This is a genomic window from Erythrobacter sp. SD-21 (assembly GCF_000181515.1).
Lineage (GTDB): Bacteria > Pseudomonadota > Alphaproteobacteria > Sphingomonadales > Sphingomonadaceae > Qipengyuania.
The window spans coordinates 452,104-508,783 of record NZ_ABCG01000001.1; the positions used below are offsets into that span (position 1 = coordinate 452,104).

Annotated in this window: 56 protein-coding genes (2 of these 56 running past the window's edge); 13 read left to right on the forward strand and 43 right to left on the reverse strand. The window is 63.2% G+C overall.

Annotation, left to right across the window (positions count from 1 at the left end; genetic code table 11):
* The 21 genes from ED21_RS02230 to ndhC all read right to left on the reverse strand — a co-directional run.
* Positions 1-1,256, reverse strand: the 5' portion of a protein-coding gene (locus ED21_RS02230; protein WP_006832194.1) for a ribonuclease J. 403 nt of this gene lie to the left of the window's left edge; only the first 1,256 of its 1,659 coding nucleotides appear in the window; it begins with the start codon at positions 1,254-1,256; its stop codon lies beyond the left edge, outside the window.
* Positions 1,253-2,029 (reverse strand): type III pantothenate kinase, encoded by a 777-nt coding sequence (locus tag ED21_RS02235; RefSeq protein WP_006832195.1) that lies wholly within the window; start codon positions 2,027-2,029, stop codon positions 1,253-1,255. The genes ED21_RS02230 and ED21_RS02235 overlap by 4 nt, the downstream gene beginning before the upstream one ends.
* A gap of 3 nt (positions 2,030-2,032) precedes the next feature.
* Positions 2,033-2,755, reverse strand: coding sequence for a biotin--[acetyl-CoA-carboxylase] ligase (locus ED21_RS02240; protein WP_006832196.1), 723 nt, complete (start codon positions 2,753-2,755; stop codon positions 2,033-2,035).
* Positions 2,752-4,206 (reverse strand): NADH-quinone oxidoreductase subunit NuoN, encoded by a 1,455-nt coding sequence (nuoN, locus tag ED21_RS02245; protein WP_006832197.1) that lies wholly within the window; start codon positions 4,204-4,206, stop codon positions 2,752-2,754. The genes ED21_RS02240 and nuoN overlap by 4 nt, the downstream gene beginning before the upstream one ends.
* On the reverse strand, positions 4,206-5,750 hold the full coding sequence (locus ED21_RS02250) for an NADH-quinone oxidoreductase subunit M (RefSeq protein ID WP_006832198.1): 1,545 nt from the start codon (positions 5,748-5,750) through the stop codon (positions 4,206-4,208). Before ED21_RS02250 ends, nuoN begins: the two co-directional genes overlap by 1 nt.
* The gene (nuoL, locus tag ED21_RS02255) at positions 5,750-7,813 is read right to left on the reverse strand and encodes an NADH-quinone oxidoreductase subunit L (protein ID WP_006832199.1); all 2,064 of its coding nucleotides are present in this window, start codon (positions 7,811-7,813) and stop codon (positions 5,750-5,752) included. The genes ED21_RS02250 and nuoL overlap by 1 nt, the downstream gene beginning before the upstream one ends.
* Positions 7,814-7,819: 6 nt before the next feature.
* Positions 7,820-8,125, reverse strand: coding sequence for an NADH-quinone oxidoreductase subunit NuoK (nuoK, locus tag ED21_RS02260; protein ID WP_006832200.1), 306 nt, complete (start codon positions 8,123-8,125; stop codon positions 7,820-7,822).
* Complete coding sequence (locus tag ED21_RS02265) at positions 8,122-8,742, reverse strand: NADH-quinone oxidoreductase subunit J (RefSeq protein ID WP_006832201.1); 621 nt, start codon at positions 8,740-8,742, stop codon at positions 8,122-8,124. The genes nuoK and ED21_RS02265 overlap by 4 nt, the downstream gene beginning before the upstream one ends.
* A 27-nt stretch (positions 8,743-8,769) precedes the next feature.
* Positions 8,770-9,255 carry an NADH-quinone oxidoreductase subunit NuoI gene (gene nuoI, locus ED21_RS02270; RefSeq protein WP_006832202.1) on the reverse strand — a complete coding sequence of 162 codons (486 nt, stop codon included), beginning with the start codon at positions 9,253-9,255 and terminating at the stop codon, positions 8,770-8,772.
* Positions 9,252-10,307 (reverse strand): NADH-quinone oxidoreductase subunit NuoH, encoded by a 1,056-nt coding sequence (nuoH, locus tag ED21_RS02275; RefSeq protein ID WP_006832203.1) that lies wholly within the window; start codon positions 10,305-10,307, stop codon positions 9,252-9,254. Before nuoH ends, nuoI begins: the two co-directional genes overlap by 4 nt.
* Positions 10,304-12,292 carry an NADH-quinone oxidoreductase subunit NuoG gene (gene nuoG / locus ED21_RS02280; protein ID WP_006832204.1) on the reverse strand — a complete coding sequence of 663 codons (1,989 nt, stop codon included), beginning with the start codon at positions 12,290-12,292 and terminating at the stop codon, positions 10,304-10,306. Before nuoG ends, nuoH begins: the two co-directional genes overlap by 4 nt.
* On the reverse strand, positions 12,285-12,569 hold the full coding sequence (locus ED21_RS02285; protein WP_006832205.1) for a hypothetical protein: 285 nt from the start codon (positions 12,567-12,569) through the stop codon (positions 12,285-12,287). The genes nuoG and ED21_RS02285 overlap by 8 nt, the downstream gene beginning before the upstream one ends.
* Positions 12,566-13,858 carry an NADH-quinone oxidoreductase subunit NuoF gene (gene nuoF, locus ED21_RS02290; protein ID WP_006832206.1) on the reverse strand — a complete coding sequence of 431 codons (1,293 nt, stop codon included), beginning with the start codon at positions 13,856-13,858 and terminating at the stop codon, positions 12,566-12,568. The genes ED21_RS02285 and nuoF overlap by 4 nt, the downstream gene beginning before the upstream one ends.
* Positions 13,858-14,001 carry a hypothetical protein gene (locus ED21_RS15575; protein WP_006832207.1) on the reverse strand — a complete coding sequence of 48 codons (144 nt, stop codon included), beginning with the start codon at positions 13,999-14,001 and terminating at the stop codon, positions 13,858-13,860. Before ED21_RS15575 ends, nuoF begins: the two co-directional genes overlap by 1 nt.
* Positions 13,998-14,669: an NADH-quinone oxidoreductase subunit NuoE gene (gene nuoE / locus ED21_RS02295; protein WP_006832208.1), complete on the reverse strand. Its 672-nt coding sequence runs from the start codon at positions 14,667-14,669 to the stop codon at positions 13,998-14,000. The genes ED21_RS15575 and nuoE overlap by 4 nt, the downstream gene beginning before the upstream one ends.
* Positions 14,662-14,853 (reverse strand): hypothetical protein, encoded by a 192-nt coding sequence (locus ED21_RS02300; RefSeq protein ID WP_006832209.1) that lies wholly within the window; start codon positions 14,851-14,853, stop codon positions 14,662-14,664. The genes nuoE and ED21_RS02300 overlap by 8 nt, the downstream gene beginning before the upstream one ends.
* Positions 14,850-16,067, reverse strand: coding sequence for an NADH-quinone oxidoreductase subunit D (locus ED21_RS02305; protein WP_006832210.1), 1,218 nt, complete (start codon positions 16,065-16,067; stop codon positions 14,850-14,852). The genes ED21_RS02300 and ED21_RS02305 overlap by 4 nt, the downstream gene beginning before the upstream one ends.
* On the reverse strand, positions 16,064-16,588 hold the full coding sequence (locus tag ED21_RS02310) for a hypothetical protein (RefSeq protein ID WP_006832211.1): 525 nt from the start codon (positions 16,586-16,588) through the stop codon (positions 16,064-16,066). Before ED21_RS02310 ends, ED21_RS02305 begins: the two co-directional genes overlap by 4 nt.
* Positions 16,588-17,508, reverse strand: a complete 921-nt coding sequence (locus tag ED21_RS02315; RefSeq protein WP_006832212.1) for an NADH-quinone oxidoreductase subunit C — start codon at positions 17,506-17,508, stop codon at positions 16,588-16,590. Before ED21_RS02315 ends, ED21_RS02310 begins: the two co-directional genes overlap by 1 nt.
* 11 nt (positions 17,509-17,519) lie before the next feature.
* Entirely contained in the window at positions 17,520-18,026 is a 507-nt protein-coding gene (locus ED21_RS02320; RefSeq protein ID WP_006832213.1) for an NADH-quinone oxidoreductase subunit B family protein, read from the reverse strand.
* A 127-nt stretch (positions 18,027-18,153) separates the two neighbouring features.
* Positions 18,154-18,528, reverse strand: coding sequence for an NADH-quinone oxidoreductase subunit A (gene ndhC, locus ED21_RS02325; RefSeq protein ID WP_006832214.1), 375 nt, complete (start codon positions 18,526-18,528; stop codon positions 18,154-18,156).
* A 173-nt stretch (positions 18,529-18,701) separates the two neighbouring features.
* Here ndhC and ED21_RS14600 point away from each other — a divergent pair, with 173 nt between their 5' ends.
* Positions 18,702-19,184 carry a YbjN domain-containing protein gene (locus tag ED21_RS14600; protein WP_006832215.1) on the forward strand — a complete coding sequence of 161 codons (483 nt, stop codon included), beginning with the start codon at positions 18,702-18,704 and terminating at the stop codon, positions 19,182-19,184.
* A gap of 101 nt (positions 19,185-19,285) precedes the next feature.
* Here ED21_RS14600 and ED21_RS02340 read toward each other — a convergent pair whose 3' ends face one another.
* Positions 19,286-20,716, reverse strand: a complete 1,431-nt coding sequence (locus ED21_RS02340; protein WP_006832216.1) for a coniferyl aldehyde dehydrogenase — start codon at positions 20,714-20,716, stop codon at positions 19,286-19,288.
* Positions 20,717-20,818: 102 nt separating this feature from the next.
* Here ED21_RS02340 and ED21_RS02345 point away from each other — a divergent pair, with 102 nt between their 5' ends.
* The 3 genes from ED21_RS02345 to ED21_RS02355 all read left to right on the forward strand — a co-directional run bounded on the left by ED21_RS02345 (position 20,819) and on the right by ED21_RS02355 (position 22,958).
* Positions 20,819-22,015: an acetyl-CoA C-acyltransferase gene (locus ED21_RS02345; protein ID WP_034921235.1), complete on the forward strand. Its 1,197-nt coding sequence runs from the start codon at positions 20,819-20,821 to the stop codon at positions 22,013-22,015.
* 54 nt (positions 22,016-22,069) lie between these two features.
* The gene (locus tag ED21_RS02350; protein WP_006832218.1) at positions 22,070-22,480 is read left to right on the forward strand and encodes a hypothetical protein; all 411 of its coding nucleotides are present in this window, start codon (positions 22,070-22,072) and stop codon (positions 22,478-22,480) included.
* A gap of 76 nt (positions 22,481-22,556) precedes the next feature.
* Positions 22,557-22,958, forward strand: coding sequence for a hypothetical protein (locus ED21_RS02355; RefSeq protein ID WP_156787224.1), 402 nt, complete (start codon positions 22,557-22,559; stop codon positions 22,956-22,958).
* Here the strand turns inward: ED21_RS02355 and ED21_RS02360 are convergent, their stop codons facing one another.
* Positions 22,959-23,426: an SH3 domain-containing protein gene (locus ED21_RS02360; RefSeq protein ID WP_006832220.1), complete on the reverse strand. Its 468-nt coding sequence runs from the start codon at positions 23,424-23,426 to the stop codon at positions 22,959-22,961.
* Positions 23,427-23,511: 85 nt separating this feature from the next.
* On the opposite strand from ED21_RS02360, the gene ED21_RS02365 reads away from it, so the two are divergent.
* Complete coding sequence (locus ED21_RS02365) at positions 23,512-24,537, forward strand: D-glycerate dehydrogenase (RefSeq protein WP_006832221.1); 1,026 nt, start codon at positions 23,512-23,514, stop codon at positions 24,535-24,537.
* A gap of 43 nt (positions 24,538-24,580) precedes the next feature.
* The gene (locus tag ED21_RS02370; protein WP_006832222.1) at positions 24,581-25,009 is read left to right on the forward strand and encodes a nuclear transport factor 2 family protein; all 429 of its coding nucleotides are present in this window, start codon (positions 24,581-24,583) and stop codon (positions 25,007-25,009) included.
* A 54-nt stretch (positions 25,010-25,063) separates the two neighbouring features.
* On the opposite strand, the gene ED21_RS02375 is transcribed toward ED21_RS02370, so the two are convergent.
* The 7 genes from ED21_RS02375 to ED21_RS02405 form a co-directional block, all read right to left on the reverse strand.
* Positions 25,064-25,855, reverse strand: coding sequence for an enoyl-ACP reductase (locus ED21_RS02375; protein ID WP_006832223.1), 792 nt, complete (start codon positions 25,853-25,855; stop codon positions 25,064-25,066).
* A 31-nt stretch (positions 25,856-25,886) separates the two neighbouring features.
* Positions 25,887-27,116, reverse strand: coding sequence for a beta-ketoacyl-ACP synthase II (locus tag ED21_RS02380; protein ID WP_034920996.1), 1,230 nt, complete (start codon positions 27,114-27,116; stop codon positions 25,887-25,889).
* Between the two features lie 8 nt (positions 27,117-27,124).
* Entirely contained in the window at positions 27,125-27,634 is a 510-nt protein-coding gene (gene fabA, locus ED21_RS02385) for a bifunctional 3-hydroxydecanoyl-ACP dehydratase/trans-2-decenoyl-ACP isomerase (RefSeq protein ID WP_006832225.1), read from the reverse strand.
* 171 nt (positions 27,635-27,805) lie between these two features.
* Positions 27,806-28,525, reverse strand: coding sequence for a class I SAM-dependent methyltransferase (locus ED21_RS02390; protein WP_006832226.1), 720 nt, complete (start codon positions 28,523-28,525; stop codon positions 27,806-27,808).
* Positions 28,522-29,649 (reverse strand): peptide chain release factor 2, encoded by a 1,128-nt coding sequence (gene prfB / locus ED21_RS02395; protein WP_006832227.1) that lies wholly within the window; start codon positions 29,647-29,649, stop codon positions 28,522-28,524. Before prfB ends, ED21_RS02390 begins: the two co-directional genes overlap by 4 nt.
* 75 nt (positions 29,650-29,724) lie before the next feature.
* Positions 29,725-32,232, reverse strand: a complete 2,508-nt coding sequence (locus ED21_RS02400; protein WP_034920999.1) for a penicillin-binding protein 1A — start codon at positions 32,230-32,232, stop codon at positions 29,725-29,727.
* Between the two features lie 44 nt (positions 32,233-32,276).
* Positions 32,277-33,161 carry an N-acetylmuramoyl-L-alanine amidase gene (locus tag ED21_RS02405; protein ID WP_006832229.1) on the reverse strand — a complete coding sequence of 295 codons (885 nt, stop codon included), beginning with the start codon at positions 33,159-33,161 and terminating at the stop codon, positions 32,277-32,279.
* 438 nt (positions 33,162-33,599) lie between these two features.
* Between ED21_RS02405 and ED21_RS02410 the strand changes: the two genes are divergently transcribed.
* Entirely contained in the window at positions 33,600-36,341 is a 2,742-nt protein-coding gene (locus tag ED21_RS02410) for a ribonuclease E/G (RefSeq protein ID WP_006832230.1), read from the forward strand.
* Positions 36,342-36,405: 64 nt separating this feature from the next.
* On the opposite strand, the gene ED21_RS02415 is transcribed toward ED21_RS02410, so the two are convergent.
* From ED21_RS02415 to ED21_RS02425, 3 genes are all read right to left on the reverse strand, one after another.
* Positions 36,406-37,041 carry a class I SAM-dependent methyltransferase gene (locus ED21_RS02415; RefSeq protein WP_006832231.1) on the reverse strand — a complete coding sequence of 212 codons (636 nt, stop codon included), beginning with the start codon at positions 37,039-37,041 and terminating at the stop codon, positions 36,406-36,408.
* 66 nt (positions 37,042-37,107) lie between these two features.
* Positions 37,108-37,860 (reverse strand): nucleotidyltransferase family protein, encoded by a 753-nt coding sequence (locus ED21_RS02420; RefSeq protein ID WP_006832232.1) that lies wholly within the window; start codon positions 37,858-37,860, stop codon positions 37,108-37,110.
* Positions 37,857-39,188 (reverse strand): lipopolysaccharide biosynthesis protein, encoded by a 1,332-nt coding sequence (locus ED21_RS02425; RefSeq protein ID WP_006832233.1) that lies wholly within the window; start codon positions 39,186-39,188, stop codon positions 37,857-37,859. The genes ED21_RS02420 and ED21_RS02425 overlap by 4 nt, the downstream gene beginning before the upstream one ends.
* A gap of 130 nt (positions 39,189-39,318) precedes the next feature.
* Between ED21_RS02425 and ED21_RS02430 the strand changes: the two genes are divergently transcribed.
* Positions 39,319-40,500 (forward strand): CDP-glycerol glycerophosphotransferase family protein, encoded by a 1,182-nt coding sequence (locus ED21_RS02430; protein ID WP_006832234.1) that lies wholly within the window; start codon positions 39,319-39,321, stop codon positions 40,498-40,500.
* Positions 40,497-41,594 (forward strand): glycosyltransferase family 4 protein, encoded by a 1,098-nt coding sequence (locus ED21_RS02435; protein WP_006832235.1) that lies wholly within the window; start codon positions 40,497-40,499, stop codon positions 41,592-41,594. Before ED21_RS02430 ends, ED21_RS02435 begins: the two co-directional genes overlap by 4 nt.
* Here the strand turns inward: ED21_RS02435 and ED21_RS02440 are convergent.
* Positions 41,591-42,259: a haloacid dehalogenase-like hydrolase gene (locus ED21_RS02440; protein WP_006832236.1), complete on the reverse strand. Its 669-nt coding sequence runs from the start codon at positions 42,257-42,259 to the stop codon at positions 41,591-41,593. The two genes, ED21_RS02435 and ED21_RS02440, sit on opposite strands and share 4 nt — an antisense overlap.
* A 94-nt stretch (positions 42,260-42,353) precedes the next feature.
* On the opposite strand from ED21_RS02440, the gene ED21_RS02445 reads away from it, so the two are divergent.
* From ED21_RS02445 to zapE, 3 genes are read left to right on the forward strand one after another with little or no spacing between them, the layout of a single operon-like run.
* Positions 42,354-43,136, forward strand: coding sequence for a succinate dehydrogenase iron-sulfur subunit (locus tag ED21_RS02445; RefSeq protein WP_006832237.1), 783 nt, complete (start codon positions 42,354-42,356; stop codon positions 43,134-43,136).
* A gap of 3 nt (positions 43,137-43,139) precedes the next feature.
* Positions 43,140-43,601, forward strand: coding sequence for a PaaI family thioesterase (locus ED21_RS02450; protein WP_006832238.1), 462 nt, complete (start codon positions 43,140-43,142; stop codon positions 43,599-43,601).
* Positions 43,598-44,710, forward strand: coding sequence for a cell division protein ZapE (zapE, locus tag ED21_RS02455; protein WP_006832239.1), 1,113 nt, complete (start codon positions 43,598-43,600; stop codon positions 44,708-44,710). Before ED21_RS02450 ends, zapE begins: the two co-directional genes overlap by 4 nt.
* Before the next feature lie 6 nt (positions 44,711-44,716).
* Here the strand turns inward: zapE and ED21_RS02460 are convergent, their stop codons facing one another.
* The 3 genes from ED21_RS02460 to ED21_RS02470 all read right to left on the reverse strand — a co-directional run bounded on the left by ED21_RS02460 (position 44,717) and on the right by ED21_RS02470 (position 48,756).
* Positions 44,717-45,928, reverse strand: coding sequence for an ExeA family protein (locus ED21_RS02460; protein WP_006832240.1), 1,212 nt, complete (start codon positions 45,926-45,928; stop codon positions 44,717-44,719).
* 75 nt (positions 45,929-46,003) lie between these two features.
* Entirely contained in the window at positions 46,004-47,230 is a 1,227-nt protein-coding gene (locus ED21_RS02465; RefSeq protein WP_006832241.1) for a pyridoxal-dependent decarboxylase, exosortase A system-associated, read from the reverse strand.
* A complete protein-coding gene (locus tag ED21_RS02470; protein WP_006832242.1) occupies positions 47,227-48,756 on the reverse strand; it encodes an acyl-CoA ligase (AMP-forming), exosortase A system-associated in 1,530 nt (509 codons plus the stop codon). Before ED21_RS02470 ends, ED21_RS02465 begins: the two co-directional genes overlap by 4 nt.
* Positions 48,757-48,881: 125 nt before the next feature.
* Here ED21_RS02470 and ED21_RS02475 point away from each other — a divergent pair, with 125 nt between their 5' ends.
* Positions 48,882-49,184 (forward strand): acyl carrier protein, encoded by a 303-nt coding sequence (locus ED21_RS02475; RefSeq protein ID WP_006832243.1) that lies wholly within the window; start codon positions 48,882-48,884, stop codon positions 49,182-49,184.
* Positions 49,185-49,187: 3 nt separating this feature from the next.
* Here the strand turns inward: ED21_RS02475 and ED21_RS02480 are convergent, their stop codons facing one another.
* From ED21_RS02480 to ED21_RS02505, 6 genes are all read right to left on the reverse strand, one after another.
* On the reverse strand, positions 49,188-50,381 hold the full coding sequence (locus ED21_RS02480) for a class I SAM-dependent RNA methyltransferase (protein WP_006832244.1): 1,194 nt from the start codon (positions 50,379-50,381) through the stop codon (positions 49,188-49,190).
* Entirely contained in the window at positions 50,378-51,766 is a 1,389-nt protein-coding gene (locus tag ED21_RS02485; protein WP_006832245.1) for an NAD(P)H-hydrate dehydratase, read from the reverse strand. Before ED21_RS02485 ends, ED21_RS02480 begins: the two co-directional genes overlap by 4 nt.
* A 38-nt stretch (positions 51,767-51,804) precedes the next feature.
* Positions 51,805-53,652 (reverse strand): dihydroxy-acid dehydratase, encoded by a 1,848-nt coding sequence (gene ilvD / locus ED21_RS02490; RefSeq protein ID WP_006832246.1) that lies wholly within the window; start codon positions 53,650-53,652, stop codon positions 51,805-51,807.
* 88 nt (positions 53,653-53,740) lie between these two features.
* A complete protein-coding gene (locus ED21_RS02495) occupies positions 53,741-54,466 on the reverse strand; it encodes an N-formylglutamate amidohydrolase (protein WP_006832247.1) in 726 nt (241 codons plus the stop codon).
* Positions 54,466-55,278 (reverse strand): 4-(cytidine 5'-diphospho)-2-C-methyl-D-erythritol kinase, encoded by an 813-nt coding sequence (locus ED21_RS02500; RefSeq protein ID WP_006832248.1) that lies wholly within the window; start codon positions 55,276-55,278, stop codon positions 54,466-54,468. Before ED21_RS02500 ends, ED21_RS02495 begins: the two co-directional genes overlap by 1 nt.
* 9 nt (positions 55,279-55,287) lie before the next feature.
* Positions 55,288-56,680 carry the 3' portion of an electron transfer flavoprotein-ubiquinone oxidoreductase gene (locus ED21_RS02505; protein ID WP_006832249.1) on the reverse strand. Its footprint extends 254 nt past the window's final position, so only the last 1,393 of its 1,647 coding nucleotides appear in the window; its start codon lies off the right edge, out of view; its stop codon occupies positions 55,288-55,290.

Consider the following 56,680-nt stretch of genomic DNA (forward strand, 5'->3'; position numbering starts at 1 on the left):
TTTTGCTGCACCACAGCGTCGGGTATCCCATTGGCAAGCCCGAGCCGCGCCTGCTCCTGCATGTGCCGCATCTCGCCATGCACGGGAACGAGCACTTCGGGCCGTAGCCAGCCATAGAGCGCTTCCAGTTCTGGACGTCCTGGATGCCCTGATACGTGAATCATGCTTTGCCGATCGGTGACCATAGTCACGCCTTTGGAAGCCAAGCGATTCTGGACCGCGCCGATGGCAAGTTCGTTGCCGGGAATTTGGCGACTTGAGAACAGGACCACGTCACCCGAAACCAGTTCTATCGGGTGGTTGTCCTCAGAAATACGCGACAGGGCCGCGCGCGGTTCCCCCTGGCCGCCTGTTGCGAGGATCAGGACCTCTCCGCGCGGCAGAGACATCGCGGTGTCGAAATCGACCGGCTGAGGGAAGTCGGTAAGATAGCCGTTCTGCTGCGCGACATCGATGATGCGATCGAGCGAGCGACCGGCGACGCAAAGCTGGCGCCCGGTTTCTCGCGCCACCTCGCCAAGCGTGTGCAGGCGCGCGACATTGCTGGCGAAGGTCGTGACCAGCACCCGCTTGCCGCCGTGCCGCTGTGCCTCTTCCAGCAGGCCCTTGAACACCGCGCCTTCCGACCCGCTGGGCGCGGGATTGAAGACGTTGGTGCTGTCGCAAACCAGCGCAAGGACACCCTCGTCACCGATTTCCGTAAGCTCTTCTTCGGTTGTTGGTTCACCGATGATCGGGTCTTCATCGAGTTTCCAGTCACCGGTGTGGAAGATCCTGCCATGCGGCGTGTCGATCAGCAGGGCATTGCCCTCGGCGATGGAATGCGCGAGCGGGATATAGGTAACCTCAAACGGACCCACTCGGAAGCTGCCATGGTCTTCCTCGATAATGTGGAGTTCGACCGCGCTTTCGAGGTCGGCTTCCTCCAGCTTGCGCCGGACCAGTTCCGCCGTGAAAGGCGTCGCGTAAATGGGCACGCCGAGGTCGGCCGCGAAATACGGGACCGCGCCAATATGATCCTCATGCGCGTGGGTCAGGACGATGGCCTCGAGGTCCTGCGTGCGCTCTTCGATGAGTTCCAGATCGGCAAAGACGAGATCGACGCCCGGATATTGTCCACCCGAAAAGCTCATGCCGAGATCGACCATCAGCCAGCGGCCCTGGCAGCCGTAGAGATTGACGTTCATCCCGATCTCGCCGGACCCGCCGAGGGCCAGGAACAGCAATTCGTCTTCGGGTTTGAAATTTTTCTTCACGAGGATGCGCGCTCCGCAAGCATTGCCAGGCCTTCAAGGGTGAGATCGCTGTCCACGGCATCGAACAGGTCGGTGATTTCGTCGAACAACAGCGCCAGCCCGCCGGTCGCAACGACCTTGGCCGGGCGGCCGATTTCTTTCTTCATCCGCGCCACAAGCCCTTCGATCAGCGCAACATAGCCCCAGAAGACGCCGATCAGCATCTGGTCTTCGGTATTGCGCCCAATCACGCTCTTGCTTGACGGTTTTTCGATGGCGATGCGCGGCAATTTGGCCGTGTTTCCAACCAACGCGTCGAGCGAAAGGTTGATGCCGGGCGCGATGATGCCGCCCTTGTAGGCGCCGTTGAAATCGACCGCATCGATGGTGGTCGCCGTGCCGAAATCGATGACGATCAAGTCGCCATCGTATTTCGCATGGGCGGCGATAGCGTTCAGCGCACGATCGGCGCCGAGCGAACGCGGTTCATCGACATCCACCTCGATTCCCCAGTCGGTGCCCCCTGCCCCGGCGATCATGGGTTCGACTCCGAAATATTTGCGCGCCAACACGCTCAAGTTGTGGATCGAGCGCGGCACGACCGAGCCGATGATGATTTGCCCGATATCCTTGCGCGAATAGCCCTCGATCTCGAGCAGCTGGAGGAGCCAGACCGCGTATTCGTCACCCGTGCGGCGCGCGTCGGTGGCGATACGCCAGCGCGCCTTGATCTCGGTCCCGTCGAACAGGGCGAAGACCACATTGGTATTCCCGACATCGGCTGCGAGCAGCATGGCTCAGCCCTCCTCGTTTGCGAGCATCACATCGCCTGCATGAATGACACGGCTCTCGCCTCCAGCCAAGCGGAGGCGCAAGGCACCGTCTTCGGTCAATCCAGCGTATTCGCCCAGGATCGGTTCCTCGCCGGGAGGATGGACCCGCAACGAGGTTCCCGGCGGATGCGCCACGCTTTCCCATCGCCGGACAAGCGGTTCAAGGCCAACGCTGCGCCAACGCTCCAGTTCGCGGTCGAAGCTGGCGGCAAGTGAGTGGGCGAAGGTGTCACGCTCGGGCGCCGGGCCGAAGGCTGACAGGGCCACTGTGCGGCGATCGGGCAGGTCGGGTGCGGCAGCCAGGTTCACGCCGATTCCAACTATGATGGCGTCGCCTTCGCGCTCGAGCAGGATGCCGGACAGCTTGGCGCCTGCCAGCATCAGGTCGTTGGGCCATTTGAGCGACAATTCAGACGGGTTTGCGATCAGCGGCACGACCGCCTCGTAAACCGCAAGGGCAGACACGAGTGCCAGGCTGGCCGGGGCCGGATCGCGCTCATGTGGCCGGACAATTGTCGAGCCCATAAAATTGCCATGGCCGTCGAACCAGGTCCGGCCCTGCCGCCCTCGCCCTGCAGTCTGGCGGTCGGCGACCAGCCAGCTGGCCTCGCCCACCGCCTCGCCGGCGCGGAGTTGCGCAGCAAGGTCGGCGTTGGTGCTACCGGTTTCGGGAACCGTGCGGATCAAGCGGCGAAGAACAGCGCCTGCGCCGCCGCACCTGCCATGTCGCTCAGCCACGGCGTGAGCAGATATCCGAGCGGCGAGATCACGAGGACGCTGAGGCCGAGCACGACCCAGTGCGATACCGAGGCCTCGGCGGGGGCTGCACCTTTCGGCTCATCGAAGAACATCACCTTGATGAACTTGATGTAGTAGAAGGCGCCGATCACGCTGGCGGCGATACCGATGGCGGCAAGCGCGATCATGTCTGCCTGCACCGCGGCCTGGAAGACCACGAACTTGGCCCAGAAGCCGAACAGCGGCGGGATACCGGCAAGGCTGAACATCAGGGCCAACAGGCACCAGGCAAGCGCCGGGCTGGTGGTCGAAAGGCCCGAGATATCGTCGAAGGTGGCCAGCGCCTTGCCTTTTGCATCGCGCAGCATGAGCAGGGCAACGAAGCTGCCGATGGTCATGAAGACATAGATGAAGAGATAGACGAGCACGCCTTCGATGCCCTTCGGCGTTGCTGCGGCCAGACCGATCAGGATGAAGCCGACGTTGTTGATCGACGAATAGGCCAGCAGTCGCTTGAGGTTCGCTTGCCCGATTGCGCCGAGCGCACCGACCACGATGGATGCGAGTGCAGCGAAGATGACGATCTGCTGCCATGCTTCGACCTGACCGCCGAAGGGACCGGCTGCCATGCGTACCAGCATTGCGACAGCGGCCACTTTAGGAGCGCTGGCGAAAAAAGCGGTGACCGGCGTCGGCGCGCCTTCATAAACATCGGGGGTCCACATGTGAAAGGGGACAGCAGCGATCTTGAAAGCCACACCGGCGAGTACGAAGACCGTGCCGAACATGGCGCCGGTCGAGAAATCGGCGGTGAACGCGGCCCGGATTCCATCGTAGCTGGTCGTGCCCGAAAAACCGTAGACTAAGCTCACACCGTAAAGGATGATGCCCGAGGCGAGGCCGCCCAGAACGAAGTATTTGAGGCCCGCTTCGCTCGACTTGCCGTCACGCCGCGCAAAGCTGGCGAGGACGTAAGACGAAAGGCTCGACATCTCGAGGCCGATGTAAAGCGTCATCAGGTCGATGGCTGAAACCATCATGCCCATGCCGACCGCGTTGAACAGCATCAACACTGGGTATTCGCCGCGATATTCGCCGCGTGCATCGAAATAGCGCGGGGCCACGATCAGGCATGCGATAGTGGCGATATATACCAGGCTCTTGGCGAAGATCGCGAAATTGTCCGAGCGGAAAAGACCGCTGAACGCATCGGCCGCGACACCTTGCCCGAATAGCGAAAGGTTGAAAACAAGCGCACCGAATAGCGCGGCCACGGCGGCAATCGTGATAGCACGCGCGGCCCTCTCGCCGGTCCACGCCGTCACCAGCAGCAGGACGAGCCCGGTAAGCGAAAGGCCGATCTCGGCGCCGGTGAGGTAAAGGGAGGTCGAATAGGACATCAGTGCTCTCCCTCCCCTTCATGGCTTGCGGCGACAAAGTTGGCAGCGTGGTCCTTCGGCGTGCCGACGGTGAGTTCGCTATCGTACTGCGGGGCGACGCTCGCGAGGCGAGTCTCGAGCGCGGCAATGTCTTGGCGCATGGGGGCGAGGAAGCTTTCTGGGTAGACGCCCATCCACAGCACGGCGGCTGCGATCGGGGCTAGCATGGCCCATTCGCGGGCGTTGAGATCGGTCATGGCGGCGGCATCGGCGTTCCTCTGCTCACCGAACGCCACGCGGCGATAGAGGTAGAGCATGTAGGCCGCACCGAGGATGATGCCGGTGGTGCACACCAGTGTCACGAAGGTCGAAACCTTGTAGATGCCGGCCAGCGCCAGGAATTCGCCGACAAAGTTGCTGGTCCCCGGCAGGCCGACAGAGGCCATGGTGAACAGCAGGAAGAACAGCGCGTACTTCGGCATGTTGATGCTGAGACCGCCGTACCGTGCGATTTCGCGGGTGTGCAGGCGGTCGTAGATGACGCCGACGCACAGGAAGAGCGCGCCCGAGACGAGGCCGTGGCCGAGCATCACCATCATCGCGCCCTCGAGACCCTGCACATTGAAGGCGAACAGGCCCACCATCACGATCGCCATGTGCGCGACCGAAGAATAGGCAATCAGCTTCTTCATGTCGTGCTGAACCAGCGCGACGAGCGAGGTGTAGATCACCGCCACCATCGACAACGCGAAGACCAGCCAGGCAAGGTCCGCGCTCGCATCGGGGAACATGGGCAGGCTAAAGCGGATGAAGCCGTAGCCGCCCAGCTTCAGGAGGACACCAGCGAGTATCACCGAACCGGCGGTCGGTGCCTGCACGTGGGCGTCGGGCAGCCAGGTGTGGACCGGCCACATCGGCATCTTCACCGCGAAGCTGGCGAAGAAGGCAAGCCAGAGCCAGAGCTGCGCGCCGACCGGGAAATCGTACTGCATCAGCGTCGGGATGTCGGAAGTGCCCGCCTCGTTCACCATCCACAGCATGGCGATCAGCATCAGTACCGAGCCAAGCAGCGTGTAGAGGAAGAACTTATAACTCGCGTAGATGCGGTTATCGCCGCCCCACACGCCGATGATGAGATACATCGGGATCAGGCCGGCTTCGAAGAAGATGTAGAACAGGAACAGGTCCTGCGCGGCGAACACGCCGATCATCAGAACTTCCATGAGGAGGAAGGCGGCCATGTATTCGCCGACGCGCTTGGTAATGCCATCCCAACTGGCGAGGATGCAGATCGGCATAAGGAAGACACTGAGCATGATCAGCATCAGCGCGATCCCGTCGATGCCGAGCGCGTATTCGAACCCGGCGAAGAGCTGGGCGCGTTCAGTGAACTGCCACTGGGCGCCCCCGATGTCGTAGTTCAGCCAGAGGATTACCCCCAGGGCGAGATTGATGAGCGTCGCGAACAGCGCGACCATGCGCGCGCTTGAGGCGGTCAGGAACAGGCAGGCGATGGCCGCGACGAGCGGCACGGCGAGCATCAGCGAGAGGATGGGGAACTCCATCAGAACAGCACCCAGGTGATGGCGGCGACAAGCCCGAGGAGCATCACCAGCGCGTAGCTATACAGATATCCGGTCTGGAACTTCTTGGCGCCGACCGAGCCCTTTTCGATCACCCAGGCCACGCCATTGGGGCCGAAGCGGTCGATCGTGCCGATATCGCCGAGTTTCCAGAACTGGCGGCCCAGCCAGAAGGCGGGGACCACGAAGAGGTAGTGGTAGAGCTCGTCGAAATACCACTTGTTGTAGAAGAAGCGGTAGACGGGACCGAGCTGCTCGGCCGCCTTTCCGGGGATGCTGGTGTCCTTGATGTAGGCGAGCCATGCCACGAAGAGGCCGATAAGCATCACAATGAAGGCAGCGTACTTCACGAGGTAAGGCACGTTGTGCATCGCGTGGATCAACGGCTCGTTGTAGAAGATGGATTGACCCCAGAAGGCAGCGTCGTCGAGGAAGGTCGGCGCAAAGACCTGACCGGCTAGCACCGCGCCTACCGACAGAACTCCCAGCGGGATGAGCATCGAAATCGGACTCTCATGCGGGTGATAGCCTGCGGTCCCTGCGTCGTAATGCGGCGATGGTACGGCGTGCTTCACATCTTGGCCGGCATCTTCCTGCTTGGGCGGATTATGCTCGTCCGGCTCGTCATGCCCGGCGTTTACGGCGTGCTGGATGTGGTGACTATCAGCCCAACGGGGTTTGCCCCAGAAGGTGAGGAACATCAGGCGCCAGCTGTAGAAGCTGGTCAGCAGCGCTGCGAGCGTACCCATCCAGAAGGCGAAGTTGCCGAGTTCCGTACCGCGGCCATAGGCCACCTCGAGAATGGCATCCTTCGACCAGAAGCCCGCAAAGCCAGCACCGAGGTGATAGATACCTACGCCGGTAATCGCCAAGGTCCCAGCCAACATAGCCCAAAACGTGAACGGGATTTCCTTACGCAGCGCGCCGTAATAGCGCATGTCCTGCTCGTGGTGCATCGCATGTATGACCGAGCCTGCGCCGAGGAACAGCAGCGCCTTGAAGAAAGCGTGCGTGAACAGGTGGAACATGGCCGCGCCGTACGCGCCCACGCCTGCGGCGAAGAACATGTAGCCCAGCTGCGAACAGGTCGAATAGGCGATGACGCGCTTGATGTCCCACTGGGTCGTGCCGACGGTGGCGGCAAAGATACAAGTAGCGGCGCCGATGAAGGTTACCATGCCGAGCGCGACGGGCGCGGTCTCGAACATGGGGCTAAGGCGGCACACCATGAACACGCCCGCCGTCACCATGGTGGCGGCGTGGATCAAGGCCGAGACCGGCGTCGGGCCTTCCATTGCGTCAGGCAGCCAGGTGTGCAGGCCGAGCTGCGCCGACTTGCCCATTGCGCCGATGAACAGGAGGATGCAGAGCACGTCCATCGTGTGCACGCGCAGGCCGAGGAAGCCGATGGTCGCCCCGCTCATGCCGGGAGCCGCTTCGAGGACCTCGGGGATCGATACTGTGCCGAACACCCAGAAGGTGCCGAAAATGCCCAGCATGAAGCCAAGGTCGCCCACGCGGTTGACCACGAAGGCCTTGATCGCTGCAGCATTAGCGCTGGGCTTCTTGAACCAGAAACCGATCAGCAGGTAGCTGGCCAGACCCACGCCTTCCCAACCGAAGAACATCTGGACGAGGTTGTCGGCCGTCACCAGCATCAGCATGGCGAAGGTGAAGAGCGAGAGGTAGGCGAAGAAACGCGGTTGGTCCGGGTCTTCCTCCATATAGCCCCAGCTATAGAGGTGAACGAGCGCCGAGACGGTGGTGATGACTACCAACATGACGGCGGTCAGCGTGTCGACGCGCAGCGCCCAGTCAAACGACAGCGCGCCTGACTGCACCCAGGTGAGGACTGGCACGACCTCTTCGGATAGACTGCCGCTCACAAAGCCTAGGAAGATCGGCCAACTCAGCGCGCAGGAAATGAACAGCGCGCCGGTCGTGATCGACTTGGCGAAGACGCTGGGCGCGCTCTTGTTGACCAGCCCCGCCACGATGGCAGCGAGAAGGGGCAGGAAGACGATATAGGGAATGAAGCCGTTCACTGATGCTTATCCCTTCATCCGGTTGGCATCGTCGACCGCGATGGTGCCGCGACCACGGAAATAGATGACGAGAATGGCGAGCCCGATAGCCGCCTCGCCCGCGGCGACGGTCAGCACGAACATGGCAAAGACCTGCCCGACGAGATCACCGAGAAAGGCGCTGAAGGCTACGAGGTTGATGTTCACGCTGAGCAGAATGAGTTCGATCGCCATCAGGATGACGATGATGTTCTTCCGGTTGAGGAAGATGCCGAGCACGCCCAGCACGAACAGGATCGCGCTGACGATGACATAGTGTTCGATGCCGATCACAGCTCGACCCCCTCGCCCACGATGGGCTGCTTCATGACAGTTGCCTCGTCGGGATTGCGGCGGTTCTGTTTGCCGATGTCTTGGTGTCCGCGCGTGGTCTTGGGCGGACGATGGGTCAGCACGATCGCACCGATCATCGCGACCAGCAGGATGATCCCCGCCGCCTCGAACAGGAACAGGTACTTGGTATAGAGAAGTGCGCCGATGGCACCCGTGTTGCTCTCCATCATGGCAGGCGCCTCGCTCGCCATCGGCGTTCCGAGCTCCATGACGCCGACACGATATGCGCCCACGCCCAGAACCAATTCGGCAAGCAGTACGAGGGCGATGACCAGCCCAAGCGGTGCGTTCTTCACGAAACCGGCGCGCATCGCGGCGATATCGATGTCGAGCATCATCACTACGAAGAGAAACAGCACCGCGACCGCGCCGACATAAACGATGACCAGCAGCATCGCGATGAATTCCGCTCCGACGAGGACCATCAGGCCCGCGGCGTTGAAGAAGGCGAGGATGAGCCACAGCACGGAATGCACCGGATTGCGCGCCGTGATGACCATCACGGCCGATGCAATCACAAGCACCGCGAACATGTAAAAGGCGATTGTCTGGATCATGATGTCCCGATTTCGATTGCGGCGCGGTTAGCGATAGGGCGCGTCGGCTTCAAGGTTTGCGGCGATCGCCCGCTCCCACTTGTCACCGTTCGCGAGCAGCTTGGCCTTGTCGTAAAGCAGCTCCTCGCGGGTTTCGGTTGCGTATTCGAAGTTCGGACCCTCGACCACGGCATCGACTGGGCAGGCTTCTTGGCAGAAGCCGCAGTATATGCACTTCGTCATGTCGATATCGTAGCGCGTGGTGCGGCGGCTGCCGTCCTCGCGCGGTTCGCTCTCGATGGTGATCGCTTGGGCCGGACAGACGGCCTCGCACAGCTTGCAGGCGATGCAGCGTTCCTCGCCATTGGGATAACGGCGCAGCGCGTGTTCTCCGCGGAAGCGCGGGGAGAGCGGGTTCTTCTCGAACGGATAGTTGATCGTCACCTTGGGCTTGAAAAAATACTTCAGCGTGAGGGCATGCGCCTTCACGAACTCCCAAAGGGTGAAAGACTTGATAAGGTGGGCGACGCTCATGCGGCGGCTCCATAGTGGCCGGTCGCCATGAGGTAACCGGAAATCAGGACGACGAATAACAAGCTCAGCGGAAGGAAAACCTTCCAGCCCAGGCGCATCAACTGGTCGTAGCGATAGCGCGGGACGGTCGCCATGACCCAGCTGAACATGAAGAAGAAGAAGAATGTCTTCAGCAGGATCCACACGATGCCGGGAACCATGTAGAGCGGCTCCCAATCGATCGGGGGCAGCCAGCCACCCCAGAACAGGATCGCGTTGAGCATGCACATAAGGAGGATGTTCGCATACTCGCCCAGCCAGAACAGCGCAAAGGCCATCGAGCTGTATTCGGTCTGGTAACCGGCGACGAGCTCGCTCTCCGCCTCCGTCAGGTCGAAGGGCACGCGCTGCGTTTCGGCCAGGCTGGAGATGAAGAACATCACCCAGATCGGGAACAGCAGCAGGTTGAAGCCAAAGCCGTTCACGATGCCGAGGCCATGCCCCTTCTGCGCCATGACGATCTCGTTCAGGTTGAACGTGCCCGCATAGAGCACCACGCCGACGAGGATGAAGCCGATCGAAACTTCATAGCTGATCATCTGCGCGGCGGCGCGCATGGCTGAAAAGAACGGGTATTTGGAATTCGATGCCCAGCCCGCCATCACCACGCCGTAGACCGACAGCGAGCTGATCGCGAGAATGTAGAGCAGGCCGACATTGATGTTGGCCAGAACGGCGGTCGCGCTGAACGGGATCACCGCCCATGCCGCCAGCGCCACGGTGAAGGTGACGATGGGCGCGAGGATGAAGATGCCCTTGTTCGCCGCGCTCGGGATGATGGTTTCCTGCAGGAAGACCTTCAGGCCGTCGGCGAACGACTGCAGCAGGCCGAAAGGCCCGACCACGTTCGGGCCGCGGCGCAGGTTGATTGCTGCCCAAACCTTGCGGTCGACATAAATGATCATGGCCACGGCCAGCATCAGCGGCAGTGCGATGAGCAGGATGCCTGCCAGCGTGGCGACGGCCCAGGCCCATTCGTAGCTCATGCCGAGGGATTGGAAGAATTCGGTCATTCCGCGGCCTCCGCCAGCTCGACGCCGTGGAGCAGTTCGTCCGAGCAGCGCTGCATCACCGCGCTCGCGCGGGCGATGGGATTGGTGAGGTAGAAGTCCTTGATTGGATAGGCGCTCATCGTGCCTTCGGCCTTGGCCTGGGCATCCGCCTTGGGCAGCGCCCCCAAATCGGCAAGACCTTCTTCGCCCAGCGCCGGGACTTCCTTGATCATGGCCGACTGGAGCGCGGCAAAGCTGTTGAAGCCGACATCGACCTTCAGAGCATCGGCAAGAGCGCGAAGGATCGTCCAGTCTTCGCGGGCATCTCCTGGCGCGAAGACCGCCTTCTCGGCGAACTGCACGCGGCCTTCGGTGTTGACGTAGGTCCCGTCCTTCTCGGCGTAGCTCGCTGCCGGCAGGATGATGTCCGCCGCATGCGCGCCCTTGTCGCCGTGATGGCCAATGTAGACCTTCAGCGCGTCGGCGAAGGGTTCGAAATCCATCTCGTCCGCGCCGAGGCTGATGACGACCTTGGGCTTGGCCTTAACGATATCCGCCATGCCGCCCTTCTGCGCGAAGCCGAGCATCAGCCCGCCCATGCGCGCGGCAGAGAAATGCAGCACGTTGAAATCCGCACCCCACTGGCTTGCCAGCGCCATCGCCTTGCCGTGAGCGCCTTTAAGCGCCCCCCCGCCGACGATCACCGCGCTGCGGTCGGCGTCCTTGAAAGCATCGGAGATGTGGCCCGGTAGGTCGTTCAGGACGGCAAAATCGGTGCCGAGGAATTCGGCCGGATAGGTCGTTTCCCATTCGGGCCCGACGACGAATACCTTCGCACCGCGCTTCACCGCCTTGCGAATACGCACGTTCACCAGCGGGGCTTCCCAGCGAATGTGGCTGCCGACGATCAGGATCGCCTTGGCGTGTTCGAGACCTTCGAAGGTCGAATTGAAATTGACCGCCGCGAGGTTTGAGACGTCGTAATCCATGCCGGTCTGGCGGCCTTCGATCAGGTTCGATCCGCAAGCCCTCAGCAGCGCCTTGGCCGCGAACATGGTCTCGCAATCGACCATGTCGCCGGCAATCGCAGCAATGCTCTTGCCCGGTTTCGCCTTGGCGATCGCCTTGAAAGCCTCATCCCAGCTCGACGGCTCGAAGCCGCCCTTCTTGCGCACGAAGACCTTGTCGAGACGGCGCTTGGACAGGCCGTCGACCATGTAGCGCCCCTTGTCGGACAGCCATTCCTCGTTGACCGCATCGTTGACGCGGGGGAGCGCGCGCATGACTTCGCGGCCACGGCTGTCGAGGCGGATATTCGCGCCGACTGCGTCGGACACGTCGATGCTGAGCGTCTTCTTGAGCTCCCACGGACGCGCTTCGAAGGCATAGGGGCGCGAAGTAAGCGCACCCACCGGACAGAGGTCGATCACATTGGCGGACAGTTCGTGCTCGGCCGCCTGCTCCAGGTAGGTCGTGATCTGCATGTCCTCGCCGCGGCCCACAGCACCGATCTCGTCCACGCCAGCGATCTCTTCGCTAAAGCGCACACAGCGGGTGCAGTGGATGCAGCGGGTCATGACCGTCTTGATCAGCGGGCCCATGTATTTCTCGGTCACCGCGCGCTTGTTTTCTTCATAGCGCGTTGCGCCGCGGCCATAGGCAACCGACTGGTCCTGCAAATCGCATTCGCCGCCCTGATCGCATATCGGGCAATCTAGCGGGTGGTTGATGAGGAGGAATTCCATCACGCCTTCGCGGGCGGTCTTGACCATCTCGCTGTCGGTGCGGATTTCCTGGCCATCGGTGGCGGGAAGTGCACAGCTCGCCTGAGGCTTGGGCGGACCCGGCTTCACTTCGACGAGGCACATGCGGCAGTTGCCGGCAATGCTCAGCCTCTCATGATAGCAGAAGCGCGGGATTTCCTTGCCAGCAAGTTCGCAGGCCTGAAGGACGGTCGCGCCTTCGGGGACTTCGATTTCCTGTCCATCTACTTTGACCTTAGGCATTTGCTACATCCCTGATCTCTTTGGGTGAGATCAAATTCCGTTGACCGGTTAATTCACCGCGCATCCGGAGCGAGAACCCATATTCACGGACAAGCCGGACGGCGTTTTCCTGCTCTTCGACAAAAATTGCGTTTGGCTTGTGATGCTTAGTTTTACCCATTTGCGGGTCGCCAAGTTCATAGAGGCCACGCACATCTGGATCTGGCCAATAGCGCTCGGTCTTGCCAGCAAGTTCGCCCTCAGTGTGAACGCGATCACGATAGACAAGGTGCGTCATTCCGCAGCCTCCGCGAACTTGGCGTTGTGTTCTTCGATCCGGCGTTCGAGCTCGGGGCGGAAGTGGCGGATGAGGCCCTGGATCGGCCATGCCGCTGCATCGCCCAGCGCGCAGATGGTGTGGCCTTCGACCTGCTTGGTGACCTGCTGCAACATGTCGATTTCCTCGATGGCCGCATCGCCGGTGCGCAGGCGTTCCATCATGCGCCACATCCAGCCAGTGCCTTCGCGGCAGGGCGTGCACTGGCCGCAGCTCTCGTGCTTGTAGAAATAGCTGAGACGGGAAATCGCGCGGACGATGTCGGTCGACTTGTCCATCACGATGACACCGGCCGTGCCGAGGCCTGACCCCAAGTCCTTGAGGCCGTCGAAATCCATCGGCGCGTCCCAGATCTGCTCTGCCGGGACCAGCGGAACCGAGGAACCGCCCGGGATGACGGCGAGGAGATTGTCCTTGCCGCCGGTAATGCCGCCGCAATGCTTTTCGATCAGCTCGCTGAAAGGGATCGAGAGCGCTTCCTCGACCACGCAGGGCTTGTTCACATGGCCGCTGATCTGGAAGAGCTTGGTGCCCTTGTTGTTCTCGCGCCCGAAGCTTGAAAACCACGATGCGCCGCGGCGCAGGATGGTCGGGACGACGGCGATCGATTCCACGTTGTTGACCGTGGTCGGGCAGCCATAAAGGCCCGCGCCTGCCGGGAACGGCGGCTTGAGGCGGGGCTGGCCCTTCTTGCCTTCGAGGCTTTCGATCATCGCGGTTTCTTCGCCGCAGATGTAGGCGCCTGCACCGCGGTGCAGGAAGACATCGAAATCATAACCCGACTTCGAGGCGTTCTTGCCGATCAGACCGGCGTCGTAAGCCTCATCGATCGCGGCCTGCAGCACCTCGGCCTCGCGAATGTATTCACCGCGGATGTAGATATAGGCCGCCCTCGCCCGCATGGCATAGCCGGAAACCAACGCGCCTTCGATCAGCTTGTGCGGATCGTGGCGGATGATCTCGCGGTCCTTGCAGGAACCGGGTTCGGATTCGTCGGCGTTGATAACGAGGAAGCTGGGACGTCCGTCCTTCGATTCCTTCGGCATGAACGACCACTTGAGACCGGTCGGGAAGCCTGCTCCGCCGCGACCGCGAAGACCCGAGGCTTTCACTTCCTCGATGATATTGTCGTGACCGCGCGCGATCAGCGACTTGGTATCGTCCCAGTCGCCGCGCGCTTCTGCCGCCTTCAGGCCCCAGTTCTGGAAGCCGTAAAGATTGGTAAAGATGCGATCCTTGTCGGCGAGCATCAGAAGCCTCCCCCAAACACTACCATGGCCGCGACAATCAGGATTGCCACGAGCGCCACGGTCTTGATGATGCCCTTGAGGACCTTCCAGGCGACGACCACCGCGACGATGGCGAGGATGATGGTGAGCCAGTCAGCGCTCATTTCCATTCTCCGCGGTAATCGTGGTTTGCGTCGACCATTTCTTTAAGCGTCGTCGGACCGCCGGCGGGTTCGCTTGTGTGGCGGCCGGGTTCCTGCGTACCGCTCTTGGGCTGCTTGCCCGCGGCCAGTTCGTCGAGGATTTCGTCGAGGCGCTCGGGCGTCAGGTCTTCGTAATTGTCGTCGTTGATCTGAACCATCGGCGCGGTGGCGCAATTGCCCATGCATTCGACTTCGGTGAGGGTCCAGAGGCCATCGTCCGAGACGTGGCCCTTCTTCATGCCGCGCTTCTTGCAGGTCTCGAACAGACCGTCAGAGCCGCGCAGCATGCAAGGCGTCGTGCCGCAGACCTGCACGTGGTACTTACCCACCGGCACCATGTTGTACATGAAATAGAAGCTGGCGACTTCCAGTACGCGGATGACCGGCATGTCGAGATAGTCGGCGACATATTCGATCACCGGCAGCGGCAACCACCCTTGCGTATCGGTTTCCTCGCCGACCTGACGCTGGGCCAGATCGAGCAGCGGCATCACGGCAGAGCGCTGGCGCCCCTCGGGATAGCGCGCAATCGCCTTGTCCGCCTTGGCGCGGTAGCTCTCGGTAAACTCAAAAGCACCCCAGCGCTCGCGCAGTTCGGGAGTATCGGGTGCGGGATTACGGTCAGCCATGCTCGGCCTCCGTTGAAATTCGTTCGTCCCTGATTGCAAGCAAAGACGGGATCACAAAAGCGGCAATGACCACGGCACCAACCGTTATAAGCACATTGAAATCAATCGAACTAAGCAAGTGAAGGACAACCAAGCCTGCCAACGTGTTCAATTCGGCGAAAGTGAGGAGTCCAAGCTTGCTCACCGGTCACACTCCCCAAACACGACGTCGATGGCGCCGAGGATGGCGGTGGCATCGGGCAGCATGTGACCTTTGCACATGAAATCCATTGCTTGAAGGTGGCTGAAGGCCGTCGGGCGGATCTTGCAGCGGTAGGGTTTGTTCGAGCCGTCGCTGACGAGGTAGACGCCGAATTCGCCCTTGGGGCTTTCGGTGGCGACGTAGACTTCGCCCGCGGGTACGTGGAAGCCTTCTGTATAAAGCTTGAAGTGGTGGATCAGCGCTTCCATCGACTGCTTCATCTCGGCGCGCTTGGGCGGCGAAACCTTGCGGTCGTAGCTCGCGATCGGGCCGGTCGGCATGTCGCGCAGACACTGCTTCATGATCTTCGCGCTCTCGTAGACTTCCTTCACGCGTACCACGAAACGGTCGTAGCAGTCCGAATTGGTGCCGACGGGAATATCGAACTCCATCCGGTCGTAGACATCGTAGGGCTGCGATTTGCGCAGGTCCCACGGGACGCCGGCTGCGCGGATCATCGGGCCGGAGAAGCCCCAGGCCACGGCATCGTCCTTGCTGACCACGGCGATATCGACATTGCGCTGCTTGAAGATGCGGTTGTCGAGTACGAGGCTCATCGCATCGCCAAAGAGTTCGGGCAGACGCGTGTCGAGCCATTCGCCGATGTCGACCAGCAGCTTTTCCGGCACGTCCTGATGGACACCGCCCGGGCGCAGATAGGCATGGTGCATTCGCGCGCCGCTCATCCGCTCGAAGAAATTGAGGCAATCCTCGCGCAGTTCGAATACCCACAGGTTCGGCGTCATCGCGCCCACGTCCATGACATGCGCGCCGATATTGAGCATGTGGTTGCAGATGCGCGTAAGCTCGGCGAACAGCACGCGGATGTACTGCGCACGCTCGGGCACCTCGACGTTGAGCAGCTTTTCGATGGCGAGAACGTAGCTGTATTCCTGCGCCAGCGGCGAGCAATAGTCGAGCCGGTCGAAATAGGGCAGCGCCTGCAAATAGGTCTTGTGCTCGATCAGTTTTTCGGTGCCGCGATGCAGCAGGCCGACATGCGGGTCGACGCGTTCGATGATCTCGCCGTCGAGTTCCATCACCATGCGCAGCACGCCGTGCGCAGCGGGGTGCTGGGGGCCGAAGTTGATCGTGTAATTGGTGATCGTCTCGTCGCCGGTGGTCGGCGATTCCTCGATGTGCAGTGCACTACTCATGCGCAGATCCAGTTGCCGGAATAGGTTTGCGAATTGCCGCCTACGTCGCTGACGACGACATTGGCCGGGCGGGACTGCGCCGCGCCTTCGGCAGGCATGATTTGAATGGTGAAGCCTTCGCCCGTGAAGGTCGTGCCCGCCTTGATCGCGGCCAGACCGTCGGGCCCGGAATCGGTTACGACCAGCGCATCGCCCAGGCGGACCACGGCCTTGCCCGGCAGGTCCTCATTCATCCCCGAAGCGATGATCAGCTCCTGGTTCTCGACCATGAAGGTGCAGCCACCGTCACGCGGGCCGAGATTGACGCCACCGATATCCCCAAGACGCTGGAGCTGGGTAAGGTTTGCGCCGGACGGCACGCTTTCTGCCACAGTGTTCGGATTCTCGGAGTCGGCGGCAACCGCGCCTTCCTGCTGGCCGATGCGGCTGGCGAAATCGTCCGCCGATTCCTGCTTCGCGGCCGGTTCCTGGGAACAAGCTGCAAGCGCGAGCAGCGCGAAAGTGGCGACAGCGAAACGCATCACTCGTCGTCCTTCTTCTTGCCCGGAGCCTTGCGCTTGGCAGGCGCCTTCTTGGCCGCAGGCTTTTTCCTGGCGGATACCTTCTTCTTCGGTTCGGTCGCCTTTGCCGTATCGCTCGTCTTGCCCTGGCGCTTGGCGCGGGCGGGACGATCTTCGGTCGGCTTGGGCGGCTCGGCATCCTTGCCGCCTTCCTCTTCCGCCGGAGCGCCTGCGCTGACCTTGTCAGCAGCCTTGTCATCGGCTTTCTTGCCGGCGCCGGTCTGCTTGGGGCTCTCTGTCGTCTTGGGCTCGTCGACCGGCGGCGTGGTTGCCTTCTCGTCACCCGGCAGCACGTAATCCGCACCTTCCCACGGGCTCATGAAGTCGAACTGGCGCAGGTCCTGGGCAAGCTCGACCGGCTCATAGACCACACGCTTCTCGTCTTCCGAATACCGGAGCTCGACATAGCCAGTGAGCGGGAAATCCTTGCGGAAGGGGTGCCCTTCGAAGCCATAGTCAGTCAGGATTCGGCGCAGGTCGGTGTTTCCGTCGAACAGCACACCATACATGTCGAAGACTTCGCGTTCGAGCCAGCCCGCGTTGGGCCAGAGCGTCGTCACGGTCGGCACGGGCGTGTCTTCCGACGCGGTGCACTTGACCATGATCCGGCTATTCTTCGTCAGGCTGAGTAGCATGTAGACGACTTCGAACCGCTCTGCGCGGCTCGGGTAGTCGACCCCTGCGATTTCCATAAGCTGCTGGTAGCCATGATCGTCGCGCAGGATGCGCAGCGCGTCCTCGATCGAGGCGCGGTGCACCGCCAGCAGAAGCTCGCCATGTTCTTCATGCACGGAGACGAGATGGTCGCCAAGCGCTGAGCTTAGTGTGCCCGCCAGCCCGTCGATCTGCGTGAACCGGGGCGCGGAGTGAAGTGTTGCCATCTTACCTGCCCTCAACGCTCGATCGTGCCGACGCGGCGGATTTTCCGCTGCAGCTGCATGACGCCGTAGAGCAGCGCTTCGGCTGTCGGCGGGCAGCCGGGAACGTAGATGTCGACCGGGACGATCCGGTCACACCCGCGCACGACGCTGTAGCTGTAGTGATAGTAGCCGCCGCCATTGGCGCAGCTACCCATCGAGATGACGTATTTCGGTTCCGACATCTGGTCGTAAACCTTGCGCAGCGCAGGTGCCATCTTGTTGCACAGAGTACCGGCGACGATCATCACGTCGCTCTGGCGCGGGGAGGCGCGCGGGGCGACGCCGAAACGCTCCATGTCGTAACGCGGCATGTTGACGTGGATCATCTCGACTGCGCAACACGCGAGGCCGAAGGTCATCCACCACAGCGAACCGGTGCGCGCCCATTGGAAAAGGTCCTCGGTCGAGGTGACTAGGAAACCCTTGTCGTTCACTTCCGTCTGGAGCGCGTTGAAATAGTCCGCATCTGGCTTGCGCATCTCGCCAGGTTGCGCGGTGGGCGAACTGTGAAGCTCTTGATTATGATCTGCCGTAAGCGGACGATAGTGATCAAGACGCGGTATTCTGTCGTTCTCGGAGGCCGAGGAGGTTTTCGGATTACTCATGTCAGTCCCACTCCAGCGCGCCAACTTTCCAGGCGTAGGCGAAGCCTACGATCAGTTCAGCAAGGAAGACCATCATGGTAATCCAGCCCGGCCAGCCCGTCAGGTCGAGGCTGACGGCCCATGGAAACAGGAAGGCCGCTTCGAGGTCGAAGATGATGAACAGGATCGCGACGAGGTAGAAACGCACGTCGAACTGGCTGCGCGGATCTTCGAAAGCGGGAAAGCCGCATTCATATTCGCTGTACTTCTCTGCCGTCGGCTGGTGCGCCCCCGTCAGGCGCGACACGCCCATGGGAAGAAACACGAAGGCCGCAGAAAGGGCCACCGCAATGAACAGGAAGATCAGGATCGGAAGATATTGTTCGAGGTCGACCACGTATGATTCCGTCTGGCACAAGGGTTTCGCGCCCGCCTCTAGGCCCCTCGCCGCGATGGTGCAAGGGTAACGCTCGTTAGATATCCCGCGAATTTCGCAAGGGCTGTTGAGCCAGTGTTAAGACCTTGGCATCATGGCAGCCACGGGATCAATCAACCGGGAAAATAGGCAAAATGATCAAACACGCTCTTTCGGGCGCCGTCATTGCTGCCGGCTTGCTGGCGGCAAGCCCGCTGGCCGCCAAGAACATCGTCGCAGACGTCGACCAGATCGCCAATCTTCTTCGGGCAGAAGGCTACAAAGCCAAGGTCGAAGGCGAAGGCGGCGACCGCCACATCAAGACCGGCATGGCCGGCTACAGCTTCCTCATCCTGCCCTACGACTGCAACGACAAGGGCGATGCGTGCAAGTCGGTTCAATTCTACAAGGCCTTCACGCCCAAGGACAAGCCGACGCTGGAAGAGATGAACTCCTATGCCGCCGAGAACCGCTTCGGTCGCATCTATCTCGATCAGGACCGCGACCCCGCCATCGAGATGGACATCGATCTCGAAGCGGGTGGCATGTCGAAGGAACTGTTCATCGACAACCTCCTCTACTGGGAATCCGTCATGGTCGGTTTTGCAGAGTTCTCCTTCAGCAAGGACAACGATTGATCCGCTGACTTTTAGCCCACCTATCGAGGCTGACGAAAAGGCCGCCCGGTCCAACTGGATCCGGGCGGCCTTTCTGTTCCAAGCGATCGCGTCTTAGTGCGTCACTTCATCATCCCTTTGACGGCCTTCTCCGTCGCCGAACCATAGGGCGGCTTGAACCCACCCAGTTTGGCCACATCGATCTTGGGCTGCGTGTAGACGCTGCGCGCGTGGCTGAATTCGCGGAAGCCCTCGACACCGTGATAACTTCCCATTCCCGAAGGGCCGACGCCGCCGAAGGGCAGGTCTTCCATCGAGACATGGAAGATCACATCGTTCACGGTGACACCGCCGCTGATCGTCTTCGTCAGCACCTTCTCGCGTTCGCTGCTGTCCTCGCCGAAGTAATAGAGGCCAAGCGGGCGGTCATTCTCGTTCACGTAGTCGATCGCATCGTCGATCTGCGTGTAGGTCTTCACCGGCAGGACCGGGCCGAAAATTTCCTCCTGCATGGCCTTCATGTCATCGGTCACGCCCTTGAGGATGGTGAGCGGCATCTTGCGTGCGTTGCTGCTGCCGAAGTCTTCATTGCCCGGATTGACCTCGATCACTTCCGCGCCCTTGTCGCGCGCGTCGGCCACCATGTCCTGCAAGCGGTCGAAGTGGCGGTCGGATACGAGGCTGGCGTAATCCTCGTTCTCCAGCATTGTGGGATACATGTCTGCCGTGCCCTGCCAAACGCCGTGGATCGCCTCGTCCTGCTTGCTTTCGGGAACATACATATAGTCGGGCGCGAGGCAAATCTGACCTGCGTTCATCATCTTGCCCATCGCGATGCGCTCGCCTGCCTTGGCGAAGTCCGCGCTCTCGCCGAGGAAGACCGGGCTCTTGCCGCCCAGTTCCAGCGTAACGGGCACGAGGTTCTTCGAAGCCGCTTCCATCACCTTGCGCCCCGTGGCGGTGGAGCCGGTGAAGACGAGGTGATCGAAGGGCAGCTCGGAAAAGGCCGCCGCGACTTCTGGGCCGCCGGTGAAGACCGCGCATTCGTCGGGCGTGAAGTATTCCTCCACCAGTTCCTTCATCATCAGGCTGGTTTTGGCTGTAAACTCGCTCGGCTTGATCATCGCGCGGTTACCGGCAGCGAAGACCTGCATCAGCGGGCCGAAGGTCAGGTTGACCGGGAAATTCCACGGGCTGAGAATGCCGACAATGCCCTTGGGCTCGTACCGCAGTTCTGCCTTCGCACCGAGCAGGCCGAGCGGGAATTGCACGCTGCGCTTTTCGCTGCGCGACCATTTGTCGACATGCTTGAGGCAGTATTTGCCGAAATTCACCGTACCCGCGATGTCGGTGATCATCGACTGCATCGGCGAGCGGTTGCCGAAATCGGCGCTCATCACCTTGCACAAGTCGTCACCGTGGTCCTTGAGGAGTTTCATCGCGCGCTTGATGCGGTCCTTGCGGGCAGACAGCGGCTCCGGGCGCATCTGGGTGTGGACGGCACGCTGCTTGCGCAGGACATCTTCCATCTCGAGCTTGCGATTGTCCGCCATTTGTATTCTCCCGGGGTCTATGTTGCGCTGCACCAGCACAAGGCCTATCTCGACGACGAGATATTCCAGACTAAGTTCCAGACTACAAGGACAACCACCAGCATGACCCAGTTCAGCGCCACCGACCCCGTCGTCATTCTATCGTACGCCCGCACTCCGATGGGCAGCATGCAGGGGGCGCTGGCCGATGTATCCGCGACCGATCTGGGCGCGACGGCCGTGAAGGCGGCGGTCGAGCGTTCGGGTGTCGCGGCCGACAAGTTCGACCGCACCTACATGGGCTGCGTCCTTCCGGCCGGCCTCGGCCAGGCCCCTGCCCGCCAGGCTTCGATCAAGGCTGGCCTGCCCAAGTCAGTTCAGGCGACCACGGTCAACAAGGTTTGCGGCAGCGGCATGCAGACGGTCATCATGGGCGCGGAAGGGCTCGCCAGCGGCACGATCGACTATGTCGTCGCCGGCGGCATGGAGAGCATGACCAACGCGCCCTACCTCCTCAAGAAGCACCGCAGCGGCGCGCGCATCGGCCATGACACCACCTACGACCATATGTTTCTCGACGGTCTCGAAGACGCGTATGAAGAAGGCCGCGCCATGGGCACCTTCGCGCAGGAAACCGCAAACGACTACCAGCTTACGCGCGAACAGATGGACGATTACTCGATCGAATCGCTACGCCGCGCCAACGCCGCCATCGACAGCGGCGCCTTTGCGGATGAAGTGGTCCCGGTGACGGTCAAGACCCGCAAGGGCGACGTCACGGTCGACAAGGACGAAGCGCCCGGCCGCGGTAATCCCGACAAGATCCCGCAGCTGCGCCCCGCTTTCGCCAAGGACGGTACGATCACGGCGGCGACTTCGTCCTCGATCTCGGACGGCGCGGCCGCCGTTGTCCTCACCCGCGAGAGCGTGGCAAAAGAAAACGGTCAGCAGCCGGTGGCAAAGATCGCCGCCATGGCCGCGCACGCGCAGGAGCCGAGCGAGTTCACCGTCGCACCCATCGGCGCGATCGAGAAGGTTCTCGACAAGGCCGGCTGGAGCGCGGACGATGTCGATCTGTGGGAAGTCAACGAGGCCTTCGCCTGCGTCGCCATGTTCGCCATGCGCGACATCGGCATCCCTCATGAAAAAATCAACGTGAACGGCGGCGGCACGGCCTTGGGCCACCCCATCGGTGCCAGCGGCACGCGCATTATCGTCACGCTGCTCAACGCACTGAAGAGCCAGGGCAAGAAGCGTGGCGTCGCCAGTCTCTGCATCGGCGGCGGCGAGGCGACTGCCGTGGCTGTCGAACTGGTCTGATTGCCGGGACCCTTCCCCGCACCAACAGCGTTGGTGCGGGAAAGGGGAATAGCTATGAAGAGACTGATGGTTGTCGCGGCCTGCGGAATGCTCGCAGCTTGCGGATCGAACGAGGCCGAAGAGCCGGTCAATCCGATCGAGACCACGGCGCCTGCCGGCACCACCGACACCGCTACGGCGGGTCAGATGGCAGGCACCTACGAAATGACCATGGATGACGGCACGGTCGTCCGCCAGCAGGTCAACGCCGATGGCACCTATGTCGATACCGATATGGAGGGCAATGAGCTGGAACGTGGTACCTGGCGCCAGCAAGGCGACCAGCTTTGCTATGATGCCAATGGTGCGGACCCGGAAGAATGCTGGACCGGTGGAACGCCGGCCGCGGACGGCACCTTCGAAGCGACCGGAGCCGATGGCACGTCCAGTACCGTGCGCCGCGTTCAGGACGAGCCGGTGATGTAACGTGTCGCGTTTTTTCGCAAAGTACGATACGGGCGGTCCGGTGGGCCGCCCTTTCTCGTTTTGCGCGAGATTTGATTTGCGTACCCTTGCCATTCTCGCCCCCTTGACCCTCGCCGCCTGTGGTCAGGCTTCCGAACCGGAGGCTCAGCCCGAGAGCACGGCGCAGGCCGAAGCGCCCTCGCCCGAATTCTATACCATGGACCCCGTTACGTTCGACATCGTGGGAGAAAACGTGGTCTACGCGACCACCGAACTGCGCGAGGACGGGACCTACATCGACAGCGCCGAGGGGCAGGAAGGGGGCCGGGGCACGTGGAAAGCGGATGGCCCGGAGGTCTGTTTCGATCCCGAAGGCGATGACGAGGGCCAGCAGGAACGCTGCTGGACGAACTCGCCGATGTTACCCGACGGTTCGTTCGTCACGACCCGCGACGACGGCAGCGAAAGCTATACGGTCAAGCCGCGCGCAGCAGAGTAATTAGGGCTCGCCCGCGCCCCACAGTTGGGTCTGACGCACCCAGCCCGACCGCTTGCCGACGCTCATCTCGCACCAGCCCCGCGCGCAATCGCCCAGCGTGCCGACGACGCCGGGGGCAAGCTGCCACTTGATCGGCGCGCTGGCGTCGGCGTCTTCTCGCATGGGAGCGGCGTCCTTCCCGATGACCATGGCGCCGCGTGCGGGGTCGAGTAGGCGTGAGGCCACCCAGCCCCGCGTGCCGTCCGGATCCTCGATCAGGCGCCAGCCCTCCATCACGCGCACGACTTTCACAGGTAGGCCCTTGCGGCGATAAACCCAGTCGATCTTGTAGTCCGCGCTCGGCCCCACGCGCATGTTGATTTCGTTCGCCCGCAGGCTCGCCCAATAGGGCACTTCGCGGTCCTGCGCCTGCGCAGGCGTGCCGAGCAGCGTAAGTGCCGCGAGAGTAAGGATTAAACGCTGGATCATTGCCCCTGTCCAATAGCCGCAGGCTTGCTCCCAAACAAGCGCCGCTTGACCGCTCCAATGCCATAAGCGTAGCGAGCGTGATTGCATGGAACCGACAAGCGAAAGCAACCTCGCGCCGCAAAAGCGGCTGACCCGAACTCCCCGCGTCACCGTTACCCGGAGGCTGGGCCCGGCGGTGGAAGAGCGCATGGGCGAACTCTTCGAGGTGCGCACGAACGCGAGCGACATGCCGCTGACGCGCGAACAGCTGGTCGAGGCAATGCAGGAGTGCGATGTCCTCGTGCCTACGGTCACCGACCGGATCGATGCCGAGATGATTGCGCAGGCCGGCGAGGACCTCGGCCTGATCGCCAACTTCGGCGCCGGGACAGAACATATCGACCTCGTGGCCGCGGCGAAACGCAAGATCATCGTCACCAACACGCCCGGCGTTTTCACCGACGACACGGCCGACCTCACCATGGCGGGAATCATCGGTGTGCCGCGCCGTATCCGCGAGGGCGTGCAGCTCATCCGCAGCGGCGAATGGACCGGCTGGGCGCCCACCGCCATGCTTGGCCGCAAGCTGGGCGGCAAGACGCTCGGCATCGTGGGCATGGGCCGGATCGGCCAGGCGGTCGCCCACCGGGCCCGCGCCTTCGGTCTCGAAATCGCCTATCACAACCGCAAGCGCCTGCCGGTGGCAGTGGAGCGCATGTTCGGCGCGCGCTGGGTCGACACGCTAGACGAACTGGTGGCCGAGGCCGACATCCTCACTCTGCACTGCCCGGCAAGCCCCGAAAGCCGCCACATGATCGACGCGCGGCGCCTCTCGCTGATGAAGAAAGGCGCCTGCCTCATCAACACCGCCCGCGGCGACCTGGTGGACCAGGAGGCGCTCATCGCGGCGCTGGAAAGCGGCCAGCTAGAGGGTGCAGGCCTCGATGTCTATCCCGACGAGCCCAAGGTCGACGAGCGACTCATCCGTCACCCCAACGTGATGACCCTGCCCCACATCGGCAGCGCCACGCGCGAAGGGCGCGAGGATTCGGGCATGAAGGTCATCGCCAATATCCGCATGTGGGCCGATGGTCACCGCCCGCCCGACCAGGTGCTGAGCGGCCTTGCCTGACAGGGCTTGCCCCTTACGTGCCATGCTGTAAGCGGCTATTCCCATGGACGAATTTGCCGCTAGGATCGAAGCTCTCGAGCACCTGTGGATGCGCAGCTGGGTGCAGCGCGACCGCAACCAGATGAAGAAACTCGCCGCGCGCGAATTCATCTTCCTGCTGGGCTCGACCAAGCCCGCCATTCTCGACCGGGCCAGCTGGCTGGAAGCGGCCACCACGCGCTTTCGCTGCAACGGCTACCGCTTCGACGAAGTCTACGTCCGCCGCCACGGTCCCACCGCCGTCTTCGCCACCCGCCTGACGCTGGACGCGATGATGGGCGAGCACGAGTGGTCGGGCGACACCTGGCTCATGGACCTGTGGCAAAAGGGCAAGGTGAGCCGCAAATGGCGGATCGTCGAACGCACCCTCTCGCGGCCCGACACCGACGAGAAAATGCCCGAAGCGATCAAGTCGATGCAGCTCTGGCGTTAGGCTACCGCTGGTAGGACGGGGATACTGCCCGGGATGCGCACGGGAGTTTCCGGATCACAGGTTATCCTGCTGCGGCATGCCCAGAACGTGGAATCCGCCGTCGACGCGCAGGATCTCGCCGGTCGTGCAAGACCCTGCATCCGAGCATAGGTAGACCGCCGTCCCGCCCACCGCATCGAGCGTTGCGTTGCTACGCATCGGCGCATTGGCCTCGGTGTGCTTGTAGGTTCGCCGCGCGCCGCCGATGGCCGAGCCAGCCAGAGTTTTCATCGGGCCGGGGCTGATCGCGTTGACCCGGATGCCATCCGGTCCAAGATCGTTGGCCAGATAGCGGACGCTGGCTTCGAGCGCGGCCTTTGCAACGCCCATGACGTTGTAATTCGGCGTCACGCGCGTCGATCCCATATAGGTGAGAGTCAGCAAGGTGCCACCATTCTCCACCATCATGGGATGAGCGCGGCGCGCCACCTCGATGAAGCTGTAGGCGGAGATATCCAGCGAGTTCTTGAAGTTGGCGCGCGAGGTATCGAGGATGCGGCCGGTCAGCTCCGATTTGTCGGAATACGCAATCGCGTGCACGACGAAGTCGAGACGCCCCCAACGCTTCTCCAGTTCAGCAAAAGCGGCGTCCATTGAGGCTTCGTCGGTCACATCGACATCGAGCATGAAATCCGATCCGACGCTTTGGGCCAGGGGCTCGAGCCGCTTGCCGAAAGCATCTCCCTGGTAGGTGAACGCCAGTTCGGCGCCCGCCTCGGCACAGGCCTTCGCGATGCCCCATGCAATCGAGCGGTCGTTGGCGACGCCCATGATGAGCCCGCGTTTACCTTCAAGAACGCTCGTCATTTCTCTTCCCTTCCGCCAAGTTCCAACGATCTCACGCCCGGAACTTGGACAGCAGCATCGACCCGTTGGTCCCTCCGAAGCCGAAGGAGTTCGTCATCACCGTGTCCAGACCTGCATCTTCGACCAGCTCGGTTGCGATCTCTTCCGGCTTGAGGGCAGGATCAAGCGTTTCGACATTGATCGAGGGGATGATGAAATCATGCTCCAGTGCAAGCAGGCAGTAGACCGCTTCCTGCGCGCCGGTGGCCCCCTGGCTGTGACCGGTCATGGATTTGGTCGAGCTCACCGGAGGCGTCGCGCCTTCCCCGAAGACGCGGCGCACCGCTTCGATCTCGCCTACGTCCCCCACCGGCGTCGACGTGCCGTGAGCGTTGATGTAGCTGACCTTGCGATCTTCGGCCAAGGTCCGCAGCGCACCGCGCATGGCGCGTTCGCCGCCTTCGCCCGAAGGCGCAACCATGTCCGCACCGTCCGACGTGGCAGCAAAGCCGGTTACCTCGGCATAGATCTTGGCACCGCGCGCCTGCGCATGCTCGAGGCTTTCGAGCACGACAATGGCACCACCGCCACCGATGACGAAACCGTCGCGGTCCGCATCGAAAGCGCGGCTGGCGCGTTCGGGAGTGTCGTTATATTTGCTGGACATGGCACCCATCGCATCGAACAGGCAGGACAAGGTCCAATCCAGTTCCTCGCCGCCACCGCCGAACATCACGTCCTGCAGGCCGAGCGCGATCTGCTGCGCCGCCATCCCGATACAGTGAAGCGAGGTCGAGCAGGCCGAGGTGATCGAGAAGTTCATCCCCTTGATCTGATAAGCCGTCGCAAGGTTCGCGCTGACGGTGGAGGACATGGTTTTCGGCACCGCGAAAGGACCGACACGCTTGGTAGCGCCGGTCTTGAGCACGGTCTGGTGCGCGGCGAGCATCGCCGAAGTCGACGGACCGCCCGATCCGGCAATGACGCCGGTCATCGGATTAATGACGTCCTTCTCCTCCAGACCAGCATCGGCGATGGCCTGTCCCATCGCGATATGCGCGTAGGCGGCACCCGGCCCCATGAAGCGCAAGGTACGCTTGTCGACATGCTCGGCAACGTCGAGATCGACCTTGCCCGCAACCTGCGAACGGAAACCGTGCTCGGCCATATCCTCGTTGAAGGTTATCCCGGAGTTACCGGCCTTCAGGGAGGTAAGGACCTCCTGCGAATTGTTACCTATTGAGGAGACGATCCCCAGACCGGTTATGACTACGCGACGCATATCTCTCCTCACGCCTCCGACAAGGCGACTTTCATGTCCTTGACCTGATAGATGACTTCACCATCGGCCTCGACCCGGCCGTCGGCGACACCCATGGTCAGGCGACGGTTTTGGACCGCCTTAGTAAAATCGACAAAGTATTTCAGCATTTTACGGTCCGGACGGACCATTCCGGTCAGCTTGACCTCACCGACACCCAGCGCGTAGCCGCGGCCTTGCCAGCCACGCCAGCCCAGGTTGAAACCGGTCAACTGCCACAGGCCGTCGAGGCCAAGGCAACCCGGCATGATGGGATTGCCGGGAAAGTGGCATTCGAAGAACCAGAGATCTGGCGTGATGTCGAATTCAGCAACGACATGGCCCTTCCCATGCTCGCCTCCGTCGCTCGAGATCTCGGTGATTCGGTCCATCATCAGCATCGGCGGTTCGGGAAGCTGCGCATTGCCCGGGCCGAACAGTTCGCCCCGCGCACACTTGAGCAGATCTTCGCGATCGAAACTGGTTGGAAAATCACTCATTCTCGGCGGTGCTCCTCACCCTTGATTGCTATTCGCCGATGCGCCTAGCAGGCGCTTGGGGTGCTGGAAAGGGCGTTCCGAACGGGCGATATGCTGCGCTTTAGACCAAACGCAACAACGCGCAGCAAACACTTGTATTTCGATACTTTAGTTTTGCCGCCAATGCGGCGTTTACCCTTGCGTCACGCTGTCGCTGCGGCAGGGTTTGATCTCTCCGGGTTCGGGCCTCTTAGCGGCTGCCTTGAACTGCGCATAGTAGCCCGACAACTCGGGCGCATCCTTGAAGGCGACGAGTTCGTAGCCCACGCGGCTGAATTCGCAGGACAGCAGCAAGGGGTCGATCCCGTGCTGGTCCGTCGGGCGGTCGACGTCGACGACCACCACTTGTCCTTCGGCGCGCAGCGCGGGCCACATGCGCCAGAGGAATTCGTACGGCTCTTCGATCTCATGGTACATATGCACCATGAAAATGCGGTCGAAACTGTTGTCAGGCAGGCGCGGATCGGAGAATTCGCCGCGCCGGATCGAGACATTGTCGAGCCGGTATCGCTCCACTCGCCGACCGAGCCGGTCGAGCGCGCGCTGGTCGATATCCTGCGCGAGCACCCGGCCCTCAGAACCAACGCGCTCGGCTAGGCGTACGGTGTAGTAGCCGTTGCCCGCGCCGATATCGGCCACGGTCATGCCCGGTTCGATCTCGGCCAGATCCATCACGGTCTGCGCTTCGCCGCGGCTGTCGCGCTGGTCCTCGGTCGAGAACTGGGCCGAGACCACCTCCGAAACCGGGCGGTCGGGTTCGGGAAAGCGGCGCTCGCCACTACCGGACGCATCGCAGCCCGTCAGCCCAAGGCCGAAGAGTGCGGTCAGCAGGACGGGCGCTTTGCCCTTCACTCGGCGTCCTCCACCTCGACGGTCTCGCCCGTGACGCGCTGGGCAAGCGCGGCGGAGATAAAGGGATCGAGCGCGCCATCGAGCACATCGTCGGGCGTAGGCGAGGTCACACCGGTGCGCAGGTCCTTGACCATCTGGTAGGGCTGCAGGACGTAGGAACGGATCTGGTGGCCCCACCCGATGTCGCTCTTTTCCTGGTATTCGCCCGAGGCGGCCGCTTCACGCTCCGCCATTTCGCGTTCGAACAGGCGCGCCTTGAGCATGTTCATCGCGGTTGCCTTGTTCTTGTGCTGGCTGCGATCGTTCTGGCTCGCCACCACGATGCCGGTCGGCTGGTGGGTGATGCGCACGGCGGAGTCGGTCGTGTTGACGTGCTGGCCGCCAGCACCCGACGCGCGATAAGTGTCGATCTTGAGATCGGACGGGTTGATCTCGATGTCGATGTCGTCATCGATGACGGGATAAACCCAGACCGAGCTGAAACTGGTATGGCGGCGCGCCGAGCTGTCGTAAGGACTAATCCGGACGAGGCGGTGCACACCGCTCTCGGTCTTGGCATAACCATAAGCGTTTTCGCCCTTGAGCAGCAGCGTCGCGCTCTTGATGCCGGCCTGATCGCCCGCCTGGTATTCGACCGTCTCGACCTTGAAGCCTCGCCGTTCGGCCCAGCGGCCGTACATGCGGAACAGCATCTCGGCCCAGTCCTGGCTCTCGGTCCCGCCGGCTCCGGCATGAATCTCGATGTAGGAATCGTTGCCGTCGGCCTCGCCCGAAAGCAGCGCTTGCACCTTGTCGCGATCGGCTCGGTCTGCAAGCGTGGATAGGCTGGTCAGACCTTCGTTGACGACATCGTCGTCGCCTTCGGCCTCGCCCATCTCGACGAATTCCATCGCGTCGCCCATCTCGCTCTCGATCTCGCGAACCGTATTGATGGCGGTTTCGAGGCGCTTCTGTTCCTGCGTGATGGCCTGCGCCTGCTTGGGATCGTCCCACAAGGTGGGGTCCTGCACACGGGCGTCCAGCTCGTCGAGGCGGCGCAGCGCGCGCTCCCAGTCGAGCGACTGGCGCACCAGCGCAAGCGCGGCTTCGATACGGTCGATATGGGCCTGCCCTTCGGCACGCATAGGGAATTCCTCAGCTATTCGGTCCGCCCACCTAGCGCGGCTGCGGCGATTGTAAAGTTGTGCCCACAGGGCCGGTCAGTAGATGCCGCCCTGATCCTCGACAAAGTCGGAAGGCTCCTCTTCGCGCCGTTCAGCCCGGCGACCGCGCACGCCTTCGCGAGCTCGGCGAATGAGGTCGAGGATTTCGCTGCGCTTGGCGGCGAGTTCGTCCGACCGGGTGGAGCGGGCCGGTTCGGTATCGGGCTTGAAAGCTTCCCAGATGATCGGAGCCTTGGGATCGTCGGTTGGCGTTCCTTCGAAAACGCGCTTGCCGGTGCGGCGGTCGATCTTGACCATGCGGACACCCGGGGGCGCGATGAAATCGTCGCTGGTCCAGCGCTCGCGCGTTTCCTCGATGAATTGCTTCATGATCGGCGCAGCGGTGTTACCGCCCTGCACCCACCCGCCGAGATTGCGCGGCTGGTCGAAGCCGACATACATACCGGCAATGATGTCCGGTGTGCCGCCGACGAACCAGGCGTTGGTCGGGCCGTTGGTGGTACCGGTCTTGCCGAAAAGCGGCAGTTCGAGGCTGCGCAGGCGCACCGCGGTGCCGCGCGTCACCACGCCCTGGAGCATGTGGACCACCTGGAAGGCCGTGCGCGGATCGAGGACCTGACGGCCACCCGGTTCGAACCTGGGCATGGGCTGGCCGTCCCAGTCATCCTTGTTGCAGCTGGTGCATTCGCGCTTGTCGCTGCGGAAAATTACCTTGCCGCGGCGATCCTGCACGTAGTCGATCACCGAGCCTTCGTGCTGGCGCCCCCAGTTGGCGAGCGCGGCGTAGCCGTTGACCATCTTGGCCACGGTCGTGTCGCCCGCGCCGAGCGCGAAGGAGTAGTAGGGCTCGTAATCGCCGACGCCGAGGCGCCTGATCGTCTCGGTGACATTCTGCATGCCGGTGTCGTCGGCGATGTGCACCGTCATCAGGTTTCGGCTCTGTTCAAGGCCCCAGCGCATCGTGTGCTCACCGCCGCCGCCGCCGCCGAAGTTGCGGAAGCATTTCTCACCGAGGTTCGCGCCTTGCCACACGCAGAAAGTCTGGTCGGGAACCATGGTCGCCGGAGTCATGCCATTGTCGAGGGCGGAGGCGTAGACGAAGGGCTTGATCGTCGAGCCCGGCTGGCGCAGCGCCTGCGTTGCGCGGTTGAAGCTGCCAAGACGGCTGTCGAAGCCACCCTGCATCGCAAGCACGCGGCCCGTCTTGGGCGATGCGGCGAGGAACGCGCCGGAGACTTCGGGCACGCCGCGGATGCGGTATCCATTGCCCGATTCCTCGACCGCGATCACGTCGCCAACCTTGATCGAGGACGGCGCGCCGGAAAGGTCGTAATCCTCGCCATCGGTCAGCCCGACCTTCGCGTCCGAGCCGCCCTGCGTGACGACGCCGATGCGCCAGTCATCGTAATTGATCGAGATGTTCGACGACAGCAGCTGTCCGTGCAGGTCGCCGTTGTCGGGGTTGAGCGTAGCGATCGGGCCGGTGTAGCCACGGTTGCCGTGATAACGCAGCAGCTGGGCCCGCAGCGCATCGCGCGCGGCATCCTGCAACTCGACATCGAGCGAGGTGCGCACCCAGAGGCCGCCAGCATAAACGCTGTCGCCGCCGTCTTCCGCCGTCTCGCCGAATTCCTCGATCAGCTGGCGGCGAACTTCCTCGAGGAAGTAGCCGGCATCCGCCGAACGCTCCGTGCGCTGCTGGACGAGGCCGAGCGGCTGGCGCTTGGCCGCAGCCGCATCGGAGGCGGAAACGAAGTCGTTGGCGACCATCTGGTCAAGCACGAAATTCCGGCGCGCTATGGCCAGATCCTCGTAACGCGAACGGCCATAGCGTTCCGGGGCCTTGGGCAGGATTGCTAGAAAAGCCGTCTCGTGAAGGTCAAGATCGGCCACGTCCTTGTCGAAATAGGCGCGCGCAGCCGCCTGCACGCCGAAGCTGCGGCGACCCAACGGAATTTCGTTGAGATAGAGTTCCAGAATTTCCTGCTTGGTCAGCACATGCTCGATGCGTTGGGCGAGGATCATTTCCTTCAGTTTGCGGGTGACCGAATACTCGTCGCCCAGAAGCAGGTTCTTGGCGACCTGCTGGGTGATGGTCGAACCGCCCACCGCACGCTCGCCCGATCCGTATTTGGTCGCGTAATCGACCACGGCGTTGAGCGTGCCGGTGAAATCGACACCGCTGTGGCTGAAGAAGGTCTTGTCCTCGGCCGAGAGGAAAGCCTCGATCATCTGCTGCGGGAAATCGACATATTGCAGCTGGACGCGGCGTTCGCGGGCGTAAGAATGGACGATCTCGCCATCGACGCCGCGCACCACGGTCGGCAGCGGAGTCTCGTATTCGAGCAGCGAATCGGCTTCGGGCAGGTTGCGCGCCAGCGAGGCCCAGGCCAGCACCAGCAGGAGGACACCGATCCCGACGATGTAGGTCGCCACTCGCAGGCGGCGGCTGTGGTGCCAGTTTTCGCGCATCCACGCGGCAGACCGCGCAGGGTCACCTGTCAGCCGGCGGCGGACGTAGTCCAGTGTGGGAATTGCAACCATAGTCGGCTGCGGCCTCTAGCACGCAGCTTTATCGAAGCGCCAGATCAAGAATCGCCCCTGTCGTCGCGATTTGTCGTCTCGCGCAGGAGATAGACGGCGATGGCCTTGCTCATCGCCTCGGCAAAGGCCTCGCGCCCCTCGTCCGAGGCAAGCCTTTGCGCATCGGTCTCGTTGGAGATGAAGCCGCTTTCGAACAGGACCGAAGGAATGTCGGGTGCCCGCAGCACCGCCAGCCAAGCAGAACGGCGGGCCTGTGGATGGAATTGAAGGTAGTCCTGCCCTTCCCGCTCGATCAGCTCGGCAAAACGCACTGAACGTTCCTGCGTGCGACGCTGGGAGAGATCGACAAGGATATCGCTGACGACCTTGTCCTCCCGCGACAAGTCGACGCCGCCGATGATATCCGATGCGTTTTCCTTCGCTGCGAAAAGCGCCGCCGCACGGCTCGATGCCTCCTTGGACAGCGTGTAGATGCTCGCCCCGGTTACTTCGTCCGCCGTCCCTGCGCTGTCGGCATGGATCGAGAGGAACAGGTCGGCTCCGAGGCGCTGGGCGATGCGGTAGCGTTCGTTGTGGAGGAGATAGGTGTCGTCCTCTCGTGTCAGCGCGACACGCGCAATTCCCTGCTGTTCGAGTTCGTCCCGAAGCGCCTCGGCAAGCCCCATGACAAGGCGCTTCTCCACGTATCCTCGTGCGGAAGCACCCGGATCATGCCCGCCATGCCCGGGATCGATCACCACCAGCGGCAGGTCCTCCCCGCCCGTCACCTGCGGAAGGTCGATCGCGTCCTCGCCGCGCGGGAGGTCGACGCGCATCACATAGCCCGCACCAGGTCCAATAACCCCCGCTCCGCGTGCGAGCAACACCAGCGCGCCGATGAGGGCGACCGGCAGCGCGACGAGCGTCAGAAGGTGAAGCGTGCGGTTCATGTGGCGCGATGGTTAAAAGCTAACGAGCCCTAAGCGCAATATAGTTGCCGAGTGATACCCACGGTGCTAGCGAACGGGAACCTCCGGGAAACCGGTGCCTCCGATCGGCGCGTTCAAGTCGCGACGAAGAGGGTCACTCCCCCGGACGGTCGCCGCCATCCCGGCCGCGACTTCGAATGAACAGGTTGATGCAGGACACGCTTCGCTCCCTCCCGACACAGATCACGCAAGCGCAGAAATGCGCTGCAGCGATCGCGGGACGGACGGATCGGGAGACCCGCAAGGGCATCCTCGCAGACACGAATCACCGGCCTTCCGCAAATGCGGGCCGCCGGATCCCGAATGCCGCAAGTCCCTCTTTGACAAGCGGATTCCCAACACTGACGCGCGGCAGGTACGGCGGGTATACCCCGCCCCGCTGCGCATGGAGAATTATCAATGGCAACGCGCATGCTCATCGACGCGCGCCACCCGGAAGAAACACGGGTGGCGGTCCTCAAGGGAAACCGGATTGAGGAATTCGATTTCGAATCTGCCGACAAGCGGCAGATCAAGGGCAATATCTACCTCGCCAAGGTAACCCGGGTCGAACCTTCGCTGCAGGCGGCCTTCGTCGATTTTGGCGGTAACCGCCACGGCTTCCTCGCCTTCAGCGAAATTCACCCCGACTATTACCAAATTCCCAAGGAAGACCGCGACGCCCTGCTCGCAGCAGAGGCAGAAGTCGCCGAGGAAGAGCAGCGCCTGCGTGCCGAAGAGGAAGAACGCGGCGAAATGCCCGGCGACGAATACGACGCCGAAGACGAAAGCGCCGAAGCCCTCGCCGAAGATCTCGCCGAAGACGGCCTTGAGGAAGTCGACACCTCCGACAAGGACGACGTCGCCACTATCGAGGAAGGCCAGCTCGACGGCGACGAAGATGACGACGACGACAGCGAAGACGAAGGCGACGACAAGCCAAAGGGCCGTGGTCGCCGCGGTCGCGGCCGTCGCCAGGGCAAGGGTGGCCGTACCCGCGCCAAGGAAGTCGACGAAGCGCGCGCCAAGCGCATGGCGCTGCGTCGCAAGTACAAGATCCAGGATGTCATCCAGCGTCGCCAGGTCCTGCTGGTGCAGGTCGTCAAGGAAGAGCGCGGCAACAAGGGCGCGGCCCTCACCACCTACCTCAGCCTCGCCGGCCGTTACACCGTGCTCATGCCCAACAGCAGCCACGGCGGCGGCATCAGCCGCAAGATCAACTCGGCCAGCGATCGCAAGCGCCTGAAGCAAGTCGTCTCGGACCTCAGCCTGCCGCGCAGCATGGGCCTGATCGTACGCACCGCCGGCCTCAGCCGCACCAAGACCGAAATCAAGCGCGACTTCGACTATCTCGCCCGCCTGTGGGACGAAATACGCGAGCGAACACTGTCCTCCGCCGCGCCCGCACTGATCCATTCGGACAGCGACCTCATCAAACGCGCCATTCGCGACATCTACAATCGCGAGATCGAGGAAGTCGTTGTCGAGGGCGAGGACGGCTACAAGTCGGCCAAGGCCTTCATGAAGATGCTCATGCCCAGCCACGCGCGCCGGGTTAAGCAATATGCCGACCCCGTACCGCTGTTCCAAAGATATGGTGCGGAAGACCAGCTGAAAGCGATGTACGATCCTGTGGTCCAGCTCAAATCGGGCGGCTACCTCGTGATCAACCCGACAGAAGCTCTTGTCTCGATCGATATCAACTCGGGCCGCTCCACCAAGGAGCATAATATCGAGCAGACCGCGCTCCATACCAATCTGGAAGCGGCCAAGGAAATCGCCCGCCAGCTGCGCCTGCGCGACATGGCCGGCCTCGTCGTGATCGACTTCATCGACCAGGAGCACCACTCGAACACCCGCAAGGTCGAGCGCGCGATGAAGGATGCGCTCAAGAACGACCGCGCGCGTATCCAGGTCGGCCGCATCTCCAGCTTCGGCCTTATGGAAATGAGCCGCCAGCGCCTGCGCACCGGCGTGCTCGAAGCGACTACGCGCGAATGCCCGCATTGCGACGGCACCGGGCTCGTCCGCACCGCCAGCTCCGCTGGTCTCTCCGCGCTGCGCCTCATCGAAGAGGAAGCGGCCAAGGGCAAGGGCACGAAGATCCGTCTCGCCGCCAGCACTGAGGCGGCCGTCTATCTCCTCAACGAAAAGCGCGCCGAACTGGTCGAGATCGGAGAACGCTATGGCGTGACCGTCGAAGTCGTCCCCGAAGGCGAAGACGAAGGCGCGAAGATGCATGTGTCGAGCCACGGCCCCAAGCCGTTGGATGCGCCCAAGTTCGAAGCCCTCGTCGATGACGAGGAAGACGAAGAAGAAGACGACGACATCGACACCTCCGACGAGGACGAAGACGAAGACGACCGTCCGCGCAAGAAGCGTCGCCGCCGCCGGGGTGGCCGTGGTCGCAACAAGAACCGCAACCAGAACGATAACGGTGACGACAGCGACGACGACGATGGCGATGCCGAGGAAGGCAATGACAGCGACGATGATGATGGCGAGGACAAGCCGAAGAAGCGTCGCCGTCGCGGTGGCCGCCGCCGTGGCGGTCGCGGCCGCGGGAAGGGCAATGGCGAGGAAATAACCGCGGACGACGCGGAGAAGCTCGAAGCCGTTTCCGAACAGGTCGCCGATGACATGGCCGTCGTTGCGGGTCCCGAGGATACGCCGGAAACCGCCGAAGCGGCGGCCGAGGAAAAGCCCAAGAAGCGCGCCCCGCGCCGCAAGAAGAAGGCCGATGAACCGGCTGCCGAAGAGGCTGCGAGCAAAAAGGCAACGGCGGAAGAAAAGCCGAAGCCCAAGCGCACGCGCAAGAAGAAGGCCGACACCGAAGAGGCCCCTACTGCCGAAACGGAGGAAGCACCCAAGCCCAAGCGCACCCGTCGCAAGAAAGCCGATGCCGAAACTGCCGAAGCTCCGGCTGATGCGGCAGCCAAGGAAGAGCCCGCTGCCGCGGCTCCCAAGCCCAAGCGGACCCGCAAGAAGAAGGCCGAGCCGGCCGAAGTCGCCGAACAGGTCGCCGACGACATCGCAGTCGTCGCGGGTCCCGAGGACGTACCGCAGACCGCCGAAGCGGCTGCCGACGCAGCGGACGAAGGTTCGGATGCCAAGGACGCCAAGCCCAAGCGCGGCTGGTGGCAGCGCACCTTCGGCGAGTGATCCTCGCGCCTATGCGACAGAGACCCCGCCGGACCTCAGGTTCGGCGGGGTTTTTCGTGGGAGATCAGGCGCCGGCTCTCCGGGCGACACCCCATTCCATCCAGCCCATCACCTTGGGCGTCTTGTCGAGATAGGCCTGACCGATCGGTTCGACCTCGAAGCCGGCTCCGCGCAGAGATGCGCCGATCGGGCGGGTCAAATGGCAGCCGCCGGCCATGGGCTTCCAATAGGGTTCGATTCGCTCCTGCCAACGCGCAACCTCGGGATCGGGCGCCTTGCCATGTTCGAGGAAGAGCAACCACCCGCGCGGCTTCAGTATGCGGCGCAGTTCGCTCAGGACCCTGTCCGGATCGCCGACCGTACACAAAGTGTAGGTGCACACGGCGGTATCGAAGCTGCTGTCGGGGAAAGGAATGTCCTCCCCTACCCCTTCTCGAATGTCGTGATCCCAGCCTTTTGCTCTCGCCCTCTCGCGCGCGCCTTCGAGCAGTTTTGCATGCGGATCGATGCCAGCGAAACGCGTGATGCGCGATGGATCGTAAAGCGCCTGGTTAAGGCCGCCGCCGCAGCCCAGTTCGAAGACTTGCCCTTCGGCGAGTGGCACTACTTCGCGGCGCCGTTTCTCGATCCCGCGCTGCCCGCACGCCAGCGTTATGACGCGGGGCATCACATGCGCGTCGTAGAACCGTTTGATCCCCATAAGCTCTCCGGCCTGCGACTCGAGCGGACAGCTTAGCGTCATTCCCGCGCGGCGGAAGCGTTTTGGTTAACGTGCGGCCAGCAGCGCTCTTACGAGGTCGAGATCGGCCTGTTTGTCTATGTCGACGGCGGCAAACCCGTCACTGGCCGGGACGAGGCAGGCAGACACGCCTATCCGGCGCCCGAGCCGTGGCAGCGCTTCGGCCATCGTGAGCCGCCCGAGCAGCATCGAAACAAGCGTTCCCGGACCAAGCCGCGCCGCTATCCGCCAGGGCCGCTTGCGATCCGCTTCCACCATCGACCAGGTGTCGAGCGCCCGGCGCGCCGCCGGTGTGCGAAGGTAGAAGAGGTTGCAACCTGACCAGTGCCCATCGGCGAACCGGAGATAGGTCCGCTTGCTCCCCAGCACGGCGGCTTCGACGCGGGAGCGCTCGGCGAGCATGACAGAGAGATCGCACCCCTCGCCCGTGCCTTCGACAAGCTCACGTACCCATGCGCCTTCGAGCAAACCATGGTCGCTGGTCGTCACCAGCAGCGGCGCACCTGTGCGGTCGAAACCCGCGGCCACGCTGGCGCTCGGCCCAGCCTCTGCCGGAATGACTTCCGCGCCCAATTTTTGCGCAAGATCGGCAACCGGACCGGGCAAACAGCTGACAAGCACGCGCTCCATCCCCGCCGCGCGCAGAGCCCCGACAACGCGCGCCAGCAGCGTCTCTCCCTCAAGCTCGATCAGCGCCTTGTGCGGTAGCCCCAGTTCATCGGCGAAAGGATCGCCGCCGGGCCGCGTTCCGGCGAGGACAAGGGCTGCTGGTGCGCTCACTTCGCCTGACCGGACGCAGCCATGGACTGGAGGACCAGCCTAACCGTAATTCCCATAGCCAGCGACACCGCCGCGGCCAACGCCGCGACCATCCACCCGATGGCCACCGGGCCAGCCTCATGGAACAGCAGGATCGTAATCCCCAATGCGACGGCGCCCACGGCCCGGATGATAAAGGGATATTGCGCGTGCCCGGTCGAGAACAGCAGCGGCTCGAACGCCACGCCCGCCAGCCCGAGCGAGGCTCCGATGGCCACCGGCACGAGGATGTCGGCGGCTTTGAGGAATTCCTCGCCGCCCATCAGCAGCATTATCCAGTCGCCCAGCGTCAGGGCGAGCACCGCGACAAGTACGCCGCCAAGGCTCGCCAGTATTGTCACTTGCCGCACGAGCTTGCGGAATTCCCCGATCTCGACGCTTGTGCGCGCCATCACGAACTCCGGCAGGGCGGCGCGGGTGATCATGTTCGCCACGCGCGCCACACCCAGCGCCAGCTGGTCGGCAAGCCGGTAGAGCCCCGCTGCGCTGGTGCCGAGGAAATAGCCGACAGCGAGCAGCGGCCCCTGCCGCGTCAGCGCGTCGAGCGAGGAGGAGCCGTAGGTAATACCGAAGAATTGCCGCAGCGCGCGCTCCTCGCGAAGGGCCTTGAACGGGTTACGGAAATTGGACCAGCGCAGGGCCTCGGGCGCCAGCCTCTTGGCCATGATCCAGTAGAGCGCGCCCACCAGCAGGTCGAAAAAGGCCCAAGCGAAAAGGAACCGCCCGACCGTCGCGCCCACAAGTATGATGACGAGGCTCGCCAGCAGTCGCCCGGCGGGCATGACCGCCTCGACATAAGTGCCGACATCGAAGCGGTCGAGCACGCGCACGATGCCGGTCGGTGTCGTCATGCGCGACCACAGCATGGCGCAATTGAATGCGAAGGCCATGTCGACATATTCGGGGTTGAGCTCGAGCAGGCTGCCGAAACCGTAGTAGATTACGCCCGCAAGGACGCAGCCCACGATGGCGCCCATCACGTCGATACTGCCGCACAGCCAGCCCAATTCGCCGAACCGTTTCCAGTCCTTGCGTTGCACGGGCTCAGCGCCGAAGCGGACCATGGTCTGCCAGGTCTCGAAGGTCGCCAGCGCGCAGAGCAGCTGTCCGGTGGCGAAGATCAGCGAAAAATGGCCGAAGTCCTTAAGCTCCAGCGAACGCGCGAGGATGGCCAGATAGGCTAGGCTGCAGATGGCAGCAAACCCCTTGCCGCCGAGCAGCCAGGCGAGGTTTTTCAGGATGTTCGCGAAGCCGGAACGGCGTGTCTTCGCGGTCTCTGAGCCTTCCATGCGCGCCCTTTGGACGAGTGCACGCTGTCGATCAATGGCGCGACACTGCCCTTGCCCCGAAAACCGGGCGCTGCGAGGATCGGACGACAGCCGCTTTGCAATCCGCGCGTCGCTAGCATATCGGCGCGCGATGGCTCGCGTCCTCTTCCTCTTCAACCACGATGCCCCGCACCAGGTCGCCCATCTTGCAGGCATCGCCGCCGCAACCGCGCGCGGTTTTCCGCAGATCGATTGCCAGCTGGCCTATGCGACCGACCGGATCGAGCAGCAGGTGCGCGCAATCCTGAGCGAGGACGATGCAGAAAGTCTCGAATGGGTCCAGCTCGACCTCCCCGCCTGGGCGCGCGTGGTAGCGAGACTGACCGACCGTATCCTGCCCGCCTCGCGCCTCCTGCGGCTACGACTAAACCTCGATCTGTTCGAACAGGCCGACCTCGTTATGTCGACGGAGCGCACCTGCCTGCGCACCAAGAAGCACCTGCCTTCGGGCAAGACCCCGCTCTACGCCAAGGTCCCTCATGGCGCCGGCGATCGCAGCGTTGCCTACCATCCCGACTATCGCAAATTCGACCGGGCATTCGTGGCGGGGCGAAAGGTGGTCGACCAGCTGGTCGCTCATGGGGTCGAACGCGAGAAGGTCGTCGTAATCGGCTACCCCAAGTTTGAGACGGTCGACCTCGATGCCAAGCGTGACTTCTTCGGCAACGGCCGCCCGACTTTCCTCTACAACCCCCATTTCGACCCGCATCTTTCCAGCTGGTACGGTGCCGGGCCCGACCTCCTGCGCTGGTTCGCCTCGCCGGAGGGGCAGAAGTTCAACCTTATCTTCGCGCCCCATGTCATGCTGTTTCGCAAGGAAACGCATATCTCGCCCGAATACAAACTCGCGCGCCGGCGGCCCGATGTACCGGAGGAAGCGCTCGCCGCCGACAACGTACTGGTCGATGTCGACGGCCCACACCTGTTCGACATGGCCTACACGCTGTCTGCCGACGCCTACATCGGCGACGTGTCGAGCCAGATGTATGAGTTCCTTGTGAAGCCCCGGCCCGCCTATTTCCTCGACTGCCGCGACAAGGGCCGCGCAAGCGATGACGAATGGCACCACTTCTGGAAGAGCGGGCCGGTGTGCTCCTCGGTGGAAGATCTGACCGCGAAGCTGGACGATTTCGAAGCCTTAGGCGCGCAGTACCGCGAGGCGCAGTGGGAGCTCATCGACTACACCTTCGACCTGCAAGAAAAGCCTGCCTCGCAGCGCGCCGCGGAAGCGATTGCCGACCTTCTTGGCGTCAGCGAGACCGCAGCGCAATGAGTGACGCCCCCTTGCGCATCGCCTATGTGATCAACTCGATGGAGGGCGGTGGGGCGCAGTCCCCCCTTCCCGCCATTATCCGCAGCATCGAGGCGAACGGGGCTGAAGTCCGGTTGTTCGCCCTGGCGCGGAAAGACGGCAAGGCGATCCCGCGCCTGGTCGAGGCCGGCATCGAGCCGCGCGTTTTCGATGGCTCGCTGTCCGATCACCTCGGCGCGCTGCGCTGGTTGCGAGGGGAGATCAAGGAATTTGCCCCCGACGCGATCTGGACATCGCTGACACGTGCCACGCTGCTTGGGCAAGAAGTCGGTCGCGAGCTTCGCGTGCCCGTCGCCAGCTGGCAACACAGCGCCTATCTCAAGCCTTGGAACGAGCGGCTGCTGCGCTGGCGGCGCAAGGCGAGCGCATTCTGGATCGCCGACAGCACCGAGGTCGCGCAGCTGACCCGCGAGCGGCTGAAGCTGGCGCCGGATAGGGTCGTGACCTGGCCGATCTTTGCAGCCGATCCGGATGCCCCCACACCTGCCCGCTGGAGCGATGGCCAACCCGTACGCATCGGCGCATTGGGGCGGCTCCACGTGAGCAAGGCCTACGACCTCCTTCTCGAGGCGCTGGCGCTTCTGCGCGGGCGAGACCTCCCCGACTTTGAGCTGATCATCGGGGGACAGGGGCCGGAAGGAGAAGCCCTTCGCGAGCAGGCCGAAGCAATCGGGCTGGCAAACATCACCTTCGCGGGCTTCATAGACCGGCCTGCCGAGTTCCTTGCCGGACTGCACCTCTACCTCCAGCCCTCGCGCCGCGAGGGATTCTGCATCGCCATGCACGAAGCCATGGCGACCGGGCTGCCCGTGGTGGTGTCCGATGTCGGCGAAATGCCGCACACGGTCGACAGCGAGGCGATGGGCCGTATCGTGCCCGCCGAGGACCCGAAGGCCTTGGCCGGAGCGCTGGGCGACCTGCTGGCGAATCCGCAGGATCTCGCCGCCATGGGAGAGGCCGCGCGCCAGCGGGCGCTCGATCTCTATCCGCAGGATCGGTTCGAAAGGGTCGCCGCCGAAATTGTCGAGCGTCTGCGCGAACTCGCTCGCAGCTAGAGCCCCTCGACTACTCGCCACCCGCGTGCCTCGGCACGGGCTTTCTTGCGCGGGCTTGCGGTAACGAACACCGCATCATCCGCCTGCTCGAGCGACGGGGCATCGGCAAAACTGTCGCTGGCGAAACGGACCGAGGACACCTCGCCTTGCACTGCGAGCCATTCGGTCACGCGTCGGCGCTTTTCCTCGCCATAGCAATTGCCGCCCGGAATGCCGCTGCCGTCCCAGCGCGTGGCGATGACAACCTCGATGCCGAGCCGGCGGGCAAAGGCACGGGCGTAGAATTCGAAGGCCGCCGTCGCCACCACCAGCACAGATCCCTCGGCGCGATCGTGCTCAGCCATCGTCACCACCTCGCCGATCCAACCCGCCCTTGCAAGATGATGCTCGGCAAACGCTTCCCCGACCGCTTCCAACCGGCCAAGGTCGGGCCGTCCCAGCATCAGCTTCATCCCGTGCGTCTTGAGCGTGGTTCGGTCATAGAGCCCGATCCGATAACCCACCATCATCAGCACCCAGACTGGTAGCAGGACAAGCCGCCAGGGGGCGATCCGGCGCGCGGCGAAGGCCAGGAACGGCGTGAAGGTCGCGCGCCGCACCAGCGTCTTGTCGAGATCGTAGATCGCCACTTTCATTGCGCCGCTGACTGGCAGCTTCGGTTCCATGCATCAAGCGATGCGTAATTCGCGCCTTCCACCCCCTTGCGCCATGCCGTGCAACAGCTAGAGAGGGCGCAACCGCAGACAGGATCGAATACACATGGCGACCTTCACCCTTCCGAAGAATTCGAAGATCACCGGCAAGTCCCGCGTGCATAAGGCCGAGGGCGCCGCACGCGTGAAGAAGTTCAAGGTCTATCGCTACGATCCCGACACCGGCGAAAATCCCCGTTACGACACCTTCGAGATCGACCTCGACGAATGCGGCCCGATGGTCCTCGACGCGCTGTTCAAGATCAAGAACGAGGTCGACCCGACGCTGACCTTCCGCCGTTCGTGCCGCGAAGGCATCTGCGGTTCGTGCTCGATGAACATGAACGGCAAGAACGGTCTGGCCTGCACCACCGCGATCGACGACCTGAAGGGCGAGATCCGCATCACGCCGCTGCCGCACATGGAAGTGATCAAGGACCTCGTCCCCGATTTCACCCACTTCTACGCACAGTATGCCAGCATCCGCCCCTGGCTGCAGACCGTCTCCACCACGCCCAGCGGCAAGGAACGCCTCCAGTCGCCCGAACAGCGTGAGAAGCTCGACGGCCTTTACGAATGCATCCTGTGCGCCTGCTGCTCGACCTCGTGCCCGAGCTATTGGTGGAACAGCGACAAGTTCCTCGGCCCGGCGATACTGCTTCAGGCCTACCGCTGGCTTGCCGACAGTCGCGACGAGATGACCGGTGAGCGGTTGGACCAGCTGGAAGATCCCTTCCGCCTCTATCGCTGCCACACGATCATGAACTGCGCGAACGTCTGCCCCAAGGGCCTAAGCCCCGCCAAGGCGATCGCCGAAACCAAGAAGATGATGGCCGAACGCGCCATCTGATTCGTGGCTTTAAGCGAAGACGTTTTCGAGCACGGCCCCGACCCGGACAATCCGGGCTGGCGGCACTGGAACCTCAAGGACGAGACGCTGTTCAACGGCGCGGTGATGGGCAAGCTCATCACCCGCCTCGATCCTGACGGCAAGCACGCGCGCCTGCGCATGTTTCCCGAACGCCGCCACGAAAACCTGCAAGGCATCATCCACGGCGCGGTTACGCTGTCGCTGATCGACATCTCGCTCTTCACCACCATGCACACGCTGGGCAGCGGCAACGCCGGCCCCTCGGTGACGCTGGAACTTTCGACCCAGTTCACCGGCGGCGGCAAGCCCGACCGTCCGCTCGACGCAGTGACCGAGATCGTGAAGGAAACCGGCGGCCTCGTTTTCGTGCGCGGCACGGTCGAGCAGGACGAACACGTGGTCGCCTCCTTCTCCGGCATCGTGAAGAAGATGCGTCCCAAATGACCGGCATGCTCGCGCGCTACGAGAAGCTCGTCGCTGCCGGCGAACTGCGCGCCGATCCCGACCAGCGCCGCGCCGCCGAACGGCTCGACAAGCTCCAGAAGGACCTCGAGGCGGAGACCTCCGGCGGCATCCTCAGCCAGCTGTTCCGGCCGAAGAAAACCCGTCCGCAGGGTGTCTACATGTGGGGCGGCGTCGGGCGCGGCAAATCCATGCTGATGGATATCTTCGTGGAAACGCTGGCCATTGCCGAGAAGCGCCGCGTACACTTTCACGAGTTCATGCTGGAAGTCGACCGCCTGATCCGCGAAGAGCGGAAGAAGGAAGCGGGTGATCCCATCGCTCTCGTGGCCGCGCGGCTTGCTAGCGATGTCCGCTGCCTCGCCTTCGACGAAATGGTGGTCAACAATACCGCCGACGCGGCGATCATGGCGCGCCTGTTCACGGCGCTGATCTGCGACGAAGGCGTAAGCGTCGTGACCACCAGCAACCGGCCCCCGTCCGATCTCTACAAGGACGGCCTCAACCGCTCGCTCTTCCTGCCGTTCATCGATCTCATCCAGGCCGAACTCGATGGGATGCCGCTGAACGGCCCGACCGATTACCGGCTCGACCGTCTGGGCGATCTCGACACCTGGCACACGCCACTGGGTGATCCAGCAACTGCCCAAGTGCGCGAGGCCTTCTTCCGGCTGACCGACTACAAGCCCGAGGACGCCGAGCACGTCCCTAGCGGCGAAATCGATCTCGGCGGCGGACGGACGCTCCACGTCCCCAAGAGCCTCAAGGGGGTCGGAGTCTTCAGCTTCAAGCGCTTGTGCGGCGAGAACCGCGGCGCGGCGGATTACCTCGCCCTCGCCCACGCCTATCACACGGTGATCGTGGTCGGCATTCCGCGCCTGTCGCCGGAAAACCGCAACGAGGCAATACGCTTCACCAAGCTGGTCGATGCGCTGTACGAAAACAACGTGAAGCTCTTCGCCACGGCGGCGGCCGAGCCCGAAGACCTCTACACCGCAGGCGACGGCGCTTTCGAGTTCGAGCGCACTGTCAGCCGCCTCAAGGAAATGCAAAGCGCCGATTACATGGCGCGCGGCCACGGGTTCGCCTGAGAAACGTCAGGCGGCGTTGCGCGTGGCGCTGCTCTCGAAATAGTCGATCATCATCGTCAGCACGTGGCGCAGCGAGCGTTCCTGCTCATCGAGCCGGGTTTCGATTGCCGCAAGGCGCGCGTCGTGGCTGCCATCGGAAGGCTCGGCAGGCGGCGTATCACGAAGCTGTGCGACTTCTCGTCGGAGCGAAGCGATGACCTTGTCGCGCTGGGCGAAGGCTTCCTCAATCGCGGAAATCTGCGCGTCGAGAAGGGCGTTGCCCTCGTCCTGCCCCGGCCTATCGTCCCACTCCTGATAGCCTTCCACTTCGGGAGCCGGATTGTCCTCGACCGGAGCTGTCGGCATGGGCTGGAGGCCGGATTTCTCGGACCGGGGCGTGTATTCGCTCATCGGGGCCTCCTCGGGTGCCTTGCCATTGATCTCGTCGATGACCGCAGCAACGAAAGCGTCATCGATCACCTCGCGCTCTTCCCCCGCACCCTTCATCAGCACGCGCGACATGATGCGGTTGACGAGGCGCGGAATACCGCGGCTTTCGCGCTGGATACGCTCCCAGATCGCGTCCTCGAACCGGGGCCGGAACTTGTAACCGACATGTTCGAGCCGGTGAATCACATAAGGCTCGATTTCTTCGGGCTGCATCGCATCGAGATGATGCGCCGCGATCACGCGCTGGCGCAATTGTTCGAGCTGGTCCCATTCGGACAGCAGCTGCTTGAACTCCGGCTGGCCGAGCAGAAGCATCTGCAACAGCGGCTGCGCGCCCAGATGGAAGTTCGACAACATCCGCAGTTCTTCGAGCGCGCCGACGGTGAGGTTCTGCGCCTCGTCCACCACGAGCAGCACCTTGCGCCCCGCGCGCGCTTCGTCCTGCAGGAAATTCTCGATTTTCGAGAGCGCCCCGGCCTTGTCCGCGTGATCGACCTCCAGGCCGAAGCTGTGCGCGGCCATGGCGATCATTTCCTCGCTGCCGAGCGCGCTGGTAACGACTTCGCCCACGGTGACGCTGTTCCAGTCGAGCCGGTTGCGCAAATGGCCCACCAGCGTGGACTTGCCCGCCCCGACCTCGCCAGTGATGACGATGAAGCCCTCGCCCTGCTGAAGGCCAAAGCTGAGATAGCTCAGCGCCTTCTTGTGCGTGACGCTCTCGAAATAGAACGAGGGATCCGGCGTAAGCTGGAAGGGCCGCTCGCTAAATCCGTAGAAATCCTCGTACATCGACTGCCTTCGACCAAACTTTCGTATGCGCGCAATCCCTACAGGGTAAATATGGTTAAATGGTTGATAGGTGCCTCAAACCAGCATTTCTTCCGCCGGCCCCTGCCCGAGAAAGGCGCTGGGCGAGGCGCTGGCGCCATAGGCACCGGCGCAGAACACGGCGACGAGATCGCCCACCTCGGCGCGCGGCAACTGCGCCTTGTCGGCGAGCCTGTCGAGCGGGGTGCACAGGCAGCCGACGACATTGGCCACCTCGCTCGGCTCGGCATCGAAACGCGAGGCGATGGCGAGCGGGTAATTGCGCCGCACGACCGTGCCGAAATTGCCCGAGGCTGCGAGCTGGTGGTGAAGACCGCCATCCGTGACGAGATAGGTCTCGCCGTGGCTTTCCTTCCGGTCGAGGATACGAGTGAGGTAGACACCCGCTTCGCCGACGATGTAGCGGCCAAGTTCGATGAAGAGCTCAGCGCCCGCGAGCGTGTCGGGGAGGTTCGCAAACCGCTCCTCCAGCGCCGCGCCGACCCGCTCGATGTCGAGCGGGGTATCCCCGTTGAAGTAGGGAATGCCGTAGCCGCCGCCCATGTTGAGCTTGGGCAGGTCCAGTCCGGCCTCGCTGGCAATCCGGTGGGCGAGATCGAGCGTGCTTGCCTGCGTCTCGATCACCGCGTCGGCGTCCAGCGCCTGGCTGCCGGGGAAGATATGGAGCCCGCGAAACTCGCACCCTGCACCAATGATTTCCCTGGCCAGCGCAGGCACGCGCTCGGCATCGACGCCAAAGGGCTTGGCGCCCCCGCCCATCTTCATGCCCGATCCCTTGAGCTCGAAATCGGGGTTCACGCGGATGGCGAGGCGCGGTGTGACACCCAGCTTTTCACCGATCGCGAGCGCACGGCGGGCCTCGTTCTCGCTTTCGAGATTGAGCGTCACGCCCGCGCGGATCGCCGCTTCGAGTTCCGCGTCGCGCTTGCCGGGCCCGGCGAAGCTGACCCGCGCGCCAGCGACACCCGCCGTCTCGACCATCGCCAGTTCCCCGCCCGAGGCAATGTCCAGCCCGTCGACCAGTCTGGCCAGATGCTCCAGCAGCGGCGCGAAACTGTTCGCCTTGATCGCGTAGTTGATCCGCAAACGGTTGGGCATGGCGGCCCGAAGCCGCGCAACGCGCTCGTCGATCATCGTCTGCGAATAGACGAACAGCGGCGTGCGACGTGCTTCAGCGGCAAGATCGCTGGCCTTGCGGCCCGAAATCGCCAGTTCGCCGTCGATCGCTTCGAACCCGGCGGGAATGGGGCCGAGCGGCTTCACGCGCCGATCTCCGCCGCGAGCGCCGTGCGGTCGATCTTGCCATTGGGATTGAGCGGCATCGCCTCGCGCCAGTGGATCACCTGGGGTTGCATGAAATTGGGAAGTTCCTTTGCAATTTGCCGGGCCAGCAAGTCGGCCCTCGCGCCCTCGTCGCCGCGCACGACGAGGTGGATCGCATGACCCAGGCGCGTGTCGGGGACACCCAGCGCGACTGCTTCGGCCACGAGACCCGTCGCCAGCGCAGCGCTTTCGATCTCCTGCGGGCTGATGCGATTGCCCGAGGACTTGATCATCGCATCGCGGCGGCCGACGAAATAGAGCAAGCCCTTCTCGTCGCGTTTCACCCGGTCGCCAGACCATACTGCCGTGCCGCCATAGGTCGAGGCAGCGGGCGCCGGCCGAAATCGTTCAAGGGTCCTAGCAGGGTCGTTCCAGTAACCTTGTGCAACAAGCGGTCCGCAATGGACAAGTTCGCCCTCCTCTCCGGCCTCGCACACATTGCCAGCTTCGTCGATTACGAGGATTTCGGCGAAGGGTATCGCGCGCCCCATCGAAGTGGGATGCTCCGCCACAAGGTCGGGATCGAGATAGGTCGACCGGAACGCCTCGGTAAGCCCATACATCGGAAAGATCTTTTTATTCGGTAGTTTATCCCGCAAATCTGAGATAATTTCCACGGTCAACGCGCCGCCGCTGTTGGTCACTCGCCGCAAGGACGTCACCGCCTCTTCAGGCCACTTCACCTCGCCCAGTTGCACCCAGAGTGGCGAAACCGCCGCCAGCGTCGTCACTGCGTGCCTGGCGCAGGCTTTCGCGACATCGCGCGGGAAGAGATAGTCAAGCGGCACTACGCTGCCGCCCGCGTACCAGGTCGAAAGCAACTGGCTCTGGCCGTAATCGAAGCTGAGCGGCAAGACCGCGAGCGTCACGTCATCGGCCGCCAGCCCAAGGTAATGCGCCACCGAAACCGCGCCGAGCCACATGTTGGCATGGCTCAGCATCACGCCCTTGGGCTTGCCGGTCGAGCCGCTGGTGTAGAGGATCGCGGCAAGCTTCTCGGGATCGCGTTCAGAGAGTGGGAGCATGGCGTCAACGCGTTCTGCCTCCTGCCACGCATCCTCTTCGGACATCGGCGCGCATCCTGCAGGAGTATCCGGATCTTCCAGCGACTTGAGCCGCGCAGCGGTCGCAATGAGCACGCTCGCCCCGCTGTCCGATAGGATGTGCGCGACCTGCGCCCGTTTCAGCAACGGATTGATCGGCACATGCACCATTCCCGCCCGCGCCGCCGCCAGCGGGAGCAGGCAGGTCAATTCTCCCTTCGCCGCCCAACTCGCGATCCGGTCCCCGGCATTCCAGCGGCTCGCCAGCCATCCGGCAAGCAGCGCCACGCGCGCGGCAAGATCGCCATGCGTAAGGGTCCGCTCTTTCAGGACCAGAGCGGGCGCATTGCGCGGCCCACGCTCGGCAAGATGGTCGAGCGGGTGCGGAACGGGATCGAGCGCGGGGTGGTCAGATGCGGCCATTGTCGCCCGCTATCCCTTTAACGCGCATCCAGCGCAAGAGGCGCCGCACCCTGCCGCCTTGCACGCCCTCCCCTGCGCCGCTAAGGGCAGGCCCGCCTTTGAGCTACGGGAAAACAGCCATCAGGATGACCTGCGAGACCGTCACTGCCGAACCCACCGGCCCAAGCCGCAGCGCGATCGACGAGCGCCTGCGCGCGATCCTTGTCGACGTGCTTTCTCTGGACGCGGAGCGGGTGGAGGAATTTGACGCGGAAACCGGCCTTTTCGGCCATCTTCCGGAACTCGACAGCATGGCCGTCGCCACGCTCTTCACCGAGATGGAAGATCGCCTCGGCATCGTTATCGAGGACGAGGACGTCGATGGCGAAATGCTCGAAACCTATGGCGGGCTGCTGGCCTTCGCCGAAGCGAAATGCGTCGAAGCCTGAGGCCTAACGCGTGAAATAGCTGGTCAGCTCGACATGGGTCGACCAGCGGAACTGCCCCACCGGCCGCAGCTTTTCCAGCCGGAACCCCGCATCCACGAGCGTCTTTACATCGCGCGCCCAGCTCGACGGATTGCAGCTGACATAGACGACGCGGGAAGCCGTACTCTGCGCAATCTGCGCCACTTGTTCGCGTGCCCCCGCGCGTGGAGGATCGAGCACGATTGCGCCGAAGCGCGATACTTCCTCCGCCGTGAGGGGATTGCGGAACAGGTCGCGGTGCATTGCATGGACCGGAACGCCGCGCATATTGGCCGCCGTCTTGCAGGCGAGATGCGCATCGCGCGCCGCCTCGACCGCCAGCACCTTGGCAGGGTCGGATAGCGCGAAGGCAAAGGTGCCTAGGCCCGCGAACAAATCGGCCACAGTTCGCGCATCACCGACGAACTCTGCCGTGTCGGACACCAGCACCTGCTCGCCGTCGCGGGTCGGTTGCCGGAACGAGTTCTGCGGTAAGCCCACGGGAATCGACCCGAGAGTGATCGTGACCGGCTCGGGCTCCCACACCGTTTCCGCGCCATAGCCCTGATCGAGCGCGAGGCGGGCAAGCCCATGATCGCGCGCGAAATCGAGCAGCGCCTCGGTTGCGGCGAGACCTTCGGCGGTGAAGCCCTTAAGCTGGCAATCCACGCCTTGATCCGCCAACGTCAGCGAGATGTCGATGGGTCGCCTGCCCGAATGCTTGGCTATGAGATTACGCAGGGGCGAAACCAGCGCAAAGAGCTCGGGCGCGAGGATATGGCATTCGCGCATATCGACCACGCGAGTGCTGCGCGCTTCGCGGAAGCCGATGACCGCGCTTTTTCCGGCCTTCAACGCGTGCAACGTCGCGCGGCGGCGCGTGCATGGCGGGGACAGGTGCGTGAGGAGGACTTCGCCCACGTTAAGCTCCTGCGCTTCGGCGGCGAAGGCGACGCGCTCGGTCACGAACTGGCGTAGCGCTGCCTCATCGGCCTGCTGCAACTGGCACCCGCCACAGGTTCCGAAGTGGCGACAGGGCGGTTCGACATGGTGCGGACCGGGAAGGATAGTCTCGTCTTCGCGCACCGTGTCCCCGGTAACGGCTCCGGATACATGGCGGCCATTCTCGGTGACGCCATCGCCCTTGGCGGCGATCCGCAGGATGGTCTCTTCACTCACAGAAAGCTCCCCAAGGCGTTGTCGACTGTGCGACCCAGCTTTCCGGCTGTGAAGGCAGGACCAGCGAGGCGCGCAGATTCGTGATGGATCCACACGGCCTCTTCGAGCGATTGCTGCACATCGCCCAGAACGGCGAGGCGCGCAGCGGCAATGCCCGCCAGGACATCGCCCGTGCCGGCAACGGAAAGCCAGCTCGATCCGCGTTCGAAGAAACGCACTCCATCGGGTCCGGCAAGAAGGGTGTCCGGCCCCTTCGCAAGCACGGTTATGCCCGTCCTCGAATGCAGGGCGTCGGCTCGGTCGAATTTGCTGGCAGCGTCGATCCCGAAGGCCTCGCACAGCTTGGCCAGTTCGCCTTCGTGCGGCGTTACGCCTATCCTAGCCGTGTCGCAGCCTGCAACCCGCGCAGGATCGAGGAGATGGAGCGCGTCGGCGTCTAGGATCGCGGGCCGCCCTGCCTCAAGCGCGGTGCCGAGCGCGTCGCGCGCTTCAGGGTTCCGCCCCAGTCCGGGTCCGACGAGGATGGCCGACAGGCGATCGTCGAAAAGGGTTTCTTTCGTCGCAGCGCTCTCGATGACAAGTTCGGCTGGCGCGTCGGGATGCGAATGATTGCTCAGCAGCTTCACATACCCTGCCCCGCTGCGCATCGCAGCCTCGGCCGCGAGCAGCGGCGCGCCGGGCATATCCCCAGCGACAATAGCGAGGAGACCACGGCGATATTTGTGGGCATCCGCAAGAGGGGCCGAAATGCAGGGCGCTTTGCTTAGGCGCGGAGCATCGGCGGGAAGGTCCAGCCCGATGTCGACCACGCGCTTTACGCCCATGGTGGCCATGACCGGCATGGTGAAATGCGCCCTTTTCCAGCCTCCCAAAGCCAGCGTCAGATCGTACTCGACCACAGAACCGAGCCGCTCGCCCGTATCGCTGGCGACGCTGCTCGGCACATCGACAGCTATCTTGTAGCCGGTAGCGTCCTGAAGTACTTTGAGCAGCTGGGCAAACTCGCCGGTCACCTCGCGGGTGAGGCCGTAACCGAAGAGACAGTCGACATAGACGTGGTCGTGCGGCAGGCCCTCGGTCGAGACTTCACCCTTGTAGGCGTTCCGCGCTGTCCGCGCGGTGTCCGTGCGCGGTTCCTTGGGGGCGACGACATGCACCAAGTTGCCGCGGCGCCTCAGGCTCTCAGCAATTACATAGCCATCGCCGCCATTATTGCCGGGGCCGCAGAGCACGCAGACATCGCGTCCACCCGCCATGCGCGCGACCCACTGTGCCGCGCCCTCGCCGGCGCGCTGCATCAGCTCCCACTCAGAGGTTCCGGCAGACATTGCAGCCTGCTCGGCAGCGCGCATCTGGTCGACGGTGAGGACAGCGGTCGGAGGCATGCGCGGCGGCTGCCACGCAATGCCGCGCGGGGCAAGCTCTAGCGGCGCTTCAGCTGCGAAACATCGCGGATCGCCCCGCGCGCGGCAGAGGTGGTCATGGCTGCGTAGGCTTCCAGAGCCTGGCTCACCTTGCGCGGACGCGGCTTGGCCGGCTCCCAGCCCTGCTCCTCACGAGAAGCACGCCGCTCGGCAAGCGCTTCGTCGGACACAGCGAGGTTGATCGTGCGGTCAGGGATCGAGATCTCGATGAGGTCGCCCTCTTCCACCAGCCCGATTGCTCCGCCTTCCGCGGCTTCCGGTGAGACGTGCCCAATCGAGAGGCCGGACGTCCCGCCGGAGAAGCGCCCATCGGTGAGCAGCGCGCATGCCGCGCCCAGGCCCTTCGATTTGAGATAGCTGGTAGGGTAGAGCATTTCCTGCATCCCCGGCCCGCCGCGGGGTCCTTCGTAGCGGATGACCACTACATCGCCTTTCATCACTTGTCCGGTAAGGATGGCGGTCACAGCATCGTCCTGGCTCTCATAGACCTTGGCTTGGCCGGAGAAGGTCAGGATGCTCTCGTCCACACCGGCAGTCTTCACGATGCAGCCGTCGCGCGCGATGTTGCCATAGAGCACGGCGAGGCCGCCATCCTTGCTAAAGGCGTGTTCGGCGCTGCGGATGACCCCGTTTTGCCGGTCGATATCGAGGCTTTCCCACCGTGCGGACTGGCTGAAGGCCGTCTGCGTAGGCACGCCACCCGGCGCGGCAGAATAAAATTCGCGAACCTTGCTGTTCTGCGTCCGCCCGATGTCCCAATCGTCGAGCGCGTCGCCCATGGTCGGGCTGTGAACCGTCGGCAACGCGGTGTGAAGCAGGTCCGCCTTCTCCAGCTCCCCCAGGATCGCCATGATGCCGCCGGCGCGATGGACGTCTTCCATATGGACGTCGCTCTTGGCAGGCGCGACCTTGGAGAGGCACGGCACTTTCCGGCTCAGCCGGTCGATATCGGCCATGGTGAAATCGACACCCGCCTCATGCGCGGCGGCCAGCAGGTGAAGCACGGTGTTGGTCGAACCGCCCATGGCGATATCGAGGCTCATCGCGTTCTCGAACGCCTCGAAACTGGCGATGGAGCGCGGCAGTACGCTTTCGTCGTCTTCCTCGTAGTAACGGCGCGCCAGCGTGACCGAGAGCCTGCCCGCGCGCTCGAACAGGCCCTGCCGGTCGGCGTGGGTGGCCAGCGTCGAGCCATTGCCCGGCAGCGAAAGTCCCAGCGCCTCGGTCAGGCAGTTCATCGAGTTGGCGGTGAACATGCCCGAGCAACTGCCGCAAGTCGGGCAGGCCGAGCGTTCTATGGCGGTCACTTCCTCGTCGGAATAGCTCTCGTCGGCGGCAGCGACCATGGCATCCACGAGGTCGAGCGCCACCTCCTTGCCCTTCACCACGACCTTGCCCGCTTCCATCGGGCCGCCCGATACGAAAACCGCCGGAATGTTCAGCCTCATGGCCGCCATGAGCATGCCGGGCGTAATCTTGTCGCAATTGGAGATGCACACCATCGCATCGGCGCAGTGGGCGTTGACCATGTATTCCACGCTGTCGGCGATTATGTCGCGGCTGGGCAGCGAATAGAGCATGCCGTCGTGGCCCATGGCGATGCCGTCATCCACCGCGATGGTGTTGAATTCCTTGGCCACCCCGCCCGCCTTCTCGATCTCGCGCGCGACCAGCTGGCCGAGGTCTTTGAGGTGGACATGGCCGGGCACGAACTGGGTGAAGCTGTTGACCACGGCAATTATTGGCTTGCCGAAATCCTCGTCCTTCATCCCCGTCGCGCGCCACAGACCGCGCGCGCCCGCCATGTTGCGGCCGTGAGTGGTGGTGCGAGAACGGTACTGGGGCATGGCTGGTCTCTCGAAACGGGAGAGCCGGTTCTAGCAGAGGTTCGGAGCGGATTGTGCGAGAATTACCGCAGCAGCCCCAAGATGCGCTTTAGACTTCGAGCGCCACGCGGCCCATGACATCGGCCAGCATCATCGCCCAGCGCGACTGGCCTGCCTCGGTCATGATCTGGTCCTGCCGGATTTCAACGGTGCAGTAGGGGATGCCATTGGCTTCCGCATGGCGATCCATCGTCGCGTTCAGCTGCTTGCCCGAATAAGGCTGGTTGTCCCCAACGGTCAGGCCCTGCTCGCCGAACAGGCGGATGGCATGACGAGCGGCGCGGTCGTCCTGATTGTACAGCAGCGAGACTTCCCATGGACGCTCTTCGGCGCTGGTTTCGAGGCTGGGCGTAAAGCTGTGCAGCGCGACCAGCATGCGCGGTTTGACCCGCGCGACCATCTTGCCGAGCGCCTCGTGATAGGGGCGGTGGTAATTCGCAAGCCGCGCCTCGACATTGGCGCCGATATTGCCGGGAATGAGCTTGCCGTCGCTTTCGGTCGGAACCACGGCGGCTTCGTCCTCGCGGCGGTGAAAATCGCAGACGAGGCGGCTGACGCAGGCGATGTGCGCTGGCATGTTGTGTCCGCGTGAGAGGCGATCGGCGATACCCTCCACCCCGATATCGAGCGCAATATGCTGGTTCATCAACTTGGGATCGATGCCGAGTTCGATACCTTCGGGCACGTAGTTTGAGGCATGATCGGCCACGCACATGAGGCCGCCCGGTCGCACATCCTCCGCACCGACCTGGCGATACGGCAGATTGTCGATCATCATCGAAGATTACCCCTCATCTGCCACCAATCCGGATGGTCTGCGGCGAGGCGCGCGGCGGCTTCGTCGCGCGCTGAATTGCTGTCGTAGAGCGCAAAGCACGTCGCACCCGAACCCGACATACGGGCGAGAAACGGCGAAGTTCCGCGCAGGGCGGCGAGCACGCCCGCAATCGGGGGGCAAAGCGAAATGGCGGGAGCCTCGAGGTCGTTGCGCCCTTCGACCGTCATGCGAAGAGTATCGCCATCGGGAAGCGGCCCGCGGTCGATCCCGTCCCACGCCTTGAAGACCGGCCCCGTGGCAAGCGGTGTGCGCGTATTGACGAGCAGGACGGGCGTATTCGCCATCGCACCGTCGGCGGGTTCCAGCTCGGTCCCAGTGCCGCGCCCCAGGCAGGTCCGGCTTTCGATGCAGGCCGGCACATCGGCGCCTAGCTTCGCTGCGCGGGCCTGCCAGTCGTCGGGCAGACCGTGCGACTGTTCGACCATCCGGAAAATCGCCCCCACGTCTGCCGAACCGCCACCCAGTCCTGCTGCGACCGGCAGGTTCTTCTCGAGGGTAACTTCCAGACCGTCGGGCCGAGGCAGCGCGCTGAGCGCCTTCATCACAATGTTGTCGAAGGGACTGTCGAGCGCGACGCCGAATTCACCAACGGTCACAAGGCTGTCCCGCTCAGCAGAATGCGCCGTCAGGCGATCGCCGCCATCGACGAAGGCGAACAATGTCTCGAGCTCGCGATAGCCATCCTCGCGCCGCCTGCGGACATGCAGCGCGAGGTTGATCTTGGCAAAAGCTGTCTCGGCGATTGTCACCCGAGTGGATCACATATTCGGATAATTCGGTCCGCCGCCGCCTTCGGGCGTGGTCCATTCGATGTTCTGGTTCGGGTCCTTGATGTCGCAGGTCTTGCAGTGGACGCAGTTCTGCGAGTTGATCTGGAACTTGGGCTCCGCGCCCTCTTCGATGATCCACTCGTAAACGCCTGCCGGGCAATAGAGGGTCGAAGGGCCGCCGTAGACTTCCAGTTCGCTTTCCCTCTGCAACTCGCGGTCGCAGACCTTGAGGTGGACCGGCTGGTCCTCGGCGTGGTTGGTGTAGCTGAAGCTGACATTGGTCAGGCGGTCGAAGCTGAGCGTGCCGTCGGGCTTGGGATATTTCACCGGCGCGAACAGATCGGCGCGCTCAAGCATTTCGTGGTCGCGGTGATGCTTCATGGTGATCGGCAGGCCGATCTTGAGTGTGCGCATCCACATGTCGATGCCGGCGAGCACGGTGCCTAGATCCTCGCCATATTTGGCGACGGCGGGCTGCGCGTTCTTCACCTTTTTAAGTTCCGTCGCGATCCAGCTGTCGCGCACGGCGGCGTCGTATTCCATCAGCTCGGTGTGCTCATGGCCGGCCTCAATCGCAGCAGCGATACTCTCGGCGGCGAGCATGCCGCTCTTCATCGCGGTATGCGTGCCCTTGATGCGCGGCACGTTCACGAAACCGGCCGAACACCCGATGAGCCCGCCGCCCGGGAAGGCAAGCTTGGGCACGGACTGCCAACCACCTTCGTTGATGACGCGCGCGCCATAGGCCACGCGCTTGCCGCCTTTGAGGATAGCGGCCACCTCGGGGTGGTGCTTCCAGCGCTGGAATTCCTGATAGGGCGAGACGTAAGGGTTCTTGTAATCGAGTGCGGTCACGAAGCCCAAGGCAACTTGTCCGTTCGCCTGGTGGTAAATGAAGCCGCCGCCCCAGGTGCCGGTTTCGCTGAGCGGCCAGCCCTGCGTGTGGATGACCTTGCCCTGCTCGTAGACTTCGGGATCGACGTCCCACAGTTCCTTGACGCCGAGCCCGTAGACCTGCGGCTCGCAATCGGCCTCGAGGTCGAACTTGGCCTTCATCTTCTTGGTGAGGTTGCCGCGCGCGCCTTCAGCGAAGAGCGTGTACTTTGCATGGATTTCCATGCCGGGCTGGTAATCGGGCTTGTGGCTGCCGTCCTCGGCAATGCCCATGTCCTGCGTCACCACGCCGGAGACCGCGCCGTTATTGTCGAAGAGCACTTCGGCGGCGGGGAAGCCGGGGAAAACCATCACGCCCAGCCCTTCGGCCTGTTCGGCCAGCCAGCGGCAGGTGTTGCCGAGCGAGGCGGTGTAGTTGCCATCGTTCGACATGAAAGGCGGCAGGAGGAATTCGGGAAGGTCGGATTTGCCGCCTTCCGACAAGACC

Bases quoted from the DNA above. Each gene is read 5' to 3' on its own strand.
- nuoH (WP_006832203.1), bottom strand. From the start codon at position 10,307: ATGACCGAATTCTTCCAATCCCTCGGCATGAGCTACGAATGGGCCTGG.
- ED21_RS02250 (WP_006832198.1), bottom strand. From the start codon at position 5,750: ATGGAGTTCCCCATCCTCTCGCTGATGCTCGCCGTGCCGCTCGTCGCG.
- ED21_RS02425 (WP_006832233.1), bottom strand. From the start codon at position 39,188: ATGGAAGGCTCAGAGACCGCGAAGACACGCCGTTCCGGCTTCGCGAAC.
- ED21_RS02340 (WP_006832216.1), bottom strand. From the start codon at position 20,716: ATGGCGGACAATCGCAAGCTCGAGATGGAAGATGTCCTGCGCAAGCAG.
- ED21_RS02440 (WP_006832236.1), bottom strand. From the start codon at position 42,259: ATGGAACCGAAGCTGCCAGTCAGCGGCGCAATGAAAGTGGCGATCTAC.
- ED21_RS02310 (WP_006832211.1), bottom strand. From the start codon at position 16,588: ATGCGTTTCGCTGTCGCCACTTTCGCGCTGCTCGCGCTTGCAGCTTGT.
- ED21_RS02470 (WP_006832242.1), bottom strand. From the start codon at position 48,756: ATGGCCGCATCTGACCACCCCGCGCTCGATCCCGTTCCGCACCCGCTC.
- ED21_RS14600 (WP_006832215.1), top strand. From the start codon at position 18,702: ATGATCAAACACGCTCTTTCGGGCGCCGTCATTGCTGCCGGCTTGCTG.
- ED21_RS02365 (WP_006832221.1), top strand. From the start codon at position 23,512: ATGGAACCGACAAGCGAAAGCAACCTCGCGCCGCAAAAGCGGCTGACC.
- ED21_RS02265 (WP_006832201.1), bottom strand. From the start codon at position 8,742: ATGATCCAGACAATCGCCTTTTACATGTTCGCGGTGCTTGTGATTGCA.
- ED21_RS02285 (WP_006832205.1), bottom strand. From the start codon at position 12,569: ATGACGCACCTTGTCTATCGTGATCGCGTTCACACTGAGGGCGAACTT.
- nuoF (WP_006832206.1), bottom strand. From the start codon at position 13,858: ATGCTCGCCGACAAGGATCGCATCTTTACCAATCTTTACGGCTTCCAG.
- ED21_RS02305 (WP_006832210.1), bottom strand. From the start codon at position 16,067: ATGAGTAGTGCACTGCACATCGAGGAATCGCCGACCACCGGCGACGAG.
- nuoN (WP_006832197.1), bottom strand. From the start codon at position 4,206: ATGTCCTATTCGACCTCCCTTTACCTCACCGGCGCCGAGATCGGCCTT.
- ED21_RS02475 (WP_006832243.1), top strand. From the start codon at position 48,882: ATGACCTGCGAGACCGTCACTGCCGAACCCACCGGCCCAAGCCGCAGC.
- zapE (WP_006832239.1), top strand. From the start codon at position 43,598: ATGACCGGCATGCTCGCGCGCTACGAGAAGCTCGTCGCTGCCGGCGAA.
- ED21_RS02320 (WP_006832213.1), bottom strand. From the start codon at position 18,026: ATGCGCAAGCCAGATGCGGACTATTTCAACGCGCTCCAGACGGAAGTG.
- ED21_RS02435 (WP_006832235.1), top strand. From the start codon at position 40,497: ATGAGTGACGCCCCCTTGCGCATCGCCTATGTGATCAACTCGATGGAG.
- ED21_RS02345 (WP_034921235.1), top strand. From the start codon at position 20,819: ATGACCCAGTTCAGCGCCACCGACCCCGTCGTCATTCTATCGTACGCC.
- ED21_RS02380 (WP_034920996.1), bottom strand. From the start codon at position 27,116: ATGCGTCGCGTAGTCATAACCGGTCTGGGGATCGTCTCCTCAATAGGT.
- nuoE (WP_006832208.1), bottom strand. From the start codon at position 14,669: ATGGCTGACCGTAATCCCGCACCCGATACTCCCGAACTGCGCGAGCGC.
- ED21_RS02315 (WP_006832212.1), bottom strand. From the start codon at position 17,508: ATGGCAACACTTCACTCCGCGCCCCGGTTCACGCAGATCGACGGGCTG.
- nuoG (WP_006832204.1), bottom strand. From the start codon at position 12,292: ATGCCTAAGGTCAAAGTAGATGGACAGGAAATCGAAGTCCCCGAAGGC.
- ED21_RS02350 (WP_006832218.1), top strand. From the start codon at position 22,070: ATGAAGAGACTGATGGTTGTCGCGGCCTGCGGAATGCTCGCAGCTTGC.
- ED21_RS02405 (WP_006832229.1), bottom strand. From the start codon at position 33,161: ATGAACCGCACGCTTCACCTTCTGACGCTCGTCGCGCTGCCGGTCGCC.
- ilvD (WP_006832246.1), bottom strand. From the start codon at position 53,652: ATGCCCCAGTACCGTTCTCGCACCACCACTCACGGCCGCAACATGGCG.
- fabA (WP_006832225.1), bottom strand. From the start codon at position 27,634: ATGAGTGATTTTCCAACCAGTTTCGATCGCGAAGATCTGCTCAAGTGT.
- ED21_RS02495 (WP_006832247.1), bottom strand. From the start codon at position 54,466: ATGATCGACAATCTGCCGTATCGCCAGGTCGGTGCGGAGGATGTGCGA.
- ED21_RS15575 (WP_006832207.1), bottom strand. From the start codon at position 14,001: ATGAGCGCTGACTGGCTCACCATCATCCTCGCCATCGTCGCGGTGGTC.
- prfB (WP_006832227.1), bottom strand. From the start codon at position 29,649: ATGCGTGCCGAAGGGCAGGCCCATATCGACCGTATCGAAGCCGCGCTT.
- ED21_RS02445 (WP_006832237.1), top strand. From the start codon at position 42,354: ATGGCGACCTTCACCCTTCCGAAGAATTCGAAGATCACCGGCAAGTCC.
- ED21_RS02460 (WP_006832240.1), bottom strand. From the start codon at position 45,928: ATGTACGAGGATTTCTACGGATTTAGCGAGCGGCCCTTCCAGCTTACG.
- ED21_RS02360 (WP_006832220.1), bottom strand. From the start codon at position 23,426: ATGATCCAGCGTTTAATCCTTACTCTCGCGGCACTTACGCTGCTCGGC.
- ED21_RS02430 (WP_006832234.1), top strand. From the start codon at position 39,319: ATGGCTCGCGTCCTCTTCCTCTTCAACCACGATGCCCCGCACCAGGTC.
- ED21_RS02370 (WP_006832222.1), top strand. From the start codon at position 24,581: ATGGACGAATTTGCCGCTAGGATCGAAGCTCTCGAGCACCTGTGGATG.
- ED21_RS02485 (WP_006832245.1), bottom strand. From the start codon at position 51,766: ATGCCTCCGACCGCTGTCCTCACCGTCGACCAGATGCGCGCTGCCGAG.
- ED21_RS02400 (WP_034920999.1), bottom strand. From the start codon at position 32,232: ATGGTTGCAATTCCCACACTGGACTACGTCCGCCGCCGGCTGACAGGT.
- ED21_RS02375 (WP_006832223.1), bottom strand. From the start codon at position 25,855: ATGACGAGCGTTCTTGAAGGTAAACGCGGGCTCATCATGGGCGTCGCC.
- ED21_RS02415 (WP_006832231.1), bottom strand. From the start codon at position 37,041: ATGGGGATCAAACGGTTCTACGACGCGCATGTGATGCCCCGCGTCATA.
- ED21_RS02235 (WP_006832195.1), bottom strand. From the start codon at position 2,029: ATGCTGCTCGCAGCCGATGTCGGGAATACCAATGTGGTCTTCGCCCTG.
- ED21_RS02410 (WP_006832230.1), top strand. From the start codon at position 33,600: ATGGCAACGCGCATGCTCATCGACGCGCGCCACCCGGAAGAAACACGG.
- nuoI (WP_006832202.1), bottom strand. From the start codon at position 9,255: ATGAGCGTCGCCCACCTTATCAAGTCTTTCACCCTTTGGGAGTTCGTG.